This is a genomic window from Pseudoalteromonas sp. SWXJ133 (assembly GCF_015864365.1).
GTDB lineage: Bacteria > Pseudomonadota > Gammaproteobacteria > Enterobacterales > Alteromonadaceae > Pseudoalteromonas > Pseudoalteromonas arctica.
Window position 1 is genome coordinate 230,686 of the sequence record NZ_JADYXJ010000001.1, and the last position, 57,671, is coordinate 288,356.

59 protein-coding genes and 3 pseudogenes (2 of these 62 only partly in view) are annotated in these 57,671 nt (G+C 38.6%); 36 read left to right on the forward strand and 26 right to left on the reverse strand.

Translation table 11 applies throughout. The features are described 5' to 3' along the window. The 6 genes from pta to I6F40_RS00920 form a co-directional block, all read left to right on the forward strand. Window positions 1-336 carry the 3' end of a phosphate acetyltransferase gene (gene pta / locus I6F40_RS00895; RefSeq protein ID WP_166376238.1) on the forward strand. 1,824 nt of this gene lie to the left of the window's left edge, so the window shows 336 of its 2,160 coding nt (coding positions 1,825-2,160); the start codon falls outside the window, past its left edge; it ends in the stop codon at window positions 334-336. 226 nt (window positions 337-562) lie between these two features. Beyond that, window positions 563-949, forward strand: coding sequence for an ACT domain-containing protein (locus I6F40_RS00900; RefSeq protein ID WP_007582563.1), 387 nt, complete (start codon window positions 563-565; stop codon window positions 947-949). A 3-nt stretch (window positions 950-952) separates the two neighbouring features. Continuing rightward, window positions 953-1,450 carry a PTS glucose transporter subunit IIA gene (locus tag I6F40_RS00905; protein ID WP_197175274.1) on the forward strand — a complete coding sequence of 166 codons (498 nt, stop codon included), beginning with the start codon at window positions 953-955 and terminating at the stop codon, window positions 1,448-1,450. Window positions 1,451-1,454: 4 nt separating this feature from the next. Further along, window positions 1,455-1,799 (forward strand): ArsC family reductase, encoded by a 345-nt coding sequence (locus I6F40_RS00910; RefSeq protein ID WP_024590441.1) that lies wholly within the window; start codon window positions 1,455-1,457, stop codon window positions 1,797-1,799. Next, window positions 1,799-2,929 carry a succinyl-diaminopimelate desuccinylase gene (dapE, locus tag I6F40_RS00915; protein WP_197192373.1) on the forward strand — a complete coding sequence of 377 codons (1,131 nt, stop codon included), beginning with the start codon at window positions 1,799-1,801 and terminating at the stop codon, window positions 2,927-2,929. Before I6F40_RS00910 ends, dapE begins: the two co-directional genes overlap by 1 nt. Further along, window positions 2,929-3,615, forward strand: a complete 687-nt coding sequence (locus I6F40_RS00920; protein WP_166376235.1) for a M15 family metallopeptidase — start codon at window positions 2,929-2,931, stop codon at window positions 3,613-3,615. Before dapE ends, I6F40_RS00920 begins: the two co-directional genes overlap by 1 nt. 23 nt (window positions 3,616-3,638) lie before the next feature. Here I6F40_RS00920 and I6F40_RS00925 read toward each other — a convergent pair whose 3' ends face one another. Continuing rightward, on the reverse strand, window positions 3,639-4,508 hold the full coding sequence (locus I6F40_RS00925; protein WP_166376234.1) for a DMT family transporter: 870 nt from the start codon (window positions 4,506-4,508) through the stop codon (window positions 3,639-3,641). Window positions 4,509-5,016: 508 nt separating this feature from the next. Here I6F40_RS00925 and I6F40_RS00930 point away from each other — a divergent pair. The 4 genes from I6F40_RS00930 (at window position 5,017) to I6F40_RS00945 (ending at window position 8,093) form a co-directional block, all read left to right on the forward strand. Continuing rightward, window positions 5,017-6,381: a COG3014 family protein gene (locus I6F40_RS00930; RefSeq protein WP_166376233.1), complete on the forward strand. Its 1,365-nt coding sequence runs from the start codon at window positions 5,017-5,019 to the stop codon at window positions 6,379-6,381. 8 nt (window positions 6,382-6,389) lie between these two features. Further along, on the forward strand, window positions 6,390-6,815 hold the full coding sequence (locus I6F40_RS00935) for a YcfL family protein (RefSeq protein WP_007582549.1): 426 nt from the start codon (window positions 6,390-6,392) through the stop codon (window positions 6,813-6,815). Between the two features lie 11 nt (window positions 6,816-6,826). Next, window positions 6,827-7,447: a penicillin-binding protein activator LpoB gene (lpoB, locus tag I6F40_RS00940; RefSeq protein WP_166376232.1), complete on the forward strand. Its 621-nt coding sequence runs from the start codon at window positions 6,827-6,829 to the stop codon at window positions 7,445-7,447. Window positions 7,448-7,625: 178 nt separating this feature from the next. After that, complete coding sequence (locus I6F40_RS00945) at window positions 7,626-8,093, forward strand: glycine zipper 2TM domain-containing protein (protein WP_166376231.1); 468 nt, start codon at window positions 7,626-7,628, stop codon at window positions 8,091-8,093. Window positions 8,094-8,166: 73 nt separating this feature from the next. On the opposite strand, the gene I6F40_RS00950 is transcribed toward I6F40_RS00945, so the two are convergent. Together I6F40_RS00950 and I6F40_RS00955 are read right to left on the reverse strand one after the other, a co-directional pair. Continuing rightward, window positions 8,167-9,384, reverse strand: coding sequence for a pyridoxal phosphate-dependent aminotransferase (locus tag I6F40_RS00950; RefSeq protein ID WP_166376230.1), 1,218 nt, complete (start codon window positions 9,382-9,384; stop codon window positions 8,167-8,169). Window positions 9,385-9,489: 105 nt separating this feature from the next. Next, a complete protein-coding gene (locus I6F40_RS00955; protein ID WP_007582543.1) occupies window positions 9,490-9,834 on the reverse strand; it encodes an Hpt domain-containing protein in 345 nt (114 codons plus the stop codon). Window positions 9,835-9,971: 137 nt separating this feature from the next. Here I6F40_RS00955 and I6F40_RS00960 point away from each other — a divergent pair, with 137 nt between their 5' ends. Then, window positions 9,972-10,568: a tRNA-uridine aminocarboxypropyltransferase gene (locus I6F40_RS00960; RefSeq protein ID WP_024590433.1), complete on the forward strand. Its 597-nt coding sequence runs from the start codon at window positions 9,972-9,974 to the stop codon at window positions 10,566-10,568. A 24-nt stretch (window positions 10,569-10,592) separates the two neighbouring features. Then, complete coding sequence (locus tag I6F40_RS00965) at window positions 10,593-11,375, forward strand: CLCA_X family protein (RefSeq protein ID WP_166376349.1); 783 nt, start codon at window positions 10,593-10,595, stop codon at window positions 11,373-11,375. Between the two features lie 48 nt (window positions 11,376-11,423). Here the strand turns inward: I6F40_RS00965 and I6F40_RS00970 are convergent, their stop codons facing one another. Further along, window positions 11,424-11,987, reverse strand: a complete 564-nt coding sequence (locus tag I6F40_RS00970) for a cysteine hydrolase family protein (protein WP_010554235.1) — start codon at window positions 11,985-11,987, stop codon at window positions 11,424-11,426. A gap of 99 nt (window positions 11,988-12,086) precedes the next feature. On the opposite strand from I6F40_RS00970, the gene I6F40_RS00975 reads away from it, so the two are divergent. After that, window positions 12,087-13,010 (forward strand): GlxA family transcriptional regulator, encoded by a 924-nt coding sequence (locus I6F40_RS00975; protein WP_166376229.1) that lies wholly within the window; start codon window positions 12,087-12,089, stop codon window positions 13,008-13,010. 229 nt (window positions 13,011-13,239) lie between these two features. Here I6F40_RS00975 and dcd read toward each other — a convergent pair whose 3' ends face one another. Together dcd and apbC are read right to left on the reverse strand one after the other, a co-directional pair. Then, window positions 13,240-13,824 (reverse strand): dCTP deaminase, encoded by a 585-nt coding sequence (dcd, locus tag I6F40_RS00980; RefSeq protein ID WP_007582539.1) that lies wholly within the window; start codon window positions 13,822-13,824, stop codon window positions 13,240-13,242. 6 nt (window positions 13,825-13,830) lie between these two features. Further along, window positions 13,831-14,907: an iron-sulfur cluster carrier protein ApbC gene (gene apbC / locus I6F40_RS00985; protein WP_166376228.1), complete on the reverse strand. Its 1,077-nt coding sequence runs from the start codon at window positions 14,905-14,907 to the stop codon at window positions 13,831-13,833. 187 nt (window positions 14,908-15,094) lie between these two features. Between apbC and metG the strand changes: the two genes are divergently transcribed. Together metG and I6F40_RS00995 are read left to right on the forward strand one after the other, a co-directional pair. Beyond that, the gene (metG, locus tag I6F40_RS00990) at window positions 15,095-17,116 is read left to right on the forward strand and encodes a methionine--tRNA ligase (RefSeq protein ID WP_197192374.1); all 2,022 of its coding nucleotides are present in this window, start codon (window positions 15,095-15,097) and stop codon (window positions 17,114-17,116) included. A gap of 319 nt (window positions 17,117-17,435) precedes the next feature. Next, complete coding sequence (locus I6F40_RS00995; protein ID WP_166376226.1) at window positions 17,436-18,116, forward strand: flagellar brake domain-containing protein; 681 nt, start codon at window positions 17,436-17,438, stop codon at window positions 18,114-18,116. A gap of 24 nt (window positions 18,117-18,140) precedes the next feature. Here I6F40_RS00995 and lepB read toward each other — a convergent pair whose 3' ends face one another. Continuing rightward, window positions 18,141-18,791, reverse strand: coding sequence for a signal peptidase I (gene lepB / locus I6F40_RS01000; protein WP_166376225.1), 651 nt, complete (start codon window positions 18,789-18,791; stop codon window positions 18,141-18,143). Between the two features lie 184 nt (window positions 18,792-18,975). Here lepB and I6F40_RS01005 point away from each other — a divergent pair, with 184 nt between their 5' ends. After that, a complete protein-coding gene (locus I6F40_RS01005; protein WP_166376224.1) occupies window positions 18,976-19,476 on the forward strand; it encodes a fasciclin domain-containing protein in 501 nt (166 codons plus the stop codon). Between the two features lie 81 nt (window positions 19,477-19,557). Here I6F40_RS01005 and I6F40_RS01010 read toward each other — a convergent pair whose 3' ends face one another. The 3 genes from I6F40_RS01010 to aceK form a co-directional block, all read right to left on the reverse strand. Further along, window positions 19,558-19,809: a DUF2999 family protein gene (locus tag I6F40_RS01010; RefSeq protein ID WP_008131476.1), complete on the reverse strand. Its 252-nt coding sequence runs from the start codon at window positions 19,807-19,809 to the stop codon at window positions 19,558-19,560. A 104-nt stretch (window positions 19,810-19,913) separates the two neighbouring features. Further along, window positions 19,914-20,876 (reverse strand): zinc-binding dehydrogenase, encoded by a 963-nt coding sequence (locus I6F40_RS01015; RefSeq protein WP_166376223.1) that lies wholly within the window; start codon window positions 20,874-20,876, stop codon window positions 19,914-19,916. Between the two features lie 64 nt (window positions 20,877-20,940). Continuing rightward, window positions 20,941-22,713, reverse strand: a complete 1,773-nt coding sequence (gene aceK / locus I6F40_RS01020) for a bifunctional isocitrate dehydrogenase kinase/phosphatase (RefSeq protein WP_197192375.1) — start codon at window positions 22,711-22,713, stop codon at window positions 20,941-20,943. 428 nt (window positions 22,714-23,141) lie between these two features. Between aceK and I6F40_RS01025 the strand changes: the two genes are divergently transcribed. The 6 genes from I6F40_RS01025 to I6F40_RS01050 all read left to right on the forward strand — a co-directional run bounded on the left by I6F40_RS01025 (window position 23,142) and on the right by I6F40_RS01050 (window position 26,777). Next, window positions 23,142-24,089, forward strand: a complete 948-nt coding sequence (locus I6F40_RS01025) for a LysR family transcriptional regulator (protein ID WP_166376221.1) — start codon at window positions 23,142-23,144, stop codon at window positions 24,087-24,089. Window positions 24,090-24,395: 306 nt separating this feature from the next. Continuing rightward, window positions 24,396-24,728, forward strand: coding sequence for a hypothetical protein (locus I6F40_RS01030; protein WP_133120254.1), 333 nt, complete (start codon window positions 24,396-24,398; stop codon window positions 24,726-24,728). 87 nt (window positions 24,729-24,815) lie between these two features. Beyond that, window positions 24,816-25,265, forward strand: coding sequence for a hypothetical protein (locus tag I6F40_RS01035; protein ID WP_197192376.1), 450 nt, complete (start codon window positions 24,816-24,818; stop codon window positions 25,263-25,265). After that, entirely contained in the window at window positions 25,249-25,692 is a 444-nt protein-coding gene (locus I6F40_RS01040) for a GNAT family N-acetyltransferase (RefSeq protein ID WP_166376348.1), read from the forward strand. Before I6F40_RS01035 ends, I6F40_RS01040 begins: the two co-directional genes overlap by 17 nt. A gap of 29 nt (window positions 25,693-25,721) precedes the next feature. Continuing rightward, the gene (locus tag I6F40_RS01045; protein WP_008169332.1) at window positions 25,722-25,928 is read left to right on the forward strand and encodes a hypothetical protein; all 207 of its coding nucleotides are present in this window, start codon (window positions 25,722-25,724) and stop codon (window positions 25,926-25,928) included. A gap of 417 nt (window positions 25,929-26,345) precedes the next feature. Beyond that, window positions 26,346-26,777, forward strand: coding sequence for a hypothetical protein (locus I6F40_RS01050; protein WP_166376220.1), 432 nt, complete (start codon window positions 26,346-26,348; stop codon window positions 26,775-26,777). Between the two features lie 12 nt (window positions 26,778-26,789). Here the strand turns inward: I6F40_RS01050 and icd are convergent, their stop codons facing one another. Then, complete coding sequence (gene icd, locus I6F40_RS01055; RefSeq protein WP_166376219.1) at window positions 26,790-28,058, reverse strand: NADP-dependent isocitrate dehydrogenase; 1,269 nt, start codon at window positions 28,056-28,058, stop codon at window positions 26,790-26,792. A 111-nt stretch (window positions 28,059-28,169) separates the two neighbouring features. Beyond that, window positions 28,170-28,910 (reverse strand): glycosyltransferase family 2 protein, encoded by a 741-nt coding sequence (locus tag I6F40_RS01060; RefSeq protein ID WP_166376218.1) that lies wholly within the window; start codon window positions 28,908-28,910, stop codon window positions 28,170-28,172. A gap of 277 nt (window positions 28,911-29,187) precedes the next feature. Here I6F40_RS01060 and I6F40_RS19840 point away from each other — a divergent pair. Then, window positions 29,188-29,988, forward strand: a pseudogene (locus tag I6F40_RS19840) (M61 family metallopeptidase). Here I6F40_RS19840 and I6F40_RS01070 read toward each other — a convergent pair. After that, window positions 29,985-30,536, reverse strand: coding sequence for a hypothetical protein (locus I6F40_RS01070; protein WP_165726104.1), 552 nt, complete (start codon window positions 30,534-30,536; stop codon window positions 29,985-29,987). The pseudogene I6F40_RS19840 and the gene I6F40_RS01070 sit on opposite strands and share 4 nt — an antisense overlap. A gap of 370 nt (window positions 30,537-30,906) precedes the next feature. Between I6F40_RS01070 and I6F40_RS01075 the strand changes: the two genes are divergently transcribed. Further along, entirely contained in the window at window positions 30,907-31,074 is a 168-nt protein-coding gene (locus tag I6F40_RS01075; protein WP_002961566.1) for a hypothetical protein, read from the forward strand. 139 nt (window positions 31,075-31,213) lie between these two features. Continuing rightward, window positions 31,214-31,893 (forward strand): annotated as a pseudogene (locus I6F40_RS01080) (hypothetical protein). 83 nt (window positions 31,894-31,976) lie between these two features. Here I6F40_RS01080 and I6F40_RS01085 read toward each other — a convergent pair. The 5 genes from I6F40_RS01085 to rnm all read right to left on the reverse strand — a co-directional run bounded on the left by I6F40_RS01085 (window position 31,977) and on the right by rnm (window position 35,795). Beyond that, window positions 31,977-32,558, reverse strand: coding sequence for a YceI family protein (locus I6F40_RS01085; RefSeq protein WP_166376214.1), 582 nt, complete (start codon window positions 32,556-32,558; stop codon window positions 31,977-31,979). 1 nt (window position 32,559) lies between these two features. Next, window positions 32,560-33,111 carry a cytochrome b gene (locus tag I6F40_RS01090; RefSeq protein ID WP_002961572.1) on the reverse strand — a complete coding sequence of 184 codons (552 nt, stop codon included), beginning with the start codon at window positions 33,109-33,111 and terminating at the stop codon, window positions 32,560-32,562. A 369-nt stretch (window positions 33,112-33,480) separates the two neighbouring features. Beyond that, a complete protein-coding gene (locus I6F40_RS01095; RefSeq protein ID WP_166376213.1) occupies window positions 33,481-34,317 on the reverse strand; it encodes a segregation and condensation protein A in 837 nt (278 codons plus the stop codon). Between the two features lie 6 nt (window positions 34,318-34,323). Further along, window positions 34,324-34,944: an L-threonylcarbamoyladenylate synthase gene (locus I6F40_RS01100; RefSeq protein WP_166376212.1), complete on the reverse strand. Its 621-nt coding sequence runs from the start codon at window positions 34,942-34,944 to the stop codon at window positions 34,324-34,326. Further along, window positions 34,941-35,795: an RNase RNM gene (gene rnm / locus I6F40_RS01105; RefSeq protein WP_166376211.1), complete on the reverse strand. Its 855-nt coding sequence runs from the start codon at window positions 35,793-35,795 to the stop codon at window positions 34,941-34,943. Before rnm ends, I6F40_RS01100 begins: the two co-directional genes overlap by 4 nt. Window positions 35,796-36,259: 464 nt before the next feature. On the opposite strand from rnm, the gene I6F40_RS01110 reads away from it, so the two are divergent. Genes I6F40_RS01110 through trpA form a run of 6 tightly spaced genes read left to right on the forward strand, consistent with a single transcriptional unit; the run spans window position 36,260 to window position 42,848 of the window. Beyond that, window positions 36,260-37,828, forward strand: coding sequence for an anthranilate synthase component 1 (locus I6F40_RS01110; RefSeq protein WP_166376210.1), 1,569 nt, complete (start codon window positions 36,260-36,262; stop codon window positions 37,826-37,828). 1 nt (window position 37,829) lies between these two features. Next, window positions 37,830-38,432 (forward strand): aminodeoxychorismate/anthranilate synthase component II, encoded by a 603-nt coding sequence (locus tag I6F40_RS01115; RefSeq protein ID WP_169043521.1) that lies wholly within the window; start codon window positions 37,830-37,832, stop codon window positions 38,430-38,432. Between the two features lie 11 nt (window positions 38,433-38,443). After that, window positions 38,444-39,481, forward strand: coding sequence for an anthranilate phosphoribosyltransferase (gene trpD / locus I6F40_RS01120; RefSeq protein ID WP_197192377.1), 1,038 nt, complete (start codon window positions 38,444-38,446; stop codon window positions 39,479-39,481). Further along, a complete protein-coding gene (gene trpCF, locus I6F40_RS01125) occupies window positions 39,474-40,838 on the forward strand; it encodes a bifunctional indole-3-glycerol-phosphate synthase TrpC/phosphoribosylanthranilate isomerase TrpF (RefSeq protein WP_166376207.1) in 1,365 nt (454 codons plus the stop codon). The genes trpD and trpCF overlap by 8 nt, the downstream gene beginning before the upstream one ends. A gap of 7 nt (window positions 40,839-40,845) precedes the next feature. Continuing rightward, on the forward strand, window positions 40,846-42,030 hold the full coding sequence (gene trpB / locus I6F40_RS01130; protein WP_166376206.1) for a tryptophan synthase subunit beta: 1,185 nt from the start codon (window positions 40,846-40,848) through the stop codon (window positions 42,028-42,030). After that, the gene (gene trpA, locus I6F40_RS01135) at window positions 42,027-42,848 is read left to right on the forward strand and encodes a tryptophan synthase subunit alpha (protein ID WP_166376205.1); all 822 of its coding nucleotides are present in this window, start codon (window positions 42,027-42,029) and stop codon (window positions 42,846-42,848) included. The genes trpB and trpA overlap by 4 nt, the downstream gene beginning before the upstream one ends. Window positions 42,849-42,966: 118 nt before the next feature. On the opposite strand, the gene I6F40_RS01140 is transcribed toward trpA, so the two are convergent. Both I6F40_RS01140 and I6F40_RS01145 read right to left on the reverse strand, forming a co-directional pair. After that, window positions 42,967-43,545, reverse strand: coding sequence for a type 1 glutamine amidotransferase domain-containing protein (locus I6F40_RS01140; RefSeq protein ID WP_007582489.1), 579 nt, complete (start codon window positions 43,543-43,545; stop codon window positions 42,967-42,969). Between the two features lie 373 nt (window positions 43,546-43,918). Beyond that, complete coding sequence (locus tag I6F40_RS01145; RefSeq protein ID WP_007375441.1) at window positions 43,919-44,188, reverse strand: HU family DNA-binding protein; 270 nt, start codon at window positions 44,186-44,188, stop codon at window positions 43,919-43,921. Window positions 44,189-44,379: 191 nt separating this feature from the next. On the opposite strand from I6F40_RS01145, the gene I6F40_RS01150 reads away from it, so the two are divergent. Together I6F40_RS01150 and I6F40_RS01155 are read left to right on the forward strand one after the other, a co-directional pair. Continuing rightward, a complete protein-coding gene (locus tag I6F40_RS01150; protein WP_166376204.1) occupies window positions 44,380-44,955 on the forward strand; it encodes an inner membrane-spanning protein YciB in 576 nt (191 codons plus the stop codon). A gap of 64 nt (window positions 44,956-45,019) precedes the next feature. Next, window positions 45,020-45,661, forward strand: coding sequence for a CPBP family intramembrane glutamic endopeptidase (locus I6F40_RS01155; protein WP_166376203.1), 642 nt, complete (start codon window positions 45,020-45,022; stop codon window positions 45,659-45,661). A 116-nt stretch (window positions 45,662-45,777) separates the two neighbouring features. Here I6F40_RS01155 and prpF read toward each other — a convergent pair whose 3' ends face one another. The 5 genes from prpF to I6F40_RS01180 all read right to left on the reverse strand — a co-directional run bounded on the left by prpF (window position 45,778) and on the right by I6F40_RS01180 (window position 52,552). Further along, window positions 45,778-46,944, reverse strand: a complete 1,167-nt coding sequence (gene prpF, locus I6F40_RS01160; RefSeq protein ID WP_166376202.1) for a 2-methylaconitate cis-trans isomerase PrpF — start codon at window positions 46,942-46,944, stop codon at window positions 45,778-45,780. Between the two features lie 11 nt (window positions 46,945-46,955). After that, a complete protein-coding gene (gene acnD / locus I6F40_RS01165) occupies window positions 46,956-49,565 on the reverse strand; it encodes a Fe/S-dependent 2-methylisocitrate dehydratase AcnD (RefSeq protein WP_197192378.1) in 2,610 nt (869 codons plus the stop codon). Between the two features lie 158 nt (window positions 49,566-49,723). Further along, window positions 49,724-50,851 carry a bifunctional 2-methylcitrate synthase/citrate synthase gene (gene prpC, locus I6F40_RS01170; RefSeq protein WP_166376200.1) on the reverse strand — a complete coding sequence of 376 codons (1,128 nt, stop codon included), beginning with the start codon at window positions 50,849-50,851 and terminating at the stop codon, window positions 49,724-49,726. 50 nt (window positions 50,852-50,901) lie between these two features. Continuing rightward, complete coding sequence (gene prpB / locus I6F40_RS01175; RefSeq protein WP_002962361.1) at window positions 50,902-51,780, reverse strand: methylisocitrate lyase; 879 nt, start codon at window positions 51,778-51,780, stop codon at window positions 50,902-50,904. A gap of 82 nt (window positions 51,781-51,862) precedes the next feature. Next, on the reverse strand, window positions 51,863-52,552 hold the full coding sequence (locus tag I6F40_RS01180; protein ID WP_024590401.1) for a GntR family transcriptional regulator: 690 nt from the start codon (window positions 52,550-52,552) through the stop codon (window positions 51,863-51,865). A gap of 265 nt (window positions 52,553-52,817) precedes the next feature. Between I6F40_RS01180 and rsmF the strand changes: the two genes are divergently transcribed. Continuing rightward, entirely contained in the window at window positions 52,818-54,278 is a 1,461-nt protein-coding gene (gene rsmF / locus I6F40_RS01185) for a 16S rRNA (cytosine(1407)-C(5))-methyltransferase RsmF (protein WP_197192379.1), read from the forward strand. A 152-nt stretch (window positions 54,279-54,430) separates the two neighbouring features. Next, a pseudogene (locus I6F40_RS01190) lies at window positions 54,431-54,733 on the forward strand (acyltransferase family protein); the annotation flags it as partial. A gap of 223 nt (window positions 54,734-54,956) precedes the next feature. On the opposite strand, the gene I6F40_RS01195 reads toward I6F40_RS01190, so the two are convergent. Then, window positions 54,957-55,949 carry an acyltransferase family protein gene (locus tag I6F40_RS01195; RefSeq protein WP_197192380.1) on the reverse strand — a complete coding sequence of 331 codons (993 nt, stop codon included), beginning with the start codon at window positions 55,947-55,949 and terminating at the stop codon, window positions 54,957-54,959. 962 nt (window positions 55,950-56,911) lie between these two features. On the opposite strand from I6F40_RS01195, the gene I6F40_RS01200 reads away from it, so the two are divergent. After that, window positions 56,912-57,671, forward strand: partial view of a LamG-like jellyroll fold domain-containing protein gene (locus I6F40_RS01200; RefSeq protein WP_197192381.1) — the 5' portion only. 1,595 nt of this gene lie beyond the right edge of the window; the window shows 760 of its 2,355 coding nt (coding positions 1-760); the start codon lies at window positions 56,912-56,914; its stop codon lies beyond the right edge, outside the window.

A 57,671-nucleotide genomic window follows, 5' to 3' on the forward strand; every position in this document is an offset into this window, starting at 1 on the left:
ACAAAAATAGCAAAACAAAAACGTCCTGATCTAATTATCGACGGCCCACTACAATACGATGCCGCTATAATGGAAAACGTAGCACTTAAAAAAGCACCTAACAGCCCTGTAGCCGGTAAAGCGACCGTATTTATATTCCCAGATTTAAATACGGGTAATACCACGTATAAAGCAGTACAACGTAGTGCCGACTTGATAAGTATTGGCCCTATGCTGCAAGGTATGCGTAAACCTGTAAACGATTTAAGCCGTGGTGCATTAGTTGATGATATTGTGTATACAATCGCCTTAACTGCCATTCAGGCAGCTCAAACAGAAGCGCTAATTACTCATTAAACGTAACGTGTGCTTTTTATAGCCTAGCTATTATTTATTTAATAATTAACTAGTTAGGTTATTTATACCCTGCAACCCCCATACTTATCCACAGAAATTGTGGGTAAGTTTTTACTCCCTTCTTTTATCTACTTATTTACTGCTGAGTTAGTCGTTGTTACACCTTTAATTTAAAGCCAATAATCTATACTATAAAGCTATCAATATTGCTGTTCGCAGGCTTTTAATGTCAAAACAAACATTACAATTACACAGCACCATTTTATCTATACACAGTTTAGATGTAGATGCCGACATACCTGCGGCACTTTTAAAGCAATCTTTGTTTTTTATTTCTAAAACTCATGATGAACTTTCAATTGTATGCCCAAGCGATTTTGAAGTAAAAAGCCTGGATACCGAACCCGACTGGCAAGCTTTAGAGGTTGTAGGTCCACTTGGCTTTTCGTTAACCGGAATTATGGCTAATATTTCAGGGGTATTAGCGCGCGCTAAAATTTCTATCTTTTCAATCTCAACCTACGATACTGATTATATTCTCATAAAAAAACACACTGCAGAAAATGCTATTTCCGCTTTAAAAAAAGAGGGTTATAACGTGGTGGTAAATTAACTTATGAAAGCTCAAAAAATTGACTATTTAGCTCAAAATAAAACGCCTCTTAATGCAATAAATATTACCAGCCCATTTACAGGTAAAGTAATTGAACTGAATGAGCACCCAGAACCTTTTTTTCGTTTTGGCACTCTGGGCCCTGGTATTATGGTGCAACTAACAAGTCATAAAATTTTAGCACCGTTTGATGGAACTTTATTACAAGTAAAAAATGCAGGTACTGAGTTTATTCTACAAGCTAATAATGGTCTAAAAGTCTTGATTAACTTAACTATTTTTGATTCGCAATCAATTACGCATACCCATATTGCGCAACTCAATGGTAGCAAAATATGCAAAGGTCAACGCCTTGCTTATTTTGATTTACGAGAACTTGATACTCCAATGCTTGCTAGTTTAATTTTACTAAACGGCCATAACCTTGGCACATTTCATTACTCGCATTCGCATGTAAATGCGGGTGAAGACACACTATTAACTATTATTAAGAAGAACTAGATTTATGATCACTCTATACGGCATTAGCAACTGCGATACGATAAAAAAAGCTAAAAAACATTTAACTGATAACAACATCGAATTTACGTTTCATGACTACCGCAAAGATGGTGTAAATGAGCAAATGGTGAGTGATTTTGCAGACAAGCTCGATTGGGAACAACTCGTTAATAAACGTGGAACAACTTATCGCGCATTAACTGATGAGCAAAAACAAAGCCTAACTAAAGAAAGTGCTATCCCATTGTTGGTTGAACAACCTGCCATGATCAAACGTCCAGTACTGGTAAACAATGGCAGTTACCATTTAGGTTTTAAAGCAGCCCAATACGACGAGATTTTTAAATAATGACTAATGACGTAATTCAACTCGCCCAAGCGCTAATCCAACGTGAATCGGTAACGCCCGAAGATGCTGGCTGCCAACAAATGATGAACGATCGCCTTGCTGCAGTTGGTTTTAATATAGAATCATTATTTTTTACCGACACACTTAATACTTGGGCTCGAAAAGGCACACAATCGCCGCACTTTTGTTTTGCAGGTCACACCGACGTTGTACCAACAGGCCCTGAAAAAAATTGGCAACACCCGCCGTTTTCAGGATTAATAAAAGATGGCCTACTGCACGGGCGTGGCGCTGCCGATATGAAAGGCTCATTAGCCGCAATGCTTGTAGCAACAGAGCGTTTTGTTACTAAACATCCAGATCATAAAGGCTCGATTTCTTTTTTAATCACTTCTGACGAAGAAGGACCGTTTATAAACGGCACAACACGTGTAATAGATACACTAGAAGCCCGTGGTGAAAAAATTGATATGTGCCTAGTAGGCGAACCCTCATCACGAGATGTATTAGGTGATGTTGTTAAAAATGGCCGCAGAGGTTCACTTACCGCTTACCTAACGGTTAAAGGCGTACAAGGTCATGTCGCCTACCCACATTTAGCACAAAACCCAATTCATCTAGCAACGCCTGCCCTTACTGAACTTAGCCAAACGGTGTGGGATAACGGAAATGAATACTTCCCTGCTACCAGCTTTCAAATTTCGAATATTAATGGCGGCACAGGTGCTGGTAACGTGATCCCGGGTGATCTAGAAGTACAGTTTAACTTTAGATTTAGCACGCAAGTAACGCATGAGCAATTACAACAGCGTGTAAATGACATTCTACAAAAGCATAACTTAAATTATGAATTAAGCTGGATAGTAAATGGCTTACCTTTTATTACCGAGCACGGCCGGCTTGTTGATGCCACAGTTAACGCAATTAAATCAGTAACCGGTTTAACCACGAATCTAGAAACTACCGGCGGCACATCTGACGGTCGCTTTATTGCACAAACAGGCGCTAAAGTAATTGAACTTGGCCCACGTAACGCCACTATTCATAAAGTAGATGAATGCGTAAGTACCGATGATTTAATAGCCCTTACCGACATTTACGAGCAAATATTAGAGCAACTTTTAGCATAATGGATGTAACTAAACCAACACCAATGATGTGTATCACAGGGCAAAGTGATACACATTTAACTGATATACAAAATCATCGCTTGCACAGCGCTATTATTAACGACTTTTTAGCGCTGCAAAGTGCAGCACAAAAAGCAGGATTTGAGCTTACTATTGCCTCAAGTTTTCGCGACTTTAATCGTCAATCAATTATTTGGAATAATAAGTTTTTAGGTATTCGACCTGTTTATAATAAACAGCAAAAGGTTGTAGATTTAACTAAATTAAATGATGTAGATAAATGCATAGCAATAATGCTCTACTCTGCATTACCTGGGGCAAGCAGGCACCATTTAGGCACCGATTTAGATGTGTTTGATAAAGCTGCGGTAAGTGATGATTATAAACTACAGCTAACACCTGATGAATACCTGCTAGGTGGGCCGTTTGCGCCTTTAAGTAATTGGCTTGATACTAACTTAGATAAATTTGGCTTTTATCGCCCTTACCAGCATGATTTAGGCGGCGTAGCACCTGAGCTTTGGCATATAAGCCATATTAAGCGATCGCAATTATTAGTGAATAAGCTTAGCGAGCAAGTACTTTTTGAATGCATAAAAAACAGTGAACTACAGGGTAAGCAGGCAATACTTGATAACTTACCCGCTATTTATACACGCTTTGTAACAAACGTGAGTCCCCCTTAAAAAGAAGGTTAACTTAAATGATATTAAACCTTCTTTTTATTTAAAATAAATACCAGCACAGCGCCTAATATTAACGAGCTTGCTACTATAAATTCCATTGTTACCTGCTCTGATAAAAACAAGACCCCGGCAACGGCTGCAAGTACAGGTACACAAAGCTGCACAACAGCAGCTTGGGTACTTTTAAGCAGTGGCATAGCCACATACCAAACACTGTAACCAATTCCAGACGCTATCGCACCCGAGGCACATGCAAGCAAAACCCCTTCAATACTCATATTTTTTAAATAACTCATACCAACAAGTAATAAAACAGGGATAGCCACTAAGCTTCTTATAAAGTTAAACCCCGTAGTACGTAGTGGCGATACGCACACTTTACCGCGAATACTGTAAATACCCCATGCCACACCACTGAGTGCCATAAGTGATGCACCTAATAATGAAGGTACAGCAGCAGATGGCAGCATTAAATATACAAACCCACCTAGCGCCACTATAAACGCGCACCACTGAAGCACACTCAACTGCTCTTTTTGATATATACCCCAGCCAATCATAGTGAGTTGCACGGCTGAAAACAAAATCAGTGCACCGGTGCCTGTATCCAGCTCTACGTATGCAATCGAAAAACAAAGTGCATAAACTAATAGGCTTATACTGCTTCGCCAGCTTCCTTTATCGCTTAAAATTGCAGAGTTAAATGCACCTTTACGCTTTAAGTTATGGGTATAAATAGCCATTATAATGCCCAAACACGCAGCACCACTGAGTAAGCGAATAACTGTAAAGTTCCAAGCATCTATATAGCCTTCGGCTAAAGCCATTCTGCAAAAAAGAGAGTTTGCAGCAAACGCAATTAAAGCAATGATTGTGTACAACGTAGCTTTCAAAAAAATTCCTTAGCAATAAAAACAAATTACAGCGTTATTTCAATTAATTAACCTACTAAGCTAAAAACATTGTCATAAGCGCCTATAAAACCGCTAAATGAGCAGCACATTTAAACAGGATTGGTATAACTGTGCAAAGAGAGTATTTAGTTTTAATAAATTAGATCATTTATACTCAAATCTTAGCCGCATTTGCAAAATACGGTGTCTACAACAAAAGATATCCTTTTAGTATTTTTCATATACGACTTAATGAGTAGCAATTACTTCATTTAAAAAATTCATTTATCGTTACGCTTTAGGGATCATTGTATTCAATAAGACCAATAAAGTACCTTAAGCATTTCACTATTGTTACTCAACAAGAAAAATTCACACTTTGTTCACCAATGTCATTTTATATTTCTTTATTAGCAGGCAGTTTTACTCTACGATTTTTTACAATATTTCACACATTTAGCCAAAAATAGTATGTTAATGTATGCAGGTAAATTGAGAGGAGTGCGCAGTGCGCCTAAGTATAATTTTAAGCTTTTGTTGTATTTTAAGTGGGTGTAGCACAATGGGCTTTAATGACCTATTTAATGACTATGCCACGCAAATGACACCAATAAGAAATGCGATCGAGAAAAACAATATCGAAGAAGCGCAATCCCTTATTGCCGATAATAGCACCATGCACAGCAGCTACTTACTCAACCAACTTGAGCAAGCTCGCTTAAACGACTTAGCCAATACGCCACAAGAGGCACAAAGTAAATTTGAGAACGTGTATACGCAAATGCAAAAAAAACGTGAAGCCGCCAAAATACAAGTAAGTGCGGGGCTTGAGCAAAGCAATGCGTTATTTACTAACGACTCAGCCATAACTTATGTGCCACCGGCTTACGAAATGAGTATGCTTCATAGTTATAAAGCACTTAACTACGTATATAAAAATGATGTAGAAGGCGCTTTGGTCGAAATTCGCCGCGCTAATAAAGTACAAGTTGATGCACTAAGCGAAAATAAAACAGATGGCGACTCAACAGTTAAGGAAGCGCAACAGCACTACCCTAGCATGGGCAATGTGACCAGAGACGTGAAAAATGGCTTTCAAAATGCCTACACATTTTATTTATCTGCTTTGCTTTACCAAAGTGCTAAACAGTATGATGATGCTTATATTGATTATAAAAAAGCACTGGCTATACAACCTAACAATATTTATTTACAGCAGGACGTAATGCGCCTTGCTAAAAAACAAGGGTTTGACCAAGACCTAAGCGAATTGAAAAAACGTTTTAGTGATGCACCCACAATTTCTGCAACACAAGGCGAAGTAATTGTTTTATTTGAACAAGGCTTAGTACCAAAACAAGATGAATTTAAACTGCGCTTACCAATTTATTCATCACGCGGCGATGCACGCTTTTACAGCCTTGCAATGCCAGTATATAAAGATAATGCCTATGTACGCCGCCTTAATAATATAAGCATAGATGCACAAAGCTTAGAGCTGAGCCCATTAGTACACATTGAAGCACTTGCAGCAAAAACATTAGAAGATCAAATACCTGCAAAAGTAGCTCGCCAAGTACTTAGATTAGTAGCTAAAGAGAAAGTGCGTGCAGAACTTGCTCGCAGTGCCGGTGATGTAGGCAACATACTTGCTAATATTTATAATTTGGCGTCTGAGCAAGCTGATACACGTAGCTGGCTTACACTTCCAAATCAAATAAGTGTTGCAAGGCAAAGCCTAAATACAGGTGAGCATTCTCTGCATATAGGCACACAAGCACCTATAAATTTTACCGTTAGTAAGCAAGGGTTAACGTTAATTTACTTAACCTCCGTTAATAACTACTTTAATTACCACGTAGTTCAACTTTAGGAGCCATCATGAAATACATAGCGCCATTATTAGCAGTCTTAATGCTCAGTGCATGTTCCAGCAAACCGGTTACATCGGGTATTTCTGTTGAACAAAATAAAAATCAGTTTAATGAGCAATTACGTGTAGATAACCCAGAGCTCGGTAAAAAGCTGGCCATTACTGATGTTAAAACACGTCAAACCAACCAGTTAACCGATGTAGTAGTGACACTTTCGAGCCAGTATAAAAAATCACAGTATTTGCAGTATCAATTTAATTGGTTTGATAAAGACGGCTTTGTTATTAAAGGCAATCATTCACCTTGGCAAGCACTCACCTTATTTGGTTTTGCAAAAACACAATTACCGGGCTTAGCACCTAGCTCTGATGCGGTTACCTTTTCTTTAGCAGTAAGAGAAGTGTCTACCGAATCACAAGAATTTAAAGATTAAAGGAAACAACCATGATCATCAGTAACAAATTTAAAACAGCATCAACTTACGCTTTAGTTGGCTTGAGCGCTTTAGTATTAAGTGGCTGTGCTAATAAAGCCGTAGTAAGTTATGGCGATGCACAAGCAGTAGAAACAACAGATATTAATTTTGGTTCTACCGACTTACAAAAAGTAGCGAGCCAAATGACCGACTCATTACTCAGCTCACCTGTTGTTGGCACAATGACCGTTAATAAACGCCCTGTAGTATTTGTTGAACGTATTAAAAATAAAACCAGCGAGCACATTGATACAGAATCAATCACCGATTCAATCTCAACACAAATGCTACGCAGCGGTAAGTTCCGTTTTGTAGATATGACCCGTGTTGAGTCAGTACGTGAGCAATTAACGTTTCAAAATGAAGATGCTCTTGTTAACCCTGCAACAGCCGTTGCATTTGGTAAACAAATTGGTGCGCAATATATGTTATACGGAAACTTATCAAGCATCGTTAAATCAAATGCCGATAAATCAGACGTATACTACAAATTTACAATGCGTTTAATGGATATGGAAAGCGGCCTAGTTGAGTGGGCAGACGAAACTGAAATTCGTAAAACTAAAGAAAAATCAACCTTTGGCTGGTAGCTAATACCAATCAGCTTATATATGGGGTCTATTTAACGTTAAGAAAATTACGCTAGTACTAGGCAAAAATTTTTGTATTTAGTTGTTCTAAATAAAAAATTTTTAACGACGTTATAGCGCAATTTAATTCGTTAAATTGATCAAAGATTTATGCAGGTTGGTATAAAAGGAGCAAGTTATGAAAGCAATTACTGTATTAATGTGCGTATTACTTACAATTAGCGCACCTACATTTGCTAAATACGAGCGCAACAAAGCAGTGCCTGTTCAGCAAGTTTTATTTGGTGATGTAAAATCGGTACGCAATATTACCGAACAAGAAATCATTCAAGACAAAAACAACGGCTGGAAAACCTTTGGCGGCGCATTACTGGGCGGTGTTGTAGGTAATCAGTTTGGTGGCGGAAGCGGACGCACTGTTGCCACCATACTTGGTTCTATAATAGGTGGTAACGTAGCGCATAATAGTCAGAAAAAAAGTCATTACGAACAAAGTCATTTTGTAGAGTTGTTGATACAAGTTGAAAATGGAGATCAATTTATGGTCGTTCAAGATCAAGACCAATCAATGCGTTTTAGCAAAGGTGACAACGTAAGATTAGTATACTTAACCGACAACACTGTTCGGGTAGATAGCGCGTATTAAATAGTTATGTCTATTGACGTTTAAAACAAAAACGAGCCTAAACTGGCTCGTTTTTTGTTTATTTATTTTTAAATTAAACTTGGCGGTAATCTTTAAAAAAGCGTTTCATTTTTATCATCGCATCCGACAAATCATCTTTGTTTGGTAAAAAGACCAACCTAAAATGATCAGGATCTGGCCAATTAAACGCCCTGCCATGTACAAGTAATATTTTTTCGGCTTTTAGCAAATCGTACATCATCTTTTCATCATCTTTGATGTTAAAAAGTGCTGTATCTACTTTGGCAAACGCATAGAGTGCGCCTTTAGGTTTTTTACAACTAATGCCTTCAATATCATTTAATCCGCGCCATGCAATATCACGCTGCTCATACAAGCGCCCACCCGGGTTTATTAGACTATCAATTGATTGCACGCCGCCCAAAGCCTGTTGAATCGCATACTGTGCAGGTACATTGGCGCACAAACGCATAGATGAAAGTATTTCTAGGCCTTTGCGTAAATCATCCATTACCGAGGTACGACCGCTTAGAACCATCCACCCCATTCTCAGCCCCGCTGCACGGTAGGTTTTAGCTAAACCATTAAAAGTAATAATAGGCACATCGTCGCAAAGTGAGCCGATTGAAGTATGCGTTATACCATCGTATAAAATCTTTTCGTAAATTTCATCGCTCAATAACAGCAGTTTATGTTCACGCGCTATATCAATTAATTGCATTAACAAATCATCACTGTAAACCGCACCCGTAGGATTATTAGGATTAATTAATACCAGAGCTTTAGTTTTAGACGTGATTTTACTTTTTATATCGGCAATATCCGGAAACCAATCTTGCTCTTCATCACATAAATAATGTACCGGATTACCACCCGATAACGTGACCGAAGCAGTCCAAAGTGGATAATCTGGAGCAGGAATAAGCACTTCGTCACCATTATTTAATAGCGCTTGGGTGATCATCTGAATAAGTTCGCTTACGCCATTACCAATATAAATGTTATCTACATCTAAATTATGTAATCCACGTTGTTGGTAGTGTTGATAAATAGCCACGCGAGCTGAATAGAGGCCTTTAGAGTCACAGTAACCTTGGGCTGAATATAAGTTACGAATAATATCGCGGTGCATATCTTCTGGCATATCAAAACCAAAAGCAGCCGGATTACCTATATTCAATTTTAATACTTTTTGACCTTCGTCTTCCATTTTTTTAGCTTGCGCTAAAACCGGCCCACGAATGTCATAACATACACCTTCTAATTTGTGACTCTTTTTAATATCAGACATTTTTACCTCGACTAGTGAGTCTTTAGACTAACCTAGTAAAGGCGCAAAATGCCAGTGTATTTGATGACTTAGTACTGAAATAAATTCACGTTTCAGTTTCAATAATTAACGAGATGCTAACCATTCATTTAGCTTAGCTTGAGAGCCTGTTACTTGAGCCATTAAGCTATTAGATGCGTCGATGGCTTCAGCTAAGTTATCTAGGTTTAAATTTTGTTCAATAACGCGAGATACTTCAGCAAGGCTTGAAGCACCAAACTGAGCAGCGTTAGATTTTAAGCTATGAGAATGACGAATCGCCGCTTCTCTGTCTTTTCCAATGGTTGCTAAAACTTCAGAGCCTAAACGCTCAAACTCCGAGCAGCAAAAATCAAGTGTATCAGCAAACTGCTCACCCAATAACGATTCCATACTCTCTAATGCTGATGTATCAATATTTATTTCTGTCATATTTTAAGCCCTTAAAACAATCCATGTAAATTACAGTTTAATAGTACTACTTTATATTGATGCGTAAAAAAAACCAACTTAATTACCTCATAAATGTATAATTGCGAGGATCATACTGGCAACAAAAAGTTTATTAAATGGCACGCACACTTTGTAATCATTGTAACTTTGCACTTAACACCTGTATTTGCAGCGCAATTACAAATATAAACAACAAAGTTAAGGTTATTATTCTACAGCACCCAAGCGAAGAAAAAATAGCAAAAAATACCGCTAAACTACTCAATTTGTGTCTAACTGATTGCCAAATAGTCAAAGGCGAAAATAATGACGACTTTTCTATTCTTAAATCACTGCCCGTAAGCTCAACTGTTTTGCTCTACCCTAACGAAAACGCTATTAATTTAGACGATAGCGCTGAGCAATCTAATATAAAAAACATCACCCATTTAATCGTGGTTGATGGTACATGGAAAAAAGCCTACAAAATTTTGCAGCTCACCACATTGCTAAATCAATTCAAAACGGTCAGTTTTAAACAGTTACCTAAAAATCGTTATGCTATTCGTAAAGCCCCTAGGGCCGACAGCCTATCCACACTTGAAGCCGTAGCGCATAGTTTGTTTTTAATAGAGCAGTTAAATCCTGCACCACTTTATAATGTGCTTGATGAATTAATACAAAAACAAACCCAACACATGCCCGAGCACGTAAAAGCACGTTACTTAGATTAAATTCGTTACTATATGAAACTTGCAATGCGTAACTACCCTAACAGGCTAAAACGTGGCTTTACCCGCCAAGGCCCCGACTATCGCTTTGACGACCAAGTCGACTTTAGCGATATAAGAGATACCTTTGGCTTTAGGTCAATGGTCGTTGGTAAATGGGTAACTAAAGAAGAGCGCTACATTAGCGCTAATTTAATTTACGATGCACTGGCCGACCTTGCACAAATACTGCATTTACCGCCCAAAGCTATTGGCCTTCGTGGCAAACTTAATTTTGCATTTGGTCATGGCGGTCAAAAAGGTGTACAAGCGCATTATAATGCAGCTTCTCAAACGCTTGCCCTTGCAAAAAATGCAGGCGGTGGTGCACTTGCTCACGAATGGTTTCATGCGTTTGACCATCATATAAGCGAGCATTTATTTGCAGCAAAACCACGATTTGGTTTTGCCTCAAAATTATGGCTTTCAAACACGCCTAATTTATCGCACCCACTTAATAATGCTTTGAACAGTTTTTATAAAAATGTATTTTTAGATGAGCACGGCGTTGATGCTAATAACTTTGTACAAACATGCATAGAACACGATAAAGCTCACAATATGAATTATATGAGTATGCCAGAGGAGCTTGCCGCACGTTGTTTTGAAGCCTGTATTGAGCAGCATTCAAATATAAAAAATAGCTTTTTAGTGGGGGGCTTACAAAGTAGTAATTTAATATACCCAAATGTTGAGCATATTAATAAAGCAAATGAAGCGCTTAACCAGTATTTTGCACTACTGGGTTATGCGCTTCATAAAATGGATTAAATCAGCTCATAAAGTGATGCTTAGCTAAACCATTACCTGTACTAATGGTTAGCGAACTAAATCTAGTAATTTGTTTGTGCTCTGAACATTACAATAACCAAAGCTCAATGCAGCCATAAATGCATGATGAACATTATGTGCAGATACTACCACCCCATTAAATTCAAGATCTAATGTAGCACAAGCATCATGTGCTACATGACATTCATAGCCAAAATCTACTGCAGCACGAGTGACAGCATCAATACACATATGGCTCATAGCACCAACAATAATCAACCTTTCAACGTTGAGCTCTTCTAGTACTCTTTGTAAATCAGTATCACGAAAACTATTTATTTGATGCTTTAAAACGACCGGCTCACCTTCAATTGGAGTAACCGTAGGATGGATTTTCGCACCATCAGAGTTAGGCACAAAGAACGGAGCCTCGTCAGAAGGAAACTCATGACGAACATGAACTACAGGCATACCATTATCACGAAATTGAGCTAGTAGTATTGCTGCATTTTCTGAGGCTTTTTCAGTTCCAGACAGAGGCCATTTAGCTCCTTCGAATGTAGAGTAATAATCGTTTTGTAAATCAATAAGTAGTAATGCTATGTTAGACATAATAATCTCTCTTATGTTGTTTAGGTTATCTGTTGAGACTATTATGCAAAACATCAACTCATTACACCGATGGCGAAATAGCCATAAATCAGTTTAAAAATGACAAAGCATGTTCAGATCACAATTATCGACTACCCCAACGCCCTACAAAGTGCAGTACAAGGCTTTAAAGAGTTATTTTTTTTGGCAAACAGAATAGTTATAGAAAGCCAGCTTGAAGTTCAGTTCTCTGTAAAGGTCATTCAGCCCGATATAGATTTAGATGGGATGAGCCAAAGTGATATTATTATTCTCCCACCAAACTTAGATGGTGATTATTACTACACACCGCAACCCAGATTGTTGCAATATCTTAATGAGGCTCATCGAAAAGGGACTATATTATGCTCTGCTTGCGCCGGTACATTCATACTTGCCAGCACAGGCTTATTAGATAATCGTGTTGCTACAACACATTGGCAATTAGCTGATGAATTTCATGAGGCATTCCCCAAAGTATCTCTTGAGATTGAAAGTTTACTAATTAATGACGGTGATATTATTAGCGCAGGTGGGCTGATGTCATGGATTGATCTAGGGCTAGAAATCGTGGCTCAATTCACAAAACCACACGTTATGCGTACACTTGGAAAGTTTCTTATCGTTGATACGGGTAAAAGAGAACAACGCTATTACGGTAGTTTTTCGCCAAAACTTAATCACGGGAATAAACAAATATTACTAGTTCAGCATTTCATTCAAGCAAATTATAGTAAAACACTGAATGTTTCTGTACTAGCTGCTTTGGCCTGTATGAGCGAGCGAACATTTCTTCGACAATTTACCCATGCCACAACATTAAAGCCGATACAGTATATTCAAAAAATAAGAGTGCAAAAGGCATGTGAGCTATTAGAATCGACCACTCACAGTTTTGAGCGAGTGGCTCTGAATATTGGCTATGACGATGTAAACAGTTTTCGCAAAGTATTTATTAAGATAATCGGATTAAGCCCTACGGCGTTTAAAGAAAGATTTGTTTGAATAGATAGTACCAAAGGGAAGAATCATTAATTACCGTTGTATTCTCACTTCACTATTAAAATAAATGGCTATTATTGTAAATATTGAATTAAAGGTATAAAAATTTCATCTTTATACTTAGCAAACTTGTTGCACCCGCTTAATAAAGCAAATGAAGCGCTTAACCAGTAATTTGAACTACTGGGTTATGCGCTTCATAAAATAGACGAGTAATGTCTATATTTGGTGATTACTTATCGTCACTAATACGACTTGCTACTGCACTGTTTTGATCTTTATATTTTGCATCTTTACGGATGTTGTATGGGTTTTCACACGGGCCCGATAGCATTTCAAAGCTCATAGCCCCAATTTTCATCAGTGGGCGAAGCGCCAGTGGTAATTTACCTGAGTTGTAAAACTCTAAAACAATATTACCGCTCCAGCCTGGGTCGATTCGGTGCGCAGTTACATGCACCATTAAACCTAAACGTGCTAGCGATGAGCGTCCATCTAACCACCCTACTATGTCTGCTGGCAGAGTTACTTTTTCGTGTGTTATAGCTAGAGCAAGTTCACCTGGGTGTAAAAAAAATGCTTCACCTTCATCAAGCACTATTTCTTCACTCATGATTGATTCCATGGCTTTATTTAGCTGATCTTTTGGACCACTTAAATCGACGTATGCCGCGTTGTGTGCATTAAAAGTTCTGAATTTATTACCTAATCGCAAATCGGCAGTTACACCTGAAATCATGTCACTTGTTGGCGCAGGCTCAATAACAATGCGACCATCGCTTAGGTATTCATTAATATGTGTGTCTGAAAGTCTCATTATTTATTAATCTTCTGTAATCACAATTTCAATTGCATTGTGATGCTGTTGATAATAGAGCGTGCTGGCTATAAGCCTCGCTGCTGCGCTGTATGTTTTGCTTATTGCCGCGTCGTTATCGTTGGCAATAAGTTTTCCTTGCTCAGAATACTCGCGTATATCTATTGCAAGAGGAATATGGCTAAGTACGGGTACGCCGTGCTTGTGCGCCAGTTTTTGTGCGCCGTCTTTACCAAATACGTGGTTAGCTTCACCGCAGTGGCTGCAAATGTAATAACTCATGTTTTCAATTAAGCCCAGCACTGGCACGTTTACTTTATTAAACATAGCAATGCCTTTTTGCGCATCGGCTAGGGCTAAGTCTTGCGGTGTAGTGACAATAACAGTACCGCTCGCTGGTACTTTTTGGCTCATTGTAAGTTGAATATCACCAGTGCCCGGTGGCATATCCACAATTAAGTAATCAAGCTCGCCCCAATCAGTCTCGTTAAGCAATTGGCTAAGCGCGCCTGAAGCCATTGGCCCGCGCCATACGGTGGCATCATCGCTTGGGACTAAAAAGCCAATAGATTGCGCTTTAATGCCGTTTGCATCAAAAGGCTGTAGCTGTTTGTTATCTTTAGTGACGGGCTCTGCGCCCACCAAGCCTAAAAGCATTGGAATAGATGGGCCATAAATATCAGCGTCTAAAATACCGACCTTTGCGCCCTCATTTTTAAGCGCGCCCGCCAAGTTAACGGCAGTAGTCGACTTACCTACTCCGCCTTTGCCTGAGGCAATAAGCACAATATGTTTAATCACCTTAAACTTAGCTGCCTCTTTAATGATAACCTTGGCGCTAATTGTTACAGGCACATTTAAGCTTTCACTTACGTGTTGCTCAACTAAAGGCATTTCTGATTGCCCAGCAAATGGCAGGGTTAATTTAATGTGTAGTGATTTATCGTCATTTTGAGTAATAGTATCAATGAAGCTTTCGTCAATACCGACGGCAAAAGCCGCACTACGATATGCCGCTAAGGCAGTAATAATCGGTTGTTTTTGCACCGATTTAGAAGAGAATAGTTTCGACAGTCCAAACATAGCAATTAAATAGCGTTTCTTTGATGAAAAGTGCCACGGAATTATGTAACATTCAGGGCATTAACACCAGTCAATTAATAAAAATCCATAAGCTGTGCGCACTCTAAGCAGATAGCTTGTAGATAAATTAATGATAATTGCCGTTTGTATAATAAAAACGGCGTTTTATCCTCAATTCGGAATGATTATGACGCAGCGAAAGATCCTGATTACCAGCGCATTACCTTATGCAAATGGCCCTACTCACTTAGGTCATTTATTGGAATATATTCAAACTGATATTTGGTCACGTTTTCAAAAACTACAGGGCCACGAAGCTTATTATGTTTGCGCAGACGATGCCCACGGCACGCCAATTATGCTTAATGCGCAAAAGCAAGGGATCACGCCTGAAGAAATGGTAAAACAAGTGAGCATAGAGCGCCAACGCGACTTCGCTGACTTTAATATCAAATTTGATAACTACTACAGCACGCATAGCCAAGAAAACAAAGAATTAAGCGAACTTATTTATAACCGCCTAAACGATGCCGGTCATATTAAAAAGCACACTATTTCGCAATTATTCGATCCAGAAAAAGGTATTTTCTTACCCGATCGTTTTGTAACAGGTACTTGCCCAACGTGTAAGTCTGAAAACCAAAACGGCGACAGTTGTGATTCGTGTGGTGCTACATACAGCCCAACCGAACTCATTAATCCGCGTTCTGTAATGTCGGGTGCTGAGCCTGTACTTAAAGATTCTGAGCATTACTTTTTTGACCTGCCAGCATTTGAAGGCATGTTAAAAGAGTGGTTACACTCGGGCACTATTCAACAAGAAATGGCTAACAAGCTAGACGAATGGTTTACCGATGGCTTGCAACAGTGGGATATTAGCCGTGATGCGCCTTACTTTGGTTTTGAAATTCCAAATGCACCGGGCAAATATTTTTACGTTTGGTTAGATGCACCTATTGGTTACATGGCGAGCTTTAAAAACCTGTGTGACAAAAAAGGCATCAACTTTGATGAATTTTGGGCTGAAGGTTCAGACGCTGAGCTTTATCACTTTATTGGTAAAGATATCATTTATTTCCACAGCTTATTTTGGCCAGCAATGCTAGAAGGTGCTAATTTTAGAAAGCCAACTAACGTATTCGCTCATGGTTTTGTCACTGTAAATGGCGAAAAAATGTCTAAATCAAAGGGTACGTTTATTAAAGCGCGTACTTATTTAGATAACTTAAACCCAGAGTACTTACGTTACTACTACGCAGCAAAATTAAGCAGCGGTATTGTTGACCTTGATTTAAACCTAGAAGACTTTGCACAGCGCGTAAATTCAGACCTAGTAGGTAAAGTAGTAAACATAGCGAGCCGTTGTGCTGGCTTTATTACTAAAAAGTTTGATGGCAAGCTAAGCAGCACTATTATGCAACCAGAGCTGTTAGCTGAATTTCAAGCGGCTGCCCCTAGCATTACAACACACTACGAGAACCGCGATTACAGCCGCGCAATTCGCGAAATAATGGCGCTTGCCGACAAAGCAAACCAATTTATTGATGGCGCAGCACCTTGGGTATTAATTAAAGACGAAACTAAGCAACAAGAAGCACACGAAGTGTGCTCTCTTGGTCTTAACTTATTCCGCGTTTTAATTACTTACTTAAAACCCGTGCTACCCGAAATGGCCGACAACGTACAAGCGTTTTTAAATGACGACCTTGCATGGGACAGCGTTCAAAAAGCACTAGTAAGCCACTCTATCAATAAATTTAAACCGTTAATGCAACGTGTTGAAATGGATAAAGTAAATAAAATGGTTGAAGAATCTAAAGAAAGCTTAGCGCCAAAAGTAACTATTGACCCTAACAGCCCACTTGCAAAAGAGCCGATTAGCGACGAAATAGAATTTGATGACTTTGCAAAAGTAGACTTGCGCGTAGCTAAAATTGCTAAAGCAGAGCACGTAGAAGGCGCCGATAAACTACTTAAGCTAACACTTGATTTAGGCGGCGAAACTCGCCAAGTGTTTGCGGGTATTAAATCGGCTTACGCACCAGAGGATCTTGAAGGTAAGTTAACCGTTATGGTCGCTAACCTTAAGCCTCGTAAAATGCGCTTTGGTATGTCTGAGGGCATGGTATTAGCAGCAGGTCCTGGCGGAAAAGAAATTTATATTCTTAACCCAGATGACGGCTCAGAGCCTGGTATGCGTGTAATGTAAGCTAGTACTTTTTATAAACTGAAAGCCGTTGATTATTCAGCGGCTTTTTTATGAATAAAAAGTCTCCAACTTTTACTAAATTAAATTTTTTATAAGGCCAGTAAATACGAATAGTTTAAAGCACCTTCTATAAATCCATTTCAATAAAAGGCATAAACGTTATAATAACGCGGATTCATTCAGAATTTATAGCATTTATCTTTCCTGAAAAATTTAAACAAGATAAACTAGACAACGTGCTAAAGTTATTAGTGCTAGATATTACTGCAAAGATAAAATAACCATATGAAACATATACTTGTGAAGAGGGGGCAATGTAGTGGAGAACTTACCTGATAAAAATAAAAAGTTTTTCTTAGATTTGTTGCCAGGGAAACTGATCGACATTCAATTAAATAACCCTATTCAAGTGCGTTTTAAACTAACACTTATTGGTTATGATGTGGGTAAGTACTTAATTTTAAAGTACCCAGCTCAAGCTGGTAAGAACGATTATAAAGATGTTCTTACTGAAGGTAATGGAGCAATTGTTAGATATATTATTGAAGATGAACGAGGCGAATGTATAGCATTTTCTACAAACATACTTGCAATTTCTTTTCGCCCAGAAAGGTTGATTTATCTAGCCTACCCTAAAAACATTGAAAGTAGACAGCTTAGAGAAATAAGTCGGCTTAGAACTCACATTCCAGCTAAAATAAGCTTAACTAAAGACTATGATTCAGAAAGCGAAAGTTTGTTACACGGATTAATAATTGATATATCTCCCAGTGGTTGTCGCTTTGTTATCCATGTAAGCTCTGGATTTTTAGCTTTAAAAAGGCGACAAGTGTTCGTGCACATTATTTCACCACTAGATAGTAAACCAGTAATAATCAGATCCTTCATAAGAAACAATCAAATGAAAGATAATAAATTAAATGTTGGTATAGAATTTTCTCCTGAAGAACAAATTAAGCTGCACGAATTACTCGATGCATACTCTATAGATGCTGATTAAATTCTATTTAATCTAAATATATTTTTACTTTAATGGCGTTAATAGCCTGCCTTTTCTTGGTAGGTAGTAGTTATCGTAATCAAGCGATACTATAACGCGCTCTGCTTTTCCCAATAACTCATCTCGCGGAATTAAACCTATTACACGAGAGTCTGCACTATTATCCCGGTTATCGCCCATTGCTAAATAATAATCATCAGGAATTGTTATTTCGTCAAACCCCGATAAACGCGAAGGAATATTCGCCACTCTTATCGAATGCTCTAATCCGTTTAAATCTTCAATTTTATCAAGCGAATCTATGTTGCTGCGCTGATCCGCATAATTAAGCTTTTTACCATTAATAACGAGCTCATTATTTTCAAGCGCCACGGTATCTCCTGGCACACCAATTACACGCTTAATTAAACGATTATCGGCAGCTTGTGAGTCAAACACGATAATATCGCCAGTTTTCGGATCGCTTAATTTAAAAAGCGGTATGTGCGTAAAAGGAATACGTAAGTCGTAAGCCATTTTATCAGTAAGAATCCTATCACCCTCTTTAATGGTCGGTTTCATTGAGCCTGTAGGCACTTCGTACCAATCGGCAACAGCGCTTCTAAATACGCTCATTAGTGCAATAAATACGATGAGAGAACGATTGTTTTTCCAAAAATTATAAACTGGTTTCATGCCTAATCCTTTTAATTTAACAAGTCTTTAATTGAGTAAGTGTTTATATGACTTTACTAATAAGCAGCAGTTCAATTAAGGATGTAACAAAACATGTTTACTACTTAATTTTAATTGATCGATTAAATTTAAAGCGCCGTAACATTTAATGAAACCAACGGGTATTAACTTAAAGGAAAATAAAATGTTTAAGAAAATTACTACTGCATTATTGTTTACAACTGCAAGCCTTGGATTTACTACAATGGCTTATGCTGATCATCATGGTATGAAAAAAGATGTTGTTGAAGTAGCCGTTGAAAATGGTTCGTTCACTACTCTTGTTGCCGCTGTTAAAGCCGCAGGTTTAGTTGAAACGCTACAAGGTAAAGGACCCTTTACTATTTTTGCACCAACAGACGCTGCATTTTCAAAACTGCCTGAAGGCACTGTAGAAATGCTACTCAAGCCTGAAAACAAAGACAAGCTAACGGCGATATTAACTTATCATGTAGTGTCTGGAAAAGTGATGGCAGCCGATGTAATGAAGGTAGATAGTGCGAAAACATTACAAGGCCAATCAGTTATGGTTAAAGCCGACAGCATGGGCGTAATGATAAATGACGCTAAAGTTGTAAAAGCTGATGTAAAAGCAAGCAACGGCGTAATTCATGTTATCGACACCGTACTACTTCCAAAAGAGTAGTCATAAAAGAATAAGCCAAATAAAAAAGCATAAGTAAATACTTATGCTTTTTTATTTATTTTTGTTTCATCACATAACAAATTATTGATTTAGTTTTTCTTTCGCTTCTTTTACTTTTTCAAAATCTAAACCAAGTTCGTCAGTCGCTTCTTTAATAAGGTGCGGTTGAGTCATTACGACTGCCATTAGTTGCTGTAGTTTTTCTGGCGGAATACCAAGCTCTTGAACAAGCGCCATTGCCATCATTGGGTTTTGAGTAAACGCTTCAAACAATGCTTTTACTTTTTCGTCGCTTACGTTGTGCTCTTTTAAAATTGCAATAATTGGGTTCATTTTTAACCTTGTGTGTTTTTGTACGTATTTTATATTTACTAAATTATATTAGCTGAGCCATGCATTAACAACGTCAACACACGTCTCAGTGTTATATTTCATGGTTATTCTACAAGTAAAATCACTTTTCCTGCGTTTTCATTACGCTCTAAAATAGCATGGGCTTCGTTTGCGTCGCTCCAAGGCAATGTTTTATACAAATTAAAGTCGTACTTTTTAGTGGCAATATCATTGTAAAAGCGTGCTACAAAGTCGTCGCGTACTTGGCGTTTAAACTCAATACTACGATTTCTAAGCGTTGAGGCATGAAACGAAATACGTTTGCGTAAAAGCGCGGCAAAATCAACTTCTGCAAAACGTCCATCTAAAAATGCAAGCATTACAATTTGGCAATCCATCGCTGCAATAGCGGCATTTTTATTTAAGTAACTCCCCGAAACAGGATCTACAATTGCATTTGCTGTTAACTCATTTGCTTTCATATATTCTACAAAGTCGGTAGTTTTGTAGTTAATTGCATGATCGGCACCGAGTTCTTTTGCGTGTTGGCATTTGTCATCCGTACCGGCAGTAATAACTACGGTAGCACCTGCGCTTTTAGCCATTTGAATTGCGGCACCGCCCACACCACTAGCACCTGCATGAATGAGCGCTGTTTGCCCTTTTTGCAATTTACCAAGCTCAAATAACGCGCCAAATGCTGTTAGGTACACTTCGCTTATTGCAGCGCCTTCAGCCATTGTTACATCATCGGGTAATTCCATAAGCTGCTTTGCATCAACGGCTACATATTCACTGTAAGCGCCACCAGAACACAAGGCAAAAACACGCTTATTAAGCCAAACTCTATCAACTTTACCGCCAATATCGCTAACAACACCGGCACATTCTAAACCTAAAATAGGGCTATCTCCCGCAGGGGCCGGGTATTTACCTTGGCGCTGCATACTGTCTGCACGGTTTACACCTATTGCTGCAACTTTAACAAGTACTTCATGGCTCTTTAAAACCGGCTTTTCGGTTTCACTAAATGCAAGATTACCATCTTCATGAGAAATATATTTCATTGTTGCTCCAAGTTTAAAAACTGTAATAACATATAGATGGGGATGAACACAGATTCAAACAACCTCAAAAGCGCCAACTTTGTTTGTAAGGATAAACATCGGGTAGATAACCATTGTGTACTTGTTGCTGACAACCTTGCCAAAACGTCGCTAAAAACAAGTTACTGTGCTCATTATTAAAATAATTAAACGCAATCTCGTTGGCGCTAAAAAACACCTTAAATTGGCTCGGAAATATATCGTTTTCAGCTATATCAAAATACGAGTTACTACTTAGCTCTTCAAGTGCATTTTGGGTTTGTGGCACCTCTCTAAAGTTGCAATCGGTTAGTGGGCAAATTTCGTCAAAGTCGTAAAACACCACTCGCCCCCATCGCGTTACGCCAAAGTTTTTCATTAGCATGTCGCCCGGAAATATATTAGCACCGGCTAATTCTTTAATTGCTTTACCGTAATCATGCATAACTCTCTCTAAGGTTTTGTTATCGCATTGGTTAATATATAAATTAAGCGGGGTCATTTTACGCTCAACATAAACGTGCTTTAAAATAAGTGCCTTGCCAGATATAACCATGCTGCTGCCAATTTGGCTTTTCATCTGCTCAAGCAGTTCATCGCTAAAACGGCTTAAATCAAACGCTAAATATCTAAATTCGTGTGTGTCTACCAAACGACCAACCCTATCGGCTTGTTTTACAAAGTTATACTTTTCTTTCACTTGTGCTTTGGTGGCTGTTTTTGGCGCACTAAATTTGTCTTTAATTACTTTATAAACGTAATCTAGCCCTTCAATAGTAAATACCAGCATTACCATACCTGGCGTCCCTGCTGCTGTAACATACTTAAAGTTGGCTGGACTATTTTTAGTCGTATCAACCTTGTGTCGATAAAACTCAGTTTTGGCGTGCTTTATAAAACCAATGGCGTTAAATAACTCAAAGCGTTGTTTATGTGGCATTAACACACTTAAGTAATCTACATAACGAGCGGGCTTATCGGTATCAACCATAAAATAGGTGCGTGCAAAACCAAATAATAAACTTAATTGATCGGCGCCCATCATTACAGCATCAAGCTTTAGTCCCTCATCGGTATTTAAAATAGCAATGGCAAAAGGCATGTTGTCGCCATTTTTAGCAATGCAGCGCCCAATTAAATAACAGGCTTTGTTTCTAAAAAATAATGAGTTGGCGTATTCAATATAACCGTCGTTTAAATTTATAAGTTCGTACACCTGTTTGCATTGCTGCTTAGCGCCTTGCATTAACGTACTTTGTAATGTGGCTACATCGCGTTCTAAATTACTAAACAGCACTCTAAATACTTGATTAGTGATAAGCGTTTTAACGGCGTTATTAAACCCATTATGTAGCGATACCCTACTCACTAAGCTTTCATAAGAGCGTGGCTCACTACGATACTTTGCTTTTAATACAAACAAATGCACAGTACGAATCTTTTTATCGTCCCAAATTGCCCCAAACGTTGAGTTAAAAAAGGTATGGGCAATGGGTTTATTTTCGTGATTTTGTACCATATCGCCGTAAATATTTTTAGCTAATTGCCACATTTGCGGGCAAGTAAGTTCAGCGTAAGCAACAACTCTCACGGCTTCACTCACGTTTTTTACTTCGCGCTCATATACCTGTAAACGTTCACGCATAGCACTTTGTACACTGTGATACTGTTGTTGCTCAAACCGGCTTTGTGCACCCAGTGTAATATTTAAAAATTGCGAAAACATCGCCTCAAATCCAGCAAAAACAGATCGTGCAAGCTTACTGGCTACTACGTGTTGTAGCGCATTATTAGATTGATTTGTTAGCCTATTTTGCATAAATACAGCACTTATATTGATGCCAGTTATGGCGGTTATTTTTTATTAATGGTTTACACCTTAGCAAGCAGGCTTTAATTTAGATAATTAATAAAGTATATAAATAGCATTTATTGGGCGTATTAACCTTTCGAGGTTAATTTTGCAGCCGTGTATTTGGTTTTTAAGCAAGGCAAAGTACATGCAGTGTGGTTACTCCCCATAAATGTACTTTAACGCTGCATAAAGGCCAAATACACACTGCCCATAGGGTTCTTTCTAGGGACGATTAACTCTTTGTTGCCTACATGGATGTCGGTAAGGGGCGTGAGCAGGGCGCGGAAGCTTTGCTCGATTTTTACTTAGTCCACTAGGTGGCAAACCTCGCGCCGCGATTAAATCGCCCCTACATTGAACAAATTTCAACCCTGAAAGGCCAACACGCCCATATGAATATAAGAAACGTCGACCTCAACTTGTTAGTTTACTTAAATGTACTCATCGATGAAAAAAGTGTTTCCAAAGCTGCAAATAAACTTGCTCTTACTCAACCGGCTATGAGTAACGCATTAAAACGTTTGCGCGATTTATTTGACGACCCGCTACTGGTGCGTGCCGCAGGCTCTATGACGCCAACGGCAAAGGCACTTTCATTAAAGCCTGAAGTTGAGGCCCTATTAAAAATGGCTGAAGCTATTACGCAGCCTAGTGAGCAGTTTAACCCTGCAACTGCTGAAGTTACGTTTAGAATAATGGCAAACGACTATATAGAGTCGACCTTAATAGCCCCTTTTATAACGGCGCAGCTTAGTAAAAACCCCGGTATTAATTTTGATGTATTGAGCCCAAGCGACGTAAACCTACAAGATATGGAAAAAGGCACTATAGATTTAGCCATAAACCGCTTTAACGGTCTCCCTCGCTCGTTTCATCAGGCCAGTGTTTGGCGCGATAACTACTGTTGTTTAACGCATCCTAAAAATACATTTTTACAACATTCAGGGTTAGACGACTACTTACAAAAAGAACATATTTGGGTAAACCGTGCAGGTTGGGGGCCGGAGGCCGCTGTTACTAATAAATCGGGAAAGCAAAAATTAGGCTGGGTAGACGAAGCGCTTTGGCAACTAGAGCAAACCCGTAAAATACGTGTTTTTACTCGCCACTACATGGTCGCAAGCCTGCTTTGCCAATCAGAGCAACTTATTGCCACCCTACCGCGCAGGCAGGCTAAATTGTTAACCTCTCATACTGATTTAGTAATCAGCCCTGTACCATTTCAAATAGTGCCTATTGAGGTAAAAATGATATGGAGCCCGCTACTACACCACGCGCCTGCACACCAATGGTTAAGGCGTGAATTATTAGCGTTTGCTAAAACGATTGCAGATAGGTAATTAAGAGCAAACCTTTGATTATTACTCAAGAGCCTAATGCGAGTGCCTGTGCTATGTAATGAATCATCTTATTTTGAGCTAATAGCTTGGTTAGCATTTTAAATACATTGAGTTAAAAACTACCTAATGAAATAGCTAGAACTCAAATACAATGTTCGCTGAAGAATTGAATCAAAATAGGTACTGCGTTATTCTTAATTAGTAATATAAAGTCAATAACTTTAGATACTCGTTATCAATAACCTAAGACATATTAAAAAATGGAATTTTATGTACCAATACCTATATTTGAAGTGTTCACTTATAATGAGCAAGGTCACCAAAATTAGCTTTCTTCCTTTCTCTAAAGTTGAAACTGATAATTTAAAAACCCTCTTATTTACTGCACGATTTTTTGTTTATATAGCTCTTGCATACTTTTTGAATGGGTTAGGTACTTTTTTATATGATGTTCATGAAGTTGTTAATTTATACAACTTTGAACAAACTTGGAGCGTTATATTTACAAATATTCATCAGACTCTACTGTTGAAAAAATTATTATGGGAGATGTTATTTAGCGCTGCTATATTAGCGACTGGAGGTATATTGGCTGCAATAGTTTCATTCGAGTTTAAATATGAAAGTAAAAGTGACTAACCTCAAGTCTTTGCTACATTAAAATAAACTTAATCGGATTGTAAAAATACCATTAAATAACAACAACTTAAAAATCCTGCTGTGTAAATGTTATTTAAGAGCCTTTTAAGGAAGATTATTATAAATATTGATTACTCTGCTTATTCACTTAGTGAATTAAACGAAGCACTTGAAAGTATTGACTCACATAAATATCCAGAGAACTACAAACGCCTTAAAGATGAATTAGCTAAACCAAGTCGTACTGAGCCAAAAGCTGCGCAACAAATAGTAATAGCTAAAAAGAACACTAAGAAAGTAAGTAAAGCGCTCCTGTGTATTGTTTTAGGTTTGTTTATTCTTTTACGCAGCTATTTTAATTACGAAAGTGGTGTCATTTATAAGAGATACAATGAGCCGACAGTGGCATCTTTAGAAAGTAGTCCGAAAAAGTTTTATTTATTTCTTTTTTTCACAATTGGTGCCGGAGGTTTTATTACGGCATATGGTATTCATACTTTATTTTCTAAAAAAGAATATAATGATAAACAAACTTAATAATAAGAATACTGCAAATATAATTTTTGCTGTCTTTCAAAAATCCTATGCTATTGAGGCTAAACTGATCGGCGCGCATAACTTCTCTCCTTTAGCGCGTAATATTAAAGGTATAAAAAAGTCAGAAACAACTTTTTATGGCTACAGCGAAAATGAATGTTTAGCAGCCGTTATTGAAGTAGATACAAACAACGAGTGTTTAGATATCTGTAGTTTAACCGTTGATCCTAGTCATTTTAAAAAAGGTATCGCAAGTAAGCTAATAAGTTATGTTTTAGCAATGGATGATTTTTCTCATGCAATAGTGGAGACTGCGGTTGCTAATACTCCTGCAATAAATTTATATAAAAAGCATGGCTTCGTGGAATTTAAAAGATGGACTCCTTCACATGGTATTGAAAAACTGGCTATGTCGGTCGTAATTTAAATCAGTATTTCAAAATAGGTAATTTATAAATGGATAGTGCATCAATAATTGCGTGGAGTGTTTTGTTTGGCGGCATAGGTATTGGCTACCTTACTTACGGGCGAAGAAAAAAAGCCGTAGTACCACTTTGTATTGGTTTATCGTTATTGGTGTTTCCGTACTTTATGACCAGTGTTAGCATGCTACTGATTGTAGGCGCTATTTTAGTGGCTATTCCCTACTTTATTAAAATTTAACATTGTTATTGCTATTGTGACGGCTAAATAAAATACACGTGAAAATAAAAAAGCGCCATGGTATTCAACTTTGGGAAAATACCGTGGCGCTTTTGGAAATCGTCGATATAGGAATCTACCTACAGCGTATTATTAGCAAGCTTAGTACCAACTTCATAAAATAATTAAAATTCAATAAAAACAATTAACTAAAATTCCTTCTTTATTCCTTAACTCCTCCCCTTGTTCCAGTTTTGTGCACACTTTCACCGCATTGCACCAAATTAATTAGTATTATTTAGATATGTTTTCTATTTTTTATTTAGTTTTAAAACTTACTATTGATAAAATCAATATCAGTTATTGAAAACAACAATTTTATTAATAATACACTTAGCGCTAGAGTGATGTTAAGCCAACAAACTAAGAGTAATTATTATGACAACAGCTTCTTTCACACGCCAAGACGGATTATTCATCGATGCTAACTTACATCAGTTCATTGAAGAGCAGTTATGCACCAAAGCTAACACCACTGAAGCTTACCAAGCGTTAGCTACTTTAGTTGATGAGTTTGGTTGTAAATGCCGTAAAACAAAACATCAACCAGATGATGTATTAGAAGTTGATACATTATTAAATGCATACCAACTTAAAAATCATCCACTTTGCCATGTTGATGCACAAACTACGGAAGCCGTTTTAGACGAATATTGCTGCCAAGTTCCTGCAATTATTGTTGTTGCGTTAATGGATACGCTTAGTGGTACGCAGTGCGATGAACCCCAAGCACATGAGATTTATCATCGTGCAGCGCAGTTAACCAACCGTCCTTGTATGCACAGAGTAAAAACTGCCTCAGCAGCTTAATAATGGATGTATTTAAAAGTGCTCGATAACCTTCTTTGCAAAGCTAGTACAAGTTAAGGTTATCGAGTTATGAATACTTGAGTTATCGCTCTGCTCTTGCGCTAAATCAAAGGTTACTTCACCGCTTTTAAATGTTTGCTCTAACGCATTTTCTATGAGTAATGCGGCCTCGTCCCATCCCATAAATTTAAGCATTAATACCGCACTTAAAATACTGCTACTTGGGTTTGCTTTATTTTGCCCTGCTATACGTTCAAACGTGCCGTGTGTAGGCTCAAAAAATGCGACATCGTTATTTAAATTTGCAGCGGGCATTATGCCAACACCACCAACTTGTGCACTGAGCATATCCGCTAAAAAGTCACCATTTTGGTTAGTAGTCACCACTACATCAAATTGCTCTGGATGCATTAAACATTGCTGCAGCATGTTGTCGGCTATGACTTCTTTAATAATTAAGGGCGCTTGGTGTGCTCGCTCTATTTGCAACCAACGCCCATTTTCATGTGCGGTGGCATTAAACTCGTTTTGTGCAAGTGCAAACCCCCAACGCTTAAATGCACCATCGGTAAATTTAAGTACATTACCTTTGTGTACTAGCGTTAATGATTCACTATCGTTTTTAAGTGCATAGTTAATTGCAAAGCGCATTAGTCGCTCAGAGCCTTCTTTAGATATATTTTTAATACCAATTCCGCACTCTTGTGAAAACCTTAGGCGGGTTACGCCCATTTCCTCACATAAAAAATCGAGCATTTTTTCACTTTCTACACTGCCTGCTTGCCACTCAATACCTGAGTACACGTCTTCGCTACTATCACGAAGCACTGTTATGTTTGTTAAAAAAGGGTTTTTTAAAGGAGAAGGGAGTGCACTAAAGCCTTTTATAGTGCGCATATTTACAAACAAATCCATTTCTTGCCTGAGTGCAACATTAAGAGATCGAAAGCCACCACCCAGTGGTGTGGTTAACGGCCCTTTTATGGCAATTTTACAGGCACGTACCGCGTTAATTGTTTCTTGTGGAAACCAATCACCGTCGTACAGCTTTGCGGCCTGCTCGCCATTATAAACCTGCATCCAATGAATTTTCCGTGCGCTTTTATAACAATGCTCAATTGCATTATCAACAACGTGGCGCATTACCGGCATAACATCTAGACCCACGCCATCGCCATCAATATAAGCAATGATAGGTTCTAACGGGATTTGCCAGTCCCCGCGCTCATCTATTGTTATGTTTTGACCTTGCTCTGGTACGTTTATATGTTGGTACTGCATTGCTAACACCTACAAAGCTTTATTAATATCATTAAAGCATGATCAGTTTGGTGTGTCTGTATTCACTTTTTTATAGTTACTATTAGTTTAAAAAATATAGAGCTTTTATTTTTATCTATAAGTAGCAAATAAATATTTATTAAAACTGTATTGGCTTTGTATTACTGCAATTACAAAACCAGCTTTTCCATCTAAAAAGCCAAGTCGTAAAAAGTAATGGCGAATAAAAGCAAATGTTGCTGAGCTTATTGCTTTTAATATGGACGATTTTTTGCCTTTCCTAATCATTTGATCTGCACCAATATTGGCATAGTTATTTCTTTTATTTATATATGCAAAAATATCTTCGTATTGAAAGTGTAATAAATCAGCCTTTAAGTTAATCAAGTTACAGCTTTTAACTACTACCGATTCGTGTACTAAATTATTATTGTAACTCGTTGTGTTTTTATTGTAGATACGAGAAATACAACTTGGATACCACCCACTATGACGAATAAATTGACCACAAAAGTGCGTTAATCTATTAAGTACTAGTACGTCTTTCTCTTTACATTTAGCAAGATTATCTCGTATCTCAGCACCTAATTCATCACTAACAACTTCGTCACAATCAATTGCAAAAATCCAGTCGTTACTTGCTAAAGCTTCTGCTCTTTGGCGTTGCTCACCAAACCCTTTCCAGTCGGCACGAATGAATACTTTATCTGTGTATTTTTTAGCTATTGCCAATGTTTCATCTGTACTGCCTGAATCAAGTACAATAATTTCATCAGCCCACTTTACCGACTCTAAGCATCGTTCAAGTGTACTTTCTTCATTTTTACAAATAATACAAACAGATAATTTCACGGACTTTCCTTTTATTAATTAACATAGCGCCATCATTATAAACTGATTAGATAGCTAAATAATGCAATTGTTGAATTTTTACTGATTTTAAATCTAACAAACCTATTTTTTGCAAAAAAACAGTGAAACCTATACGTAATTTAATCGCATTAAAAATTCATAACGGCTAAACCACAACTCAATTATTCCCGTTAATCACACGCTTAATTCCGATCATTCAATATTTAACTTTTATTGGTATAGTCTTTATGATTAGTTAAAAAATAGATTAAATAACATGAAGATATTATTGATATTGCCACTATTTATTACGTGTAACATAAATGCAGCTGAAGTAGTCATACATAATCTTAGCTCGCTCTCAAGTAATGCTCAAAATACAGTGTCTACATGGGTTAATCAAAGTGTTGAAAAAACACAAAATACACTGGGACCTTTAAAACAAGCTACATTGCCTATTTATTTAAAACCGCAATACTTTGCTTTTGAGCCTGTACCTTGGGCTACAGTTAAGCGCAATAACCCCGATGGGCTTGAACTACATATAGATCGCTACGCCAGTTTAAATGCATTAACTAAAGATTAGACGCTATACCATGAACTTTCGCATATATATTTGCCGCTACTTCCCTACTCCGGTTTTTGGCTAAGCGAAGGTTTTGCCAGTTACATGCAAAACGTAATAATGCGTGACAGCGGTATAATTACCCAGCCGCAATTTGTACAACGTTTAAATGCAGGATTTGATCGTGCCCGCCTGCAAACTAAAACTAAAACACAGCCACTTAATAAGCTCTCTGCCGATATGTGGAAACAACGAGCCCAGCAACGTGTTTATTGGACGGGTGCGGCTTTTTTTGCACAGGCCGATTTGAAGCTACAAAAACAAGGTTTATCTGTCGCGGGTATAATAAAACAGTATCAAGTATGCTGTAGACCCGCTCGCTCTAGTGCTAAAACCTTTATAAAAGAGTTAGATAAGCTATCCGGTAGTAGCGTTTTTACAACGCTGTATGCAAAATATAATACCCGCACCGATTTTCCTGATATTAGTAAAGAGCAGCTAAACACGCTTTAACGGCTGCTCTGTTTTATATAGTTACTATATTCAACAAGCCCTTGCGCGTTAAAATTGGTTGAGTACTCGTTCATAAAACCATGCAAAAAATTGGTTTTATAGCACTTAACATTCGCTTTGGTGCTTAAAGCTTTAATAACTTCATCAACATTAAAGTGACTCTCACTTGCTGGAAATATGAACTCACAGGGTACTTTTGCGCTTAAATTTAAATTATGTCTAATTTGCGACGGGTAAAAGCCAATTAACTTTTTAAGGTGTGTATTGCCTGTTAATAACTGTGCCCGCCATGCTGCACTTGCCCCTGCACTAAAAGCAATACACGTCGTTGGCAATTTTAAACTCTCAAAGCATTTTTGAACTTTGTCGGTGTATTTATCATGGCCACACTGCTGTATAAAATTGTTGTAACTATCTTGTTCACTTTCAATAGCTTGAAACTTGTTATTGTAAGGGTCAACAATCACTAAATTTGAACTAATTGCCTGTGATAACCTCCTTAAAGCAGGGGTTAAACCATAAATATCACTCACTATTAGGTAATTCATACTTATCCTTTGGTAACTAAAAATGGGCTTTGTAAGCAGTTGATAAGATTTATTATAAATATTTTTACAAAAATAGCTTGCGCACAATTTATATATAAGTTACCTTCCCTCTCTGGTTTAAAGAAACCGCCGCGGTTAACCATTTACCCTGATCCAGTAAGCCCCGCAAAACGTATATTTGAAAGCTAAGTTATTGTACGGCGAGAACCCCTTGAATAATACCGAGATGATTTTTTACTATCATCGCAAAAGTGTCATAAAGATCGTCAACACTGTAATGAAGCTAAACACAACATCGTTAATTTATTAACTGCAATTTGCTATAAAAATATAGCGCAGAATAAATAACAAGAATAAAGTGAGTTTTATTATGTCTTATAAATATAATGGGTCTATGATCCAAATCGCACATCCAGTGCAATCAATTTCAGTAAACAAACATCGTGTAATCTTTAGTGATACACAAGGTTTAAAAAATGCATTGTTTCAAAAAGCGAGTGATGCACGCCAGTTTGTTAAGTGGCTAAAAGCTAACTAAGCAACACATAACTTTAATTGCCTTTTTATTATTGCAATTATTGATAAGATATTATGCCAGCCTTGTTGCTGGCATTTTACTTTTTAGCTCTTTATTGGTTACAATAGTTTTACAATAATAATTACTGGCAGCTGTTGTAATGCTCCGTATATTTTTAACTTTCTTACTTTTTTTCTGTCTGAGTTCAATAGGCAATGCTAGAACCATAAACTGGCTAGCGCACGACTTTGCACCCTATTATATTTTAAATGGTCAATATCAACACCAAGGCCGTGACGAAAGCATAATTTCATTACTTGAAAAACAACTTCCTAATATTACCTTTAACCGCATGCTTATCCCTTCAGGTAAAGTAATCCAAGAGCTATCTAATACTTCAAATAATGTTTGTGCGTTATCGCTTTATAAAAATGATTACAGAAAAGAGCATATTTATTTTACAGACGAAAGCTCAACAACGGGCCTCTCGCCTTCAATAGCAATGCACAAAAGACTCGCGATAGCCTAGCGAGCCTCACATATATGCTTAACCTAAAACGAATTGATATTTTGCTGGGTTACCCAAGCGAGCATTACTATTTAGCTAAATCAATGCACTTTGAAGAAAACTTAACGCAGCGTCCATTAACCGAATCACCCGCGTTAAGTTATGGTTTTATTGGCTGTACTAAAAACGAGCAAGGCGCAGAAGACATTGCTATTCTTAATGAGCAGCTCAAAGTTATTAAAAAAACGCAGGCTTATAATGATTTACTCATGCGCTGGTTACCCGAGCATTTAAGGCCGCTATTACAGTCACGTATTAATAGCGCAAAATAAGCAAATTCGAAGTCGCTTAATTTGAGTTTCTGTTAAGCAAAAAAACGCCACAGTAAGTGGCGTTTTTATATTTAATAATGGTATTACTGACGAACGCCTTCTATTGATAAAATAATATCAACATGAGTAGATGCAGGTCCTAAGTTGTAATCAATACCGTAGTCGGTAAGTTTAAGGCTGGTTTCGCCCTCAAAACCTACGCGGTAGCCGCCCCACGGATCTTTACCTTCGCCCACTTTATCTATTTCAAAGGTAATAGTGTTAGTTACGCCGTGCAGCGTAAACTCACCGGTTACATCAGCCTCTTCGCCGTCTTCATCAAATTTAATACTCGTGCTTTTAAATGTCGCTTTTGGGTATTTATCTACATTTAAAAAATCTTTACCATGTAAATGCTTATCGCGCTCTGCATGGTTAGAGTCAAGACTTGTGATATCAATGTTTACCATAATTTTTGACGCATCAGGGTTTTTAGCATCGTAACTAAATGTGCCGTCAAAAGTATTAAAACGACCATATAACCAGCTGTAACCTAAGTGTTTAATTTTAAAATTAACAGATGCGTGCCCACCTTTTGTATCAATTACATAATCAGCTGCATTGGCGACTGTTGCCGATAACATCATTGCAGCCGAAACGGCTGTGCTTACTAATAATTTTTTCATTTTAATCATCCTTTAATGGTTTGATCATTCTAATTAAGGTTTTATCTTTATCGATAAAGTGATGTTTTAACGCCCCTAGTGCATGCAATACTGCAAACCCGATTAATGTGCACGCGCCATAATAATGTACTTTTCCTGCAATATCGGCTTGGTCATCAAAAGCAAAATCAAGCGCTGATACGTTAAATAAGGTAAACACTTCTATTGGACGTCCGTCTGCGGTTGATATTAAATACCCAGCAACAACAATAACGGCCAAAATAATATACATAGCAATATGCGCAGTATGTGCTAATTGGTTCATGCCTTTACTCTCACCTAATGGTTTAGGTTGTGTAGATAAAGCACGCCATAAAATTCTAAATAAAAATACGGCCACAAGCGTAATACCAATACTCTTATGTAAATCGAGTGAACCTTTATACCAGCTATCGTAATAAGTAAGCTCAACCATATATAAACCTAAACCAAACAGGCCAAAAATAGTCAGCGCCATGAGCCAATGTAAAATAATGGCGACAAGTCCGTAGGATGAAGGTGTATTTTTAAACATGTGTAACTTCCTATAATGCTATGACGTTACAATATAGTGCACAGCCATAAATGAAAATAACATTTACAAACACTTTACGTGCGTATACGCACAGAACTTTATTATTTAAAGTCAGTTTTGCAAATAATAAAGTTCTGCTTGTATATGGAGTCTATTTAACGTTAAGAAAATTACGCTAGAACTAGGCAGAAATTTTTGTATCTAGTTGTTCTCGGCAATTGCTCCCTGCATTGCTCTACCTCCTACCTCCTACCTCCTGCATCCATGCAGTCGTAAATAAAAAATTTTAACAACGTAATAGTGCAATTTAATTCGTTAAATTGCTCAAATATTCATGCAGGTTGGTATGAGATGATTAAACAGATAGTTTTATAGGGTAGATTGTTCGCTTAAGCTGACATAAATTAAGCTCTCAGGGCTTACTTGCAAACAGGTAACAAGCCCTTCTTTAATAAGCTCAAGCATAGCTATAAAACTAACCACTACACCACTTCGCCCTTCATTTGGGGTAAAAAGCGCATTAAATACCACTGCCGAGTTTGCTTGCGATAGTTGCTGTAATATTTGGCTCATTCTCTCTCGGGTTGAGAGTACTTCGGCAGTAATTTGATGATGCTCAAACGTTTTTGCTCGCGCCATTACATCACTCAGCGCCAGCATTAAGTCTTTAAGTTCAATATCGGGGAGATTTTGACTTGTATCTTCACTTATTGGCATAGCGGCATGCGCTATAAAAATATCACGACCAACACGAGGAATATCGTCGAGGTTTTCGGCGGCTTGTTTAAACAGCTCATACTCTTGCAAACGTTTAATAAGCTCAGCACGAGGATCTTCTTCCTCTTGAAGCTCTTCGTGTACAGGTAATAATAAGCGAGACTTAATTTGCGCAAGTAACGCAGCCATTACTAAATATTCGCCAGCAAGTTCGAGTTGAAACTCGGTCATCATTTCTACATAACTTACGTACTGCTCTGTAATACTAAAAATAGAAAGTTCGAGTACATCAAGCTTATGCTTTTTAATTAAATAGAGCAGTAAATCGAGCGGGCCTTCAAAGGTTTCTAATATTATTTCGAGCGCGTCAGGTGGAATGTATAAATCTTCTGGTTTGTCTACAACCGCTTTACCATGCAAAAAAGCCAGTGGCAGCTTTTGCTGCACTGGCTTTTCACTATTTTTTGTATTTGCAGTGCTTTCGCTCATTACTTATTATTCAAATGGGCTTGTATCACCACAGCCAACACGCAAAATCTTGACTTCATCTTCCGACAAATCGATTACCGTGGTTGCTTGCTCGGCTAAGTGGCCACCGTGAATAATTAAATCAACGTGTTTATCTAAACGCTCTAATATTTCATCAGGATCTGATTCTGTAAACTGCTCACCTGGTAAAATTAAAGAACACGACATTAACGGCTCGCCAAGTTCGGCAAGTAACGCACAGGCTATTGGGTGCTCAATTACACGCATGCCAATGGTTTTTTTCTTGTCGTTTAATAAACGTTTAGGGACTTCTTTTGTGCCTTTAAAAATAAAGGTATAAGGCCCTGGCGTATTATTTTTAATTAATCTAAATAGCTGGTTATCTACGCGTGCATAAGTAGATAACTCCGATAAATCACGACAAACTAGCGTAAAATTATCGTTTTTTTCAATGCCACGAATTCGCTCTATGCGCTCTTTGGCTTGCTTGTTACCAATGTTACAGCCAATTGCATAGCCAGAATCTGTTGGGTAAACAACAACGCCGCCTTGTTTAATAATATCAACGGCTTGACTAATCAATCTCGGTTGCGGATTTTCAGGATGAATGTGAAATAATTGACTCATAATAATGCCCCTTCTTGTCCTTCCCAGGCTTGCCAAACACCTTGGCAGTCTTTCGGTAAGTATAAATTTTTGCCAAGCTCTAAATAGCTTGTCGGAAAATGAAAATCAGACCCTTGCGAGCAAAGTAGCCCGTACTCACGGCTGAGTTCACCTAAAAATTGACGTTCGCTTGGCGCCTGCTGAGGTTGTGCAACTTCCATTGCGTCTCCTCCTACACTTTTAAATTCTACTAATAGCTTGCGTAACCATTTGTTCGACATTTGATAACTACTTGGGTGCGCAAGTACAGCAACTCCACCAGCGGCATGAATAGCCTCAATAGCAGTTTGCATGGTGCACCAACAACTTGGTACATAACCTGTTTTGCCACGACCTAAATACTTTTTAAATACACCGGGAAAGTTTTTTGCTACGCCGCGCTCAATTAATGCACGTGCAAAATGTGCGCGCGTGATTTGCGCGTTTTTTGCAAGCTCTTTAGCCTGCTCATAAATGCCATCAAAACCGTTTTTTGTAAGACGTGCGCCAATTTCTAGCGCGCGCTCTTCTCGCTTTTGCTGCTGAGCAGATAATAAAGAGGTAAGGTCAATATTCTCAATATCAATATTTAAACCAACAATATGAATTTCGAAGCTTTCCCATTTAGTCGACACTTCTGTACCCGTTATTAATGAAAGCGGTAATTTTTCAGCTTCAATAAATTGCTGGGCAGGTTTAATGGCTGCCACAGTGTCGTGATCGGTAATAGCAAACACATCAATATTTTTATCAACAGCGCGATGCAATAATTCTTCAACCGTTAAACGCCCGTCTGAGTGTGTGGTGTGGCTATGTAAATCGTATTTTATCAAAAGAAAACTGCTTAAAATTAAGGGTTAATGGTGTTTATGTAAGTATAACAAGTTTTTTGACTAAATTGTTTTAAATAAACACTTGACACAAAAGCATAAGATACGTTTTACTGTAGCCACTTTCAGACACATTAAGAATTAACAATAATGATCAATTCAAACTTAAACACTATTTGGTGGTGGCACTCGTAATTATCGGGTGATGAATTGTCGTGTCTAACAAAAATTCAAAACCCGCAACTATGCGGGTTTTTTTATAACTAAATTTTACGAAACGTATACGTTAAAAATATTTAATAAATTTTGAGGCAGAAAAACATGAATAACGGTCTTACTCTTACACATCGTTGGTGGTGGCGCCTGATATAGCGGGACGGTAATGATCTGTTTGTAATTTAGATATCGTTATTCAAACCCCGCATTGCTAAAGCATTGCGGGGTTTAATTTTTTGAGGGAATGAGGTTTGATTTTTAGTCATATAACTACCACACCAGGCGAAGTAACAAGCATTACGCAAGTACGCGACTATATAAGTAGTCCACTTGCATTATACGCGGCACTTGATAAGCCTAACTCACTACTGCTTGAATCGGCTGAGATTGATTCTAAAGACAGTGTTAAAAGTTTAATTTTAGTCGACTGTGCCCTGCGCATCGTATGCCAAGGTAAAACAGTTACTATCACTGCTCAATCTAATAATGGGCAACAACTACTTAGCTACTTGCAGGAAAATGTTAAAAGCTGTGATGCCACTTTAGACGGCGCAACGCTTACCCTGTGTTATTTAGACACAAGCGGCGATACTGACGAAGCGAGTAAACTAGTTGCAGATAATGCATTTAGCGCCCTTCGTACTTGTATTAACAGTATTAAAAGCACAACTAACAATCCATTTTCGTTATTTTTAGGCGGTGTATTTGCCTACGATATGGTAGCAAACTTTGAGCAGTTAAGTGATGTACCAGATGGCGAAAATACCTGCCCAGATTACGTATTTTATTTAGCCGAAACCTTAGTTGTTATTGATCATCAAAAACAAACAACCGAACTCATTGGTAATGTATTTAATGGCCCAGACGTACACGCTAACTGCTTTGAAGTAGGTAAAGAACTAGAGCGCTTAAATACGCTGTGCGATAACGCTTCAGAATTTAGTGCGGATATGCAAAGTGGCGAATGTGATGTAAGCGTTGATATTGACGATGACACTTACTGCGAGCAAGTGGTTAAGCTTAAAAAGAATATTGTAGATGGTGATATTTTTCAGGTAGTGCCGTCGCGTACATTTTCACTACCTTGCCCTGACCCTCTGCACGCTTATAGCCAGCTTAAAAAGCAAAATCCAAGTCCGTATATGTTTTATATGCGCGATGAAGACTTTGCTTTATTTGGCGCATCGCCTGAATCAGCACTTAAATACACAGTGCAATCTCAGCAAGTAGAAGTATACCCAATTGCTGGCACTCGCCCACGTGGCAAATTTGCTAATGGGCAAATAAACCCAGACCTAGACAGCCGCATTGAACTTGAACTTAGAAACGATCAAAAAGAGCGCGCCGAGCATTTAATGCTTGTTGATTTAGCGCGTAACGACGTAGCCCGCATTAGTGTTGCTGGTACTCGTTTTGCCAAAGAGCTATTAAAAGTAGACCGCTATTCACAGGTAATGCATTTAGTATCGCGCGTTGTAGGTACTCTTAAACCTGAGCTTGATGCACTACACGCTTACCAAGCATGTATGAACATGGGCACGCTTGTTGGTGCACCAAAAGTGCGTGCTGCTGAGCTTGTTCGTCAAACAGAAGGCAAACGCCGTGGCAGCTATGGCGGCGCTGTAGGTTACTTAACGGGCGATGGCGCAATGGATAGCTGTATTGTTATTCGCTCAGCTTTTGTTAAAAATAATAAAGCATATGTGCAAGCAGGTGCCGGTGTAGTGTTTGACTCAGATCCTATTTCAGAAGCAAACGAAACTCGCGCTAAAGCACAAGCGGTTATCACCGCCATAAAATCTACGTATAAGGCGGTATAAAATGAGTAAAGCGAATCCTATCAAAATCTATTTTTTAGATAACTTTGACTCATTTACATATAACCTTGTTGATGAGCTGACGATGCTTGGCTGCGAACTCGTTGTTTACAGAAACAACATTAGCGCTGAGGTTATCTTTAACAAAATGCGCCAAGAGCAAGGCCAAGTGCTATTAGTACTTTCGCCTGGTCCTGGAACACCAAGCGATGCAGGCTGTTTAATGGAGCTTATTGAGCTCTCTAAAGGTAACTTCCCAATGCTAGGCATTTGTTTAGGCCAACAAGCATTAACCCAAAGCTACGGTGGAGTAATCGGTCACGCGGGTGAAACCGTACATGGTAAGTCTTCAATTATTAATTTAGGCGAGCATCCTGTATTTGATGGTATGGGCAATACAATGCCTGTGGCACGTTACCATTCATTAATGGCAACAAAAGTGCCTGACAATATTGAGGTTATTGCCCAGTACGAAGATATCCCTATGGCTATTTATCATCATGATGACAACGCATTGGGTTACCAGTTTCATCCAGAATCAATACTAACGCCAAACGGCGCAATGCTACTTCAGCAAAGTGTCGCTTACTTAACACGCGCTAAATAAAAGAGGACATTATGAGTACACAACCAGAACAACCCATAAATGTTCAACACGCGATTGAGCAACTAATTACTGGGCAATCATTAAGCTACGCAGACGCCAAAGCGCTGTTTGATGAAATAATGCAAGGTAATATGAGTGAAATCGAGCTAACCGCCCTACTTATAAGCCTTAAAATTAAAGGCGAAGTAAGTGACGAAATTGCAGGCGCGGCAGCCTCAATGCGCGAAAACGCCGTTGCTTTTACCACCAGCAGTACGCAACTTGCCGATAGCTGTGGCACTGGTGGCGATGGTTCAAACACAATTAATATAAGTACAACGGCTGCAATTGTTGCCGCCGCTGCCGGTATTAACATGGTAAAACATGGTAATCGCAGTGTATCGAGTAATTCAGGCTCAGCCGATTTACTTAAAGCGCTGGGCATTAATATAGATATGAGCCCAGAGCAAGCAGCAAAATGTCTTGAGCAAACCAATTTTACCTTTTTGTTTGCACCGCACTATCACAGTGGCGTACGCCATGCGATGGGCGTACGAACATCGCTTAAAACACGCACTATTTTTAATATTTTAGGCCCACTTGCTAACCCTGCAGCACCTGAAGTCCAATTACTCGGCGTGTATAACGAAGCGTTGTGTATGCCAATGGCACAAACACTTAAAACCCTTGGCACAAAGCGCGCTATGATTGTTCACGGCTCGGGCACTGACGAAATAGCCCTACACGGCCCAACAATGGTAGTTGAGCTAAATAATGGCGAGATTACGCAGTACACACTAAACCCAAGCGACTTCGACCTTGCAAACTATTCACTTGAACAACTCGCTGGTGAAGGCCCACAATACAACGCAAATGCAAGCCTCGCTATTTTAAAAGGCAAAGGCACAGATGCACATAATGCGGCCATCGTGGTTAACGTAGCTGCCCTTTTATACCTAACAGGTAAAGCAGAAACGTTAAAAGAAGGGGCAAAACAAGTACAAACATTATTAAGTTCAGGGCAAGCCATGAACACACTAAGTGCAATTATTGAGGTAAGTAATGGCTAATGTATTAGACAAAATTGTTGCTGATAAAAAATTAGAGCTAATTGAGCGTAAAGCTGCGCGTCCGCTTGAAAGCTTTAAGCACCTTGCAGTGCCTACAAGCCGTAGCTTTTATAAAGCACTTGCAGCACCTGGCACACAGTTTATTTTAGAGTGTAAAAAAGCATCGCCTTCAAAAGGGTTAATTAGAGAGCCGTTTGATTTAACCGAAATTACTTCAGTTTATAAAAAATATGCTACCTGCATGAGTGTGTTAACTGATGCTAAATATTTTCAAGGCAGCTTTGACTATCTTGAATTTGTGCGCAGCCAAGTAGAACAACCGCTTATCTGTAAAGACTTTTTTATAGACGAGTACCAAGTGTATATGGCACGTATTTATGGTGGTGACGCTATATTACTGATGCTTTCGGTACTCGATGACGAAAGCTATAAAGCACTGCATGCTGTTGCCGATTCACTTAATATGTCGGTGTTAACCGAAGTAAGTAATGAAGAAGAAGTACACCGCGCACTTGCACTTGATGCACAAATTATTGGTATTAATAACCGCGATTTACGCGATTTAAGCACCGATTTAGCCACTACTGAAAAACTACGAAAGCTTATTCCGGCTGATAAAGTGGTTATTTCGGAATCGGGTATTTACACCCATCAAGACGTAAAACGTTTAGCTCCATTATGCGATGGCTTTTTAATTGGCAGCTCACTTATGAGCGAGCGTGATTTAGAGCAAGCATGTCGCCGTGTTATTTTAGGCGACAATAAAGTATGTGGTTTAACACGTAGCCAAGATGTACTCACGGCATATCAAAATGGTGCTGTTTATGGTGGTTTAATTTTTCATCCTAAATCGCCGCGCTATGTCGATTTAGATTGTGCAAGGGAGCTGAGCCAAAGCGCACCACTTAACTTTGTTGGTGTATTTGTAGACGCCCCCATTGAGCAAGTTGCTCAATACGCAAGTGTGTTAAAATTAGCGGCAGTTCAATTACATGGCCAAGAAAGTGACGATTACATTGCTGACTTGCGTACACAGTTACCAACTAATTGCGAAATTTGGAAAGCCCAAGCAATAAAAGATGCATTGCCAACGCCTGTAAATGGGGTTGATCGACACCTTTACGATACGCACAGCGATACACAAGCTGGCGGTACAGGTATAGTATTTGATTGGTCAGTGCTTGGTAATGCAACTACACCATTTATGCTCGCTGGAGGCTTAAATCCAGACAATATTAAAGATGCGCTTTTTAAAGGTGCCTTAGGCCTTGATTTAAACTCAGGCGTTGAAGAATCTGCGGGTAAAAAGTGCCCTAACAAATTACATAATGCTTTTACAAGCATCAGAAATTATTGAGGTTAAAATGCAAAATCCAGCTTATTTTGGCGAGTTTGGCGGTATGTTTGTACCCGAGTTACTTGTCCCTGCGCTTAAGCAGTTAGAAAACGAATTTAACAAAGCACAAAAAGATCCTGAGTTTCAGGCAGAGCTAAGTAAATTATTAAACGAGTATGCGGGTCGTCCTACCCCACTTACTTTAACGCGCAATTTAGTTAAAAACCCAAAAGTAAAATTGTATCTAAAGCGTGAAGACTTATTACACGGCGGCGCACATAAAACGAACCAAGTACTTGGCCAAGCGTTACTTACTAAGCGTATGGGTAAAAAACAAGTCATTGCTGAAACAGGTGCCGGTCAACACGGCGTTGCAACCGCGCTTGCATGTGCACTACTGGGTTTAAAATGTCGTATTTATATGGGCGCAAAAGACGTTGAACGTCAGCAACCTAACGTATTTAGAATGAAGTTAATGGGCGCAGAAGTCATTCCGGTAACAGCAGGTTCTGGCACATTAAAAGATGCCGTAAATGAAGCGCTGCGTGACTGGTCAGCAAATTACCAAGACGCGCACTACCTACTAGGTACAGCTGCGGGTCCTCACCCATTCCCAACAATTGTACGCGAGTATCAAAAAATTATTGGTGAAGAAGCTAAGCAACAAGTACTTAAAGCAGAAGGTCGTTTACCTGACGCTGTTATTGCCTGTGTTGGTGGTGGTTCAAACGCAATTGGTATGTTTACTGACTTTATTGACGAGCCAGGCGTTAAATTAATTGGTGTTGAGCCTGCTGGTAAAGGTCTTGATACAAATGAGCACGGTGCAACAATTTGTAAAGGCACTAAAGGCATATTACACGGTACTTATACGTATATTATGCAAAATGACGATGGCCAAATTGAAGAGTCTTACTCTGTATCAGCGGGTCTTGATTACCCAGCTGTTGGTCCTCAGCATGCATTTTTACACGAAACTGGTCGCGCTCAATATGTAGCTATTACCGATACAGAAGCGCTTGATGCGTTTCAGTCGCTTGCTAAAAATGAAGGGATTATTCCGGCACTTGAATCAAGCCATGCGTTAGCTTATGCGCTTAAGTACGCAGAGGAGCTAACCGAGGAAAGTGTTATAGTGATTAATTTAAGTGGTCGTGGCGATAAAGATTTAGCACACGTTCACAATGTACTAACTGAAAGAGGTCAGCTATGAGCCAAGTAAAAACGGATCGTTACGGCAAAATGTTTGCAGCGCTTAACGAGCAAAAACAAGGTGCGTTTGTACCATTTGTAACGATTGGCGACCCAGGTAAAGAGCAAAGTATTGCGATTATAAAAAGTCTGATTGACGGCGGCGCTGATGCGCTTGAGCTTGGTATTCCGTTTTCTGACCCAATTGCAGATGGCCCAGTAATTCAAAAAGCTAATATTCGCGCACTCAATGTGCACATTAACACACAAGATTGCTTTGATATTATTAAAGAAATACGTGAGTATAATGCCGATATTCCAATTGGCTTATTATTGTATTCAAACCTTGTGTTTAAGCGCGGTATAGAAGCATTTTATAAAGATGCAAAAGCGGTAGGCGTAGACTCAATTTTAGTGGCTGATGTACCTTTACATGAATCTAAAATGTTTAGAAAGTCAGCTATGGATAACGGTGTAGACCCAATTTTTATTGCAACACCAAATGCAGATGACGACACACTTCGCCAATGCGCCTCTTACGGTCGTGGTTACACGTATTTACTATCGCGCGCAGGTGTTACCGGTACCGATACTAAGGCACAAATGCCTGCGGGTAATATTGTTACTAAATTAAAAGAATACCATGCAGCCCCTGCTCTTTTAGGGTTTGGTATTTCAACGCCAGATGATGTAAAAGCGGCTCTTAATGCAGGTGCAGCCGGTGCTATTTCAGGCTCTGCTGTGGTTAAAATTATTGAAGCTAACCTTAATGATTTACCAACAATGACCGCGCAACTAAAAGCATTTGTAGCCGATATGAAAGCAGCTACATCGCTTTAAGCCATCGCTATAAGCTAACTAGGGCGTGTTTTATACGCATTAAAAAAGGGCATTTAAAATGCCCTTTTTTGTTTTTTAAAATCAAACGCTGTATCAATATCCAAACGTTTTAAAAAAATTAGTGAGCTTGGTGTTTACCCTCTAAAATCTCTTCAATAAATTTAGCATTAAATGCTTCTAAATCGGCGGGACTTCGGCTTGTTACTAAGCCTTTATCTACACATACTTCTTGGTCAACCCAATTAGCGCCTGCATTAATTAAATCGCTTTTAATACTTGGAAAAGAGGTAATGGTACGGTCGCGCAATTTATTAATTTCAGCTAACAACCACGGCGCATGGCAAATAGCAGCAACGGGTTTGTTTTTTTCTGCCCCAAAAAAGCCATCAATAAAGGCTTTAGCATCTTTATCTTGGCGTAAACTGTCTGGGTTAAATAAACCACCAGGAAGCATAAGCGCGTCGTAATCAGCAGGGTCTGCGTTTGTAACTAGTTTATCTACTGTTACTTTATCGCCCCACTTGTCTTCATCCCAGCCCGTAATTTGGCCTTCTTTAATTGATACTATTTCGATGTTTGCACCGGCATCAAGTAATGCGCTGCGTGGAGATAAAAGCTCACTTTGCTCAAACCCATCAGTGGCTAAAATTGCAATTTTTTTGCCTTGTAAACGTGTGCTTGTTTGTAATGTACTCATTGAGATCTCCTTATATTATACCAACCTGCATAAATCTTTGAGCAATTTAACGTCGTTAAATAGACCCCATATATAAGCGGACTGGTATTGTTTAAAAATATGTTCGAAACACACAGTTAAACAGCATAATGCATGCCTATTACAAGCGGTTGAAAATTAAGGAGTAAATTAGAATAGAGTTTATGATGCTATGTAAATTATTTAGAGATTATGAATAATGTACATAAGTGCGAATCGATTTCCAACTCATGTAATTTAACGCCACCAAAAGCGAGGTATAAAACCTCACCTACAACATATACCCGTAGGTGCGAATTTACTTCGGGCTCATGTAACTTATCTATCAATACTGGGTTTAAAGCCTTAAATAAAATTAAAGCAGATCTTTTAACGCTTTAGCCGGTTTAAAAACCGCTTTATTTGCGCCTTCTATTTCAATTGCTGCGCCTGTTTGCGGGTTACGCCCAGTACGCGCTGGATAGTAACTTAGTGCAAACGTACCAAAGCCATTAATTTGAACCTGATCACCCTCAGAGAGCGATTTAGTAATTACTTTTTGCAAGCTTGAAAGTGCCGCTTGAGAATCTTTTTTTGTTAATTCACTTTTGTGTGCAATGGCAGCAACGAGTTCTGCTTTATTCATTTTAGGCTCCTAAATACACGCCAAATCAGTGTTGGTTAAGCGTGGGAATATGATGATATAAAAAATACCAAACCAAATTGGCAATAAAGCCACGCAGGCTAAGGGTTACAGGGCAACAAGTCAACCTTGTAGTTGCTAAGCTTTATGTGGTAAAAAGCCTTTGACTCTTTTTTGTATAATTTAGGTAAGCTATGCACGCATTAATTGAATACATCCCACTTATACTGTTTTTTGCCGTTTTTAAGCTAGTCGATATATATTGGGCTACCGGTTTATTAATGGCCACTACGCTCATTCAAGTTGTTTATAGCTACTTTAAACATGGCTCTGTGCCAACTCGTCAGTGGATATTTTTTGGCATTGCTGCCGTGTTTGGTACGTTAACGCTGGTACTTCATGATGAGCAATACATAAAATGGAAAGCAACGCTGATATACGCAGGTTTGAGTTTAACGTTACTTGTTAGCCGTTATGTACTTAAGAAAAACCTCGTTAAAAAAGCGCTTAGTTCAATACTCGAAAATGCTAATGATACAAAGCAAGCCATTGTTGTCCCAGAACCGTTATGGGATAAGCTTAATTTAATGTGGGTTGTAATTACTGCTGGCATCGCAGCACTAAACATTTATATTGCATATAATTTTTCGCTCGACTTTTGGGTTAACTTTAAAGTGTTTGGTTTAATGGGTATTACCTTTGTGAGTATTTTTGCCACTATTATTGCCTTGTACAAATACCTCCCTAGTGAAGAGGAGCCAGCAAAGTAAGCCCCCTCGTCATAAAAATGTCGTCTTAGCTTGATAGCTTATTAAAAAACAAGTTGAGACGACCTTGAACGCCAATCAATATCGCTGGTTTGAATTTACCCTCATTTTTGTGTTACTGCCCTTGTTGGGTTTTGTATTACGCGAGCATTTAGCTAACTGGCTTATTCCTGCGCTTATTATACTTATGAGTGTGTGTTGTATGTTGCTACTGGGCGATCCCCACTTTAAACGTTTTAGACTCACAAGCCTTGGGCAATTTTCTGCTGTTAAAAAACGTGTTTTTAGCTTCTTTTTTTTAGGTGCGCTGTTCTCTGGTATGTTTTACGGGATTATTCATCAGGGCAACTGGTTTACCCTTCCCCGCAACTCGTTTAATGATTGGCTTTTACTGTTGCTACTCTACCCAATACTGTCGGTTATTCCTCAAGAATTAATATTCAGAACGTATTTTTTTCATCGTTATAAACGCATCATGCCCAAAAAAGCAGTGCGTATTATAGTTAGTGCGAGTGTATTTGCGTTGGCGCATAGTGTGTATGCAAATTGGATTGCAGTAGCCTTAGCCTTTTTAGGTGGCTTACTGTTTGCCTATACCTATGCACAAAGCCGCTCAACCGTCGTGTGTGTTATTGAGCATAGTTTATGGGGGATATGGATGTTCACACTCGGGATTGGCAGCTACCTAGATTCAGGCACTATGAGTTAGTGCTGTTTTGTTATTAATTATGACAATAAAAAAAGCACAAAGCGCATAAGTATTTTGATGCTGTAAATTAATCACAATACTTATGCGATGGCTGTACGATAGTTATTAATGAGGAACTACTGAGGAACTCTTACAACCCCTTCCATTAATACCCGTGCACTTCGGCTCATACTTGCTTTGGTAACTAGCCAGTTGCCAGCATTATTTTTAGCCTCAGCGCCTACTTTTAGCGTGCCCGACGGATGACCAAAGTTCACTTCACTTAATGCGCTGCCACCAGCGGCTATATTAACAAGTGTGCCCTCAATAGCCGCAGCAGTGCCAATAGCAACCGCAGCTGTACCCATCATGGCATGGTGCAGTTTACCCATCGACATAGCGCGTACTAACAAGTTGATATTTGCAGCTTCAATAATTTTACCGCTAGATGCTTTGTAATCTAAAGGTGATGCAACAAACGCAACTTTAGGCGTATGTTGGCGAGCTTGCGCTTCACTAATGTTAGTGATTAAGCCCATTTTAACAGCGCCATAAGCACGAATGGTTTCAAGCTTTTTAAGCGCTGCAACATCGTTATTTATATCGTCTTGCAGCTCTGTGCCGGTATAACCAATATCAGTGGCGTTAATAAATATGGTAGGAATACCTGCATTTATCATTGTTGCTTTTAAAGTACCAACACCCGGTACTTCTAAATCATCAGCTACATTTCCAGTTGGAAATAACGCACCATCGCCATCAGCGGGGTCAATAAATTCAAGTTTTACTTCAGCTGCTGTAAATGTAACACCATCGAGTTCAAAGTCGCCGGTTTCTTGTACTTCGCCATTTGTCATGGGGACATGCACTAATATGCTTTTTTTAATATTAGCCTGCCACACACGCACAATAGCAACACCGTTATCGGGCACTAGGTTTTTATCGACCAAACCATTACTAATGGCAAAAGCACCCACTGCTGAGGTTAAGTTACCGCAGTTTCCGCTCCAATCTACAAAAGGTTTATCTATCGCCACTTGACCAAACAAGTAATCAACATCGTGATCGGCTTGCTCACTTTTACTTAAAATTACAGTTTTACTGGTACTTGATGTAGCGCCGCCCATACCATCCGTTTGTTTGGCGTACGGATCGGGGCTGCCAATAACGCGCAGTAATAAATTATCGCGCGCCTCGCCTGCTATTTGAGCAGGCTTTGGCAAATCAGTTAAATTAAAAAATACACCTTTACTGGTGCCGCCACGCATATAGGTTGCAGGCACTTTAATTTGCGGTTTAAACATAATGCTTGCCCTTATGCAGATTTCGTTGCTTCTAAAAAGTCTTGTGCAAAGCGTTGTAATACACCGCCAGCAGCGTAAATAGAAAGCTCTTCTTGGGTATCTATACGGCATTTCATGGGTATATTTAACACTTCGCCATTTTTACGTGTGATAGATAAATTAAGCGTACAACCAGGCGTTGGCTCGCCTGTTACATCATAACTTTCACTGCCATCAAGTTTTAGCGTTTTACGAGTTGTGCCTGCTTTAAATTCAAGAGGCAATACACCCATACCAACTAAGTTAGTACGATGAATACGCTCAAAGCCCTCAGCTGCTATTACTTCAACGCCTGCAAGTCTTACGCCTTTTGCCGCCCAATCGCGTGACGAACCTTGACCGTAATCGGCACCCGCTACAATAATAAGCGGTTGTTTACGCTCCATGTAGGCTTCGATTGCTTCCCACATACGTGTGTTAGTGCCTTGTGGCTCTATTCGCGCATAAGAACCTTGCTTAACTTCGCCGTTTTCGTCCAGTACCATTTCATTAAGTAGTTTTGGGTTTGCAAAGGTTGCGCGCTGCGCTGTTAAATGATCGCCCCGGTGCGTTGCGTACGAGTTGTAGTCCTCCTCTGGGACGTTCATTTTGGTTAGGTATTCGCCAGCGGCACTGCTTGCCATAATTGCGTTTGATGGTGATAGATGATCGGTTGTAATGTTATCGCCAAGTAAAGCAAGCGCACGCATACCACTCATTGTACGCTCACCCGCAAGCCCACCTTCCCAATAAGGAGGGCGACGAATATACGTACTTTCTGGGCGCCAGTCGTAAAGTGGGTCGTTATCTTCTCCGTAATCTACGGTTAAATTAAACATCGGCTCGTATACTTTTCTAAATTGCTCCGGCTTAACACTTTGCTTAATTACTGCATCAATCTCTTCATCTGATGGCCATAAATCTTTAAGCGTAATATCGTTGCCTTGTTGATCTTGCCCTAGTATCCCTTTTTCAATATCAAAGCGAATAGTACCCGCAATGGCGTAAGCAACAACCAAAGGAGGTGACGCTAAAAATGCTTGCTTAGCATAAGGGTGAATACGCCCATCAAAGTTACGATTGCCCGAAAGCACCGCTGTAGTATATAAATCGCGTTCTATTACTTCTTTTTGAATAACAGGGTCAAGCGCCCCGCTCATACCATTACAGGTAGTACACGCAAAACCAACAATGCCAAAGCCAAGTTGCTCAAGCTCTGTTAGTAGGTTTGCATCTTCAAGGTATGATTGCACTGCTTTTGAGCCCGGTGCTAATGAAGTTTTAACCCAAGGTTTACGCGTTAAGCCTTTTGCATTTGCGTTACGGGCAAGTAGTGCTGCGGCAATTACATTGCGTGGATTACTCGTATTAGTACAGCTAGTAATAGCGGCAATAATACATGCGCCGTCAGGCATTAAGCCTTCTTCATTTTCAACGACACCCGAAATACCTTCTTTAGCTAAATCGCTTGTCGATACACGGCGGTGCGGATTAGATGGACCCGCTATATTGCGCCCCACGCTTGATAAATCAAACTTAAGTACACGCTCGTATTTTGCGGTTTTTAAGCTATCGCTCCAAAGGCCTGCTGTTTTTGCATAGTTTTCTACAAGGGCAATTTGTTCTTCTTCGCGACCTGTTAAACGCAAATAATCTATTGTTTTATCGTCGATATAAAACATGGCGGCAGTTGCGCCAAATTCAGGTGTCATGTTTGAAATGGTTGCTCTGTCGCCAAGTGTAAGCGCGTCTGCACCTTCACCATAAAACTCTAAATAAGTAGATACAACACGTTGCTCACGTAAAAATTCAGTAATGGCTAGCACAATATCGGTTGCGGTAATACCTGGTTGGCGCTTACCTGTTAACTCAACACCTACAATATCGGGCAAGCGAATATAAGAAGCACGGCCAAGCATAACGCTTTCCGCTTCAAGCCCACCTACACCCACAGCAATAACACCAAGCGCATCAACATGTGGCGTGTGACTGTCGGTACCAACTAAGGTATCTGGGAATGCAATGCCATCTCGGTTTTGAATAACCGGCGACATTTTTTCAAGATTAATTTGATGCATAATGCCGTTACCCGGTGGAATAACGTCAATATTTTTAAACGCAGTTTTAGTCCAGTTTATAAAATGAAAACGGTCATCATTTCGTCTGTCTTCGATGGCGCGGTTTTTTTCAAACGCATCAGGATCAAAACCGGCATGCTCTACCGCTAGTGAATGATCAACAATTAGCTGCGTAGGTACTACCGGATTCACTTTTGCGGGGTCGCCGCCTTTGGCTGCAATTGCATCACGAAGCCCAGCTAAATCAACAAGCGCTGTTTGGCCTAAAATATCATGGCAGACCACACGCGCCGGATACCACGGAAAATCTAAATCTTGTTTGCGCTCAATTAGCTGGTTAAGTGCATCGGTTAACATAGCAGGGTCGCATCGGCGTACTAGGTTTTCGGCAAATACACGTGATGAATAAGGTAGCGTGGCGTATGCACCTGGCTTAATTGCATCTACGGCTTCTTGGGTATCGTAATAGTCGACATTTGAGCCCGGTAGAGGTTTACGGTATTGGGTATTATTAATTATGGTCATAATAAGGGTTCGCTAATTTGGTGACGGATGTAATACCAATTTTATGGAGGGTGCAATTGGTATTTTTAAAGAAAGGCTTTAGGTTTGTAGTTGTTTTTATTATATAAAGCATTAAAGCCGTAAAAGGTGAGCCATTGGCTCACCTTAGTTAAAAATAATTAACTTCTTGATTCGATTGGTGTGTAACTACGTGCATCAGGCCCTGTGTAATCGGCACTTGGGCGAATAATACGGTTGTTAGCGCGTTGCTCTTTTACATGTGCAGTCCAACCAGTAACACGGCTCATTACAAATATTGGCGTAAATAACTTAGTCGGAATATCCATAAAGTGATAAGCAGATGCATGGAAAAAATCGGCATTACAAAACAGTTTTTTCTCGCGCCACATAATCTCTTCACAACGAACAGACACAGGATAAAGCACGGTATCACCGACTTCAGTAGCTAGTTTTTCAGACCACTTTTTAATAATTACGTTACGCGGATCCGATTCGCGATAAATCGCGTGACCAAATCCCATTATTTTATCTTTACGTTCAAGCATGCCCATGACTTCTTGTTCAGCGTGTTCAGCGCTTGTAAAGCCTTGAATCATATCCATTGCCGCTTCGTTAGCACCACCATGTAATGGACCACGCAGCGTGCCAATCGCACCAGTTACACAAGAATGAATATCAGAAAGCGTTGATGCACACACACGACCCGCAAATGTAGAAGCATTAAACTCGTGCTCTGCGTATAAAATTAGTGATACGTTCATCACTTGTGCAAATAACTCGCTAGGTGCTTTGTCGTGTAACAGCGTTAAAAAATGTGCGCCAACAGAGTCGTCATCTGTTTGTGTTTCAATGCGTACGCCATCGTGTGTAAAGCGGTACCAGTAACAAATAATACTTGGGAACACAGCAATCATACGGTCGATTGCATCATTAGCTTGGCTAAAATCAAGCTCCATTTCAAGGTTGCCTAACATTGAGCAGCCCGTGCGCATTACATCCATTGGATGCGCGTCTTTAGGAATATTTTCAAGCACGGTTTTAAGCGCATCAGGTAAGCCGCGTAAGCTTTTTAGTTTTGCTTTATATTCTGCCAATTCACTTGTTGTAGGTAACTCTCCGCGTGAAAGTAAAAAAGACACTTCTTCAAACTGCGCTTTTTCAGCAAGTTCGCTAATATCGTAACCACAATACGTTAAACCAGAACCGCTTTGTCCAACAGTACACAATGCTGTTTGACCAGCCACTTGTCCGCGTAAACCCGCGCCGCCTAATGCTTTATCTACCATGTTCTTCTCCTATCTTAAATTTTTGTGTGATTTTATTTTTTTAATAATTATTATTTGTCAGATTTTGATGAAAAAAGTGTGTCGAGTGTGTTCTCGTACGTGTGGTAATCTAAAAAATCGTAAAGCTCAGAACGCGTTTGCATATTTTCGATTTGGCTTTGTTGCGAGCCTTCATTTAAAATTGCTGAATACACGTTTAATGCTGCTTTGTTCATGGCTCTAAATGCACTTAGTGGGTAAAGCACCATTTCAACACCTACATCGCTTAACTGCTCTTTAGTGTAAATAGGTGTTTGGCCAAACTCAGTAATGTTTGCCAAAATTGGAACGTTAATCGCTTTTGCAAATGCTTGGTAATCAGCAAGGTCGTGTACGGCTTCTGCAAAAATAGCGTCAGCACCGGCTTCAACACAGGCCGCTGCACGGTCTATCGCGGCGTTTAAACCTTCTTTTTGAAATGCATCGGTACGCGCCATAATATAAAAATCGCTATCGGTTTTTGCATCAACCGCCGCTTTAATGCGGTCAACCATTTCACCTTGGCTTACAATTTCTTTATTAGGACGATGGCCACAGCGCTTTTGCGCTACTTGATCTTCTATATGAAAACCCGCCGCACCGGCTTTAGTCATTTCTTTTACTGTGCGTGCAATGTTAAACGCCCCACCCCAACCGGTATCGGCATCAACAAGTAGTGGTAAATCGCTAGCACCAGTAATACGACGAATATCTTCAAGCACGTTATCAAGGCTCGTCATACCTAAGTCAGGCATACCAAACGAGGCGTTTGCAACACCGGCACCTGAGAGGTAAATAGCTTGGTGACCCATTTTTTCAGCCATCATCGCTGTGTAGGCGTTAATAGTACCTACTACTTGTAACGGGCGGTTATTGGCAATAGCGTGTTTAAATTTTAATCCTGCTGACATTACTTTCTCCTCACTTTGAACGGTTGCTACGTGGAGTAACTTATAGTTTTAATCTGTAATTGTGACTGTTTAACTGCTCTACTTAACTTTTAGCCGTTAATAAATCAAATTTGGTTTGAATATTTGCTTGCGATGCACTTATGTGGCGCTTCATAAGCATTTCGGCCAGTTCGCCATCGTGGTTTTCAATCGCGTTAATAATAGCTAAATGCTCATCAAACGCTTTTGATACACGCGGCCCCACCATGCCCATTTGTACACGGTACATGCGTATTAATTGATAGAGCTCATTACACAGTAAATGAATTAAATGCGCGTTTTTACTGCCTTGAATAATACGGTAATGAAAATCTAAATCGCCGGCTTCTTGATAATAAGATTCGCCCTCTTTAACACGTTGTGTTTGTAGGTGCTGATTAAGTAATTGCTTTAAGCCTTTTACTTCTTCGGGTTCCATATTGTCGGCAGCAAGTCTACATGCCAAGCCTTCAAGCGAACTACGAACTTGATAAACTTCAATCAAACGCTCAGCAGTAAGGGCAACTACTCGGCAACCTACGTTAGCTTTACGCTCAACAAGGTAGCAACTTTCTAGGCGATTTAACGCCTCTCTAAGCGTTGCACGGCTTACACCATAACGTTTGGCAAGCTCAGGCTCTGATATTTTACTGCCTTGAACTATGCTTCCTTCAACAATCTCACGGCGCATATCTACAAATACTTGATCTGATGCGGTAGTTATAGGCGCTTCGTTTAAAAATGTGTGTGTCATAAGTTATTTTTTAGATTGTCGACAATTGATGTGGTTACTATGGGCTTATTAAAAAATCATGTCAACCCTTAAACCTATCAAAATGGCTAAAAAACACGCTCATTGTCGACACTATTAACCTAAAGTCGCATAAAAATGGTTTTACAATGGACTAAAACAGTGAAGTGTCGACAGCGTAATAAATCAGATGTTACGCTTTTTAGCGCTGAAAACACCTCGCATAAATGCTATTATCGCGCTTTATTTTTATAGTATGAGCTAACGCGTGAACGCCAACACTTTTATTCCTGAGCACTTTATTGATGACGTAAAAACCTATTTACCAGCGCATCTAAACTTAGATGACTTTTTAAATGCGTGTCGTAGGCCCCTCAGAAAATCTATCCGCGTTAATACATTAAAAATTAGCATTGAAGAATTTGTAAAACGTGCAACTGAAAAAAATTGGCTGCTAACCCCAATCCCTTGGTGCAGTGAAGGCTTTTGGTTAGAACGCCCAAGCAATGAAGAACAAAACCTAGCCCTAGGTAATACCGACTTACACCTAAGCGGTGCTATGTACGTGCAAGAAGCAAGCTCAATGCTGCCGCCTATCGCATTAAAGCAAAGTATTGAGCTCGCAGACTCTCAAAATAATTATGTGCTTGATATGGCATCTGCGCCGGGTTCGAAAACCTCACAACTAGCTGCGCTTATGAATAACCAAGGCGTGCTTGTTGCAAATGAGCTTTCGTCATCTCGCTTAAAGGTACTTAGCGCAACACTCAAACGTATGGGCGTTGGTAATTGTGCGCTCTCGCACTTTGATGGCGTTATATTTGGCAACTACATGTTTGAATGCTTTGATAGCATATTGCTAGACGCGCCATGCTCTGGCGAAGGTACTGTGCGTAAAGACGCCGACGCACTAAAAAATTGGTCAATAGAATCAAACATTCAAATAGCCCAAGTACAAAAAGACTTAATTAAAAGCGCGTTTTACGCATTAAAACCAGGTGGCACCTTAGTGTATTCAACCTGCACACTTACACCACTCGAAAACCAACAAGTATGCGATTATTTACTCAGTGAATTTGGCGACTATATAGCGCCTGAGTCACTAAGTGATTTATTTAAAGGTGCAAGTAAAGCAACAACAAGTGAAGGCTATTTGCATGTATGGCCGCAAACATTCGATAGCGAAGGCTTTTTTATCGCTAAATTTAAAAAGCACGCAAGCTGTAACAACCCAAATCAAACAGTTAAAAAAGGTGCATTCCCGTTTAACGAGTTTGATAAAAAACAATGTGCCGCGTTTATGCAATCTCTTAAAAAGCACTTTAGGTTAACTAATATACCTGGCAACTTAATGCAGCGCGACAAAGAGCTGTGGTTATTTCCACAAGGGTTTGAAGCCGTACAAAATAAAATTAAGTACGCTCGTTTAGGTATTCAAATTGGCATTATCCATAAAAACGGCGTGAGGCTAACCCACGAGTTTGCTACTGTGTTTGGCAATGAGTGTAAAACAAATGTGTTTGCTTTAAATAACGAACAAGCAAATGATTATTTTCAAGGTAAAGATATACGCTTAACTGAAGCGACTCAAACAATAGGTGAAGTAGTATTAACGCTGTGTGGTTGCCCTATTGGGCTGGGAAAATGGCAAAAAAATAAGATCAAAAATTCACTACCACGCGATCTAGTGCAAAATACACAGTTAATAAGTTGGACCTTGCCGTTATAATTAACAATTAGTCAACCGTATAATAAATAATTCAAATTATTTTTATTTCTAGATAGGCTGAATTAATAAATAAAAATTAATGATCATTAATTTACTACCGCTATTACTCAGTATCATTTACAAGAAAATATTAAACAAGGAATAGTAGTTTTCAGTTCAGTGAAGATACTAATGGCTCAAGAGCCACAGCAGTTATTGCAGTTGTATTGTTTCATTTTAACTCATCTTGGATGCCTGTCGGATTTGCAGGTGTAGATGTATTTTTTGTTATCTCTGGCTTCTTAATGACAGGGATAATATTTAAAGGTTTAGAACAACAAAAATTTTCTATTTTAAGATTCTATGTTGCGCGTGCAAATAGGATTGTTCCTGCGCTCGCTCTTCTGTGCATTATATTATTAATTTTCGGTTGGCTCTTCTTACCCCCTACTTGTAGTGACTTTAATTTAGGTAAGCCCTACAATTTAATGTACTTAACAAATTAGTGCACATATTAAAATACATACTATACTAAAATAACTTTCTACTTCTCCCAAAGATTTCGAAAGCTTTTAGTTAGCGCAATGCTCTTAGCGAGCAAGACTATAGCCCAGTGTTTCCTGAGTTACTCTGGGCCTTTTTTAAAATTTTAACATTAAATTATAGTGGCATAATTAACTATGTCACTATAATCTGTGGCTAACCAATCTTAGTTTTACTAAAACCTCTGTTAGTCCTACCTAAAAGGGCAACATTAGTGAGTTTATTTTTTGTTAAAATATACTCACTCAGAATAGGAAGTATTAAACCAGCAATTAATGCGATGGAAAATATTAAACTTGTATTATAGATATCAAACTTATGAAGAAATATTCTTGTGCTGGCTGTAAAGAAGACATGGAAAAGATATATTGAATAAGAATATGCCCCTAGCCAAGCCAAAGGTTTGAATCTAAAACCAACTACGAGCAACAATAAACAACTTAAACAACCTGATATTAAATTTAAAAGTGAACGTTGTTCAAAGTGAGGAACAAATCCTTTAAATATTAAAATAGTGAAGAAAATTAAGAGAAGAGAAAGACCCAATCTTGTTGCATTAGAAACTTCAATAGAAAATTTATATCTTACAAGTGCCATACCAAATAGAAAGTAAGGCAACAAATATATAAAACCGGAAAATGAAAAGTAATTGAAGTTTATAGGTGAAACATATAACGCTAAAGAGAGTCCAAATACATAAAGGAATTTACTGAATTTAGTAAATAACGTTAGTTTTTCACAAAATAATATAAAAATAAAAACTATAAACAAAGATTCTATAAACCAAAAGTGAGCTACTGGTTTTATATGTAAGGTTAACCATTCTATGTCTCTAGTATTTGCGCCTGGTGTTAATGCTTGCAAGAAAGCAAATAGACTCCCTACTGTAAGCATTGGAAGTAATAACCGTCTTGCTTTTTTAGATATAAAAGAAAATTCGCCTGAACTAAAAGGCCTAAGAGCATAAACGAGTCCCGATAAAAATGTAAACAAAGGCATGCGTACAAATACTAACGTATCGCTGATATTCCTTAACACTCCTTCAGAAAGCCTAAGTCCAGTTTCAGAATTAAACCCAACAACATGATAAGCAACGAGGAGAACGCAAGCCAAACCTCTCATGGTATCAATTTTTAAACGATCATACATAACTAAAAACCTGATAAATTACGGGAAATTTTTTAAATTGCATAATACTTGCCCATTTATATTAGATACATTTAAGCTTTCTCCTTTAATTAAAGTGTCTACAATATACTGACAAAACTTCTAGCGGTACATTAATAACAAACTTTTCTATTGAGAAAACTGATGAAATTTGATTGACCACTACACAACTAAGTTTGATGAAGTAAATGATAGTACCTCTAATTAGTTGACCAAATCAGCCATGACACTACAAACACATACTTAATAAAAAGGTTAAAATAAACTTCATTCGAAAACTTGTGTAGAAGCAAAAATATTAAAAAAACAAAGCATCAATCATTTACACTAAGCCAACTTAATCAACGAGTTATTCTAAGAATCAAATATAAACAACAGATGGCAGGTTGCTTTTCAGTATATCGTATTATGCAGCCTATCATTTACAAGTACAATATATTAGCATTATAAGATATCCATATGTGAACACTTATCGCCATGTGTACAAAAAAATTTTTACATATAATCATTCATAGACATTAACGGCCATATATTTATATGCGATTGAAAACAAGTAACGAGAGAATGAATATTGCTGTGCGAGAATAACTTCCGATAGGATTGTAACTTGATAGGTAAAAGCGCTGAAGATGCCACCTAACTAGTCTAGTTAAGTATTATACGTACATGATTAATTATCTAAAATCTTATAAGTGATAAAGTTATTTATTTACAGAATAACCAGGAATTAAGGTTAACAGCGAGCATCATCCAACTAATCAATAAGTATTGATTTCTTGAGAAATCGAAACAAATAGATAAAAACAGCAAAAAGTACCAGAAAATATATATTCACAATAATTTATTATTATTTATACACATATACAACTAAATATAAAACAACCATCCACGTCCCCATTTTAGGGGGTTGTAAAACTCACAACTAATAACTAAGGTTAGGTCGAATGGAAATTAATACGACAAAAGGAGTAACAAGAAATAACCTTAATGATTTAGTTGGATTAGTAATGAAAAACTCCTTGAAGTTTATAGTATGCACGTATTTAGTTTATGTGCTTCTTGCCTGTAATTCTGTGCCTAGTCGCTCAATAACCTTAGAAGAAAGTTCAGAAGCCGGTTCACTGTCTTTGAAAAGTACATTCAATTCAATCAGTGTTTATTGGACCATTGATATACAAGATCAGACAGATGCTGATCTATTTTATAGAAAAATTAGCAGTCACGCGTGGAAGACCGCACAAAAAATGAAATATGAAACAAGAATGTTTGAAGACCTTCATTCTAATTTTACTAATTATACAAAACAATTTCGAGGAAGCGTAGTACAACTTGAACCGAATACAGAATATGAAATATTAGCTGTAAGTAAAATTAACGGCATTTATTCTAAATCTAAAATTAGCACTTGGAGTGAAGATTTTAAAATTAAAGAAACTGTATATATAGACCACACCAGTGACAAGATTATGATAAATCGCTCTGGAAATAGTACTGATGGCTATATAGTCTTTGATGGTCAAGGACAAAACTTTAATTTAGCAACTAATGCTCTGTATAACATAGAGATAGATGCTTCCTACGTTATAATTAGAAACTTCAATCTCACTGATGCTAAAAAACATAGTATCTATATAGGTGGTAAACGAAACACAAATATAATTATAGAAAACAATAATATTAGCCAATGGGGTAGCAAAGAAGAAA

Coding starts and splice junctions, on each gene's coding strand:
- I6F40_RS01040 (WP_166376348.1), top strand. CDS start 25,249: ATGATAAACAAACTTAATAATAAGAATACTGCAAATATAATTTTTGCT.
- I6F40_RS00965 (WP_166376349.1), top strand. CDS start 10,593: ATGCGTAACTACCCTAACAGGCTAAAACGTGGCTTTACCCGCCAAGGC.
- I6F40_RS01025 (WP_166376221.1), top strand. CDS start 23,142: ATGAATATAAGAAACGTCGACCTCAACTTGTTAGTTTACTTAAATGTA.
- lepB (WP_166376225.1), bottom strand. CDS start 18,791: ATGAAACCAGTTTATAATTTTTGGAAAAACAATCGTTCTCTCATCGTA.
- dapE (WP_197192373.1), top strand. CDS start 1,799: ATGACTAATGACGTAATTCAACTCGCCCAAGCGCTAATCCAACGTGAA.
- I6F40_RS00955 (WP_007582543.1), bottom strand. CDS start 9,834: ATGACAGAAATAAATATTGATACATCAGCATTAGAGAGTATGGAATCG.
- I6F40_RS01015 (WP_166376223.1), bottom strand. CDS start 20,876: ATGAAATATATTTCTCATGAAGATGGTAATCTTGCATTTAGTGAAACC.
- I6F40_RS01140 (WP_007582489.1), bottom strand. CDS start 43,545: ATGAGTACATTACAAACAAGCACACGTTTACAAGGCAAAAAAATTGCA.
- prpB (WP_002962361.1), bottom strand. CDS start 51,780: ATGTCAGCAGGATTAAAATTTAAACACGCTATTGCCAATAACCGCCCG.
- I6F40_RS01195 (WP_197192380.1), bottom strand. CDS start 55,949: ATGTATGATCGTTTAAAAATTGATACCATGAGAGGTTTGGCTTGCGTT.
- I6F40_RS01035 (WP_197192376.1), top strand. CDS start 24,816: ATGTTATTTAAGAGCCTTTTAAGGAAGATTATTATAAATATTGATTAC.
- I6F40_RS00910 (WP_024590441.1), top strand. CDS start 1,455: ATGATCACTCTATACGGCATTAGCAACTGCGATACGATAAAAAAAGCT.
- I6F40_RS01100 (WP_166376212.1), bottom strand. CDS start 34,944: ATGAGTCAATTATTTCACATTCATCCTGAAAATCCGCAACCGAGATTG.
- I6F40_RS00905 (WP_197175274.1), top strand. CDS start 953: ATGAAAGCTCAAAAAATTGACTATTTAGCTCAAAATAAAACGCCTCTT.
- I6F40_RS01150 (WP_166376204.1), top strand. CDS start 44,380: ATGCACGCATTAATTGAATACATCCCACTTATACTGTTTTTTGCCGTT.
- icd (WP_166376219.1), bottom strand. CDS start 28,058: ATGCAGTACCAACATATAAACGTACCAGAGCAAGGTCAAAACATAACA.
- prpF (WP_166376202.1), bottom strand. CDS start 46,944: ATGTTTAAACCGCAAATTAAAGTGCCTGCAACCTATATGCGTGGCGGC.
- I6F40_RS01180 (WP_024590401.1), bottom strand. CDS start 52,552: ATGACACACACATTTTTAAACGAAGCGCCTATAACTACCGCATCAGAT.
- I6F40_RS01030 (WP_133120254.1), top strand. CDS start 24,396: ATGAGCAAGGTCACCAAAATTAGCTTTCTTCCTTTCTCTAAAGTTGAA.
- I6F40_RS01085 (WP_166376214.1), bottom strand. CDS start 32,558: ATGAAAAAATTATTAGTAAGCACAGCCGTTTCGGCTGCAATGATGTTA.
- I6F40_RS00960 (WP_024590433.1), top strand. CDS start 9,972: ATGGCACGCACACTTTGTAATCATTGTAACTTTGCACTTAACACCTGT.
- I6F40_RS01115 (WP_169043521.1), top strand. CDS start 37,830: ATGAGTAAAGCGAATCCTATCAAAATCTATTTTTTAGATAACTTTGAC.
- I6F40_RS01145 (WP_007375441.1), bottom strand. CDS start 44,188: ATGAATAAAGCAGAACTCGTTGCTGCCATTGCACACAAAAGTGAATTA.
- aceK (WP_197192375.1), bottom strand. CDS start 22,713: ATGCAAAATAGGCTAACAAATCAATCTAATAATGCGCTACAACACGTA.
- I6F40_RS01010 (WP_008131476.1), bottom strand. CDS start 19,809: ATGAACCCAATTATTGCAATTTTAAAAGAGCACAACGTAAGCGACGAA.
- I6F40_RS01050 (WP_166376220.1), top strand. CDS start 26,346: ATGACAACAGCTTCTTTCACACGCCAAGACGGATTATTCATCGATGCT.
- apbC (WP_166376228.1), bottom strand. CDS start 14,907: ATGTTTGGACTGTCGAAACTATTCTCTTCTAAATCGGTGCAAAAACAA.
- trpA (WP_166376205.1), top strand. CDS start 42,027: ATGAGCCAAGTAAAAACGGATCGTTACGGCAAAATGTTTGCAGCGCTT.
- trpB (WP_166376206.1), top strand. CDS start 40,846: ATGCAAAATCCAGCTTATTTTGGCGAGTTTGGCGGTATGTTTGTACCC.
- I6F40_RS00950 (WP_166376230.1), bottom strand. CDS start 9,384: ATGTCTGATATTAAAAAGAGTCACAAATTAGAAGGTGTATGTTATGAC.
- dcd (WP_007582539.1), bottom strand. CDS start 13,824: ATGAGACTTTCAGACACACATATTAATGAATACCTAAGCGATGGTCGC.
- trpCF (WP_166376207.1), top strand. CDS start 39,474: ATGGCTAATGTATTAGACAAAATTGTTGCTGATAAAAAATTAGAGCTA.
- I6F40_RS00900 (WP_007582563.1), top strand. CDS start 563: ATGTCAAAACAAACATTACAATTACACAGCACCATTTTATCTATACAC.
- I6F40_RS01045 (WP_008169332.1), top strand. CDS start 25,722: ATGGATAGTGCATCAATAATTGCGTGGAGTGTTTTGTTTGGCGGCATA.
- prpC (WP_166376200.1), bottom strand. CDS start 50,851: ATGGTAGATAAAGCATTAGGCGGCGCGGGTTTACGCGGACAAGTGGCT.
- I6F40_RS00920 (WP_166376235.1), top strand. CDS start 2,929: ATGGATGTAACTAAACCAACACCAATGATGTGTATCACAGGGCAAAGT.
- I6F40_RS00935 (WP_007582549.1), top strand. CDS start 6,390: ATGAAATACATAGCGCCATTATTAGCAGTCTTAATGCTCAGTGCATGT.
- lpoB (WP_166376232.1), top strand. CDS start 6,827: ATGATCATCAGTAACAAATTTAAAACAGCATCAACTTACGCTTTAGTT.
- I6F40_RS01070 (WP_165726104.1), bottom strand. CDS start 30,536: ATGAATTACCTAATAGTGAGTGATATTTATGGTTTAACCCCTGCTTTA.
- trpD (WP_197192377.1), top strand. CDS start 38,444: ATGAGTACACAACCAGAACAACCCATAAATGTTCAACACGCGATTGAG.
- I6F40_RS00970 (WP_010554235.1), bottom strand. CDS start 11,987: ATGTCTAACATAGCATTACTACTTATTGATTTACAAAACGATTATTAC.
- I6F40_RS01095 (WP_166376213.1), bottom strand. CDS start 34,317: ATGAGCGAAAGCACTGCAAATACAAAAAATAGTGAAAAGCCAGTGCAG.
- I6F40_RS01075 (WP_002961566.1), top strand. CDS start 30,907: ATGTCTTATAAATATAATGGGTCTATGATCCAAATCGCACATCCAGTG.
- I6F40_RS01090 (WP_002961572.1), bottom strand. CDS start 33,111: ATGTTTAAAAATACACCTTCATCCTACGGACTTGTCGCCATTATTTTA.
- acnD (WP_197192378.1), bottom strand. CDS start 49,565: ATGACCATAATTAATAATACCCAATACCGTAAACCTCTACCGGGCTCA.
- I6F40_RS00975 (WP_166376229.1), top strand. CDS start 12,087: ATGACAAAGCATGTTCAGATCACAATTATCGACTACCCCAACGCCCTA.
- metG (WP_197192374.1), top strand. CDS start 15,095: ATGACGCAGCGAAAGATCCTGATTACCAGCGCATTACCTTATGCAAAT.
- I6F40_RS00945 (WP_166376231.1), top strand. CDS start 7,626: ATGAAAGCAATTACTGTATTAATGTGCGTATTACTTACAATTAGCGCA.
- I6F40_RS01005 (WP_166376224.1), top strand. CDS start 18,976: ATGTTTAAGAAAATTACTACTGCATTATTGTTTACAACTGCAAGCCTT.